The following is a 57154-nucleotide window of genomic DNA, read 5'->3' on the forward strand; positions in this document are numbered from 1 at the left end:
CGCCGACACTCCGCGCTCGATTACCGACGGCCCAACGAAGTCCACTATGGTTATCGACAGCCAGCACTGGCAGCGTAGAAGAATCCACCAATTCCACTGTCCGAAATCCTCGCGGCAGCTCAAACGTCTGGAATATGAAGATGGGCCGAGGGGTGGAATGGGCCGTGCACAGTTGCGTCAACATGGCGTGGACGCCGGGGGAGGAGGCGGTGAACAGCGCCCGGCTGGCGGAGTACTACAAGCTCCCCGGCGCCTACCTGAACAAGCAGCTCCAGGCACTGGTCCGCGCCGGCGTCCTGACCTCAGTCTCGGGACCCCGGGGAGGTTTCCACCTGGCACGCAGGCCCGAAAACATCACCGTGCTGGATGTTGTCCTGGCACTCGAAGGTCCCGAGCCGGCATTCCGCTGTGAAGGCATCCTGGGAAACGTTCCCGATGCCGATCCCGGGGTGAACCATGTCCGGACCTGCCTCATTTCGCAGACCATGCGCCAGGCCGAACTGGTGTGGCGGCAGGCTTTGGCACGCCAGACCATCGCCGGAATCGCCGATTCGATGGATCGGCGGTTTCCGGACGACAGGCAGAAGGCACTTAAGTACCTTGCCGCCGAAGGCAACTAGGCGCGTCGCGTGCTGGGCGAGCTGACCGGCTAAGTGCCGTAGGACTACGGTTTCGTGGGGAATGCCGTGCGGCGCCCAACAAATGCGACCGCCAGCGCGGTCAGGGCAAGCCCGCTCATGACGACCGGAAGGGTGACGCCGTCAAAGTTGCCGATGACGACGGCGCCGATCACGCCGGCGGCGAAGATGGCGACGTTGAAGGCGACGCCGAGCATGGAGTTCGCGACGTCGGCGTTCTCGCCGCTTGCCATGCTGATGGCCGTTTGCAGTTGGGCCGCTGCGCCCCCGAAAGCCAGGCCCCAGAGGACGATCGCGACAAGGACGGCGACGACTGACTCGTGGCCGATGATAAAGACCACACCCGCGGCAAGGAACAGTGTGATGCTGCCAAGGACCAGTGGCCGGAGGGCGCGGTCAATGACGGCGCCGGTGAAGCCGATGCCGATCAGGGCTGCGACGCCAAAGGTCACCAGCGCGACGTCGACGGAGAGCCGGAGGTTGCCGGAGCGGAGGTAGGCGGAGATATAGGTGTAAACGATGTTGTGCGCGAGCATCCAGGCGACGATGACGGCGAGGATCACCGCGACGCCGGGAATGTGGAGGATGCGCACCAGCGGGACGCGGGAGGCCGCCGCCTGGCCGGGTGCATCGGGGACGAGGGCCGCGGCGAGCAAGGCGGTGATGAGTGTCAGGACCGCCAGCGTCCCGAAGGACAAGCGCCAGTCGAACGCTGTTCCCAGCCATGAACCCAGCGGGGTCCCGACGGCCAGGCCGATCGGAGTGCCGATCGAGGCGATCGCCAGCGCCCTACCGGCGTATTTCGGGGCGGTGATGCGCCGCGCATAGCCGGCGAGCATTCCCCAGATCAGGCCGGAGAAGGCCCCGGCCAGGAAACGTGCCGCGAGGGACAGCGCAATCTCGCCGGAGAACGCCGTGATGATGTTAGCGACAAGGAATCCGAGGACTCCGACGATGAAGACCGGCTTTCGGCGCATGCCACGGGTCAGGGCGACAGCGGGCATCGTCGCGATGACCGTTCCCAGGGCGTAGGCGCTGACGAGCTGTCCCGCGGTGCCCTCGCTGGTGCTCAGGCCGGCGGCGATTTGCGGCAACAGGCCAGCGGGCATGGTTTCGGTGGCGATGAGGATGAATCCCATGAGCGCCATGACCAGGAGAGCGGCCAAGGGCAGGCGGTCGCCTGGAACCGACGAGTCCACAGGCGTGGCCGCCGTCGTCTCCACAGGGGCGAAGGCATCCGCGGCGGAAACGGGGCCCGTGCGCACGCTTCCAGTGCCGTTCGTCGCGGTTTCTGAGATCAAGGTGGTTTCGTTTCTTCCTGTTGGCTGCGGCCACTGAAGCTCGCAGGCGAGCACGTCGGTGTCTCCGCCGGTCGAGGAACCTGTTACGGCTGGAGCAGGACCTTGATGGCCCGGCGCTCGTCCATGGCCCGGTACGCCTCGGCCGCATCCTCGAGTGGGAGGGTGAGGTCGAAGACCTTGCCGGGGTCGATCTTGCGGTCCCAGATGAGCTGGATCAGTTCGGGCAGGAAGCGGCGGACCGGTGCGGGGCCGCCGTGCAGGTGCACACCGGAGAAGAACAGTTCTTCGCCGGGCAGCTGCACGTCATGGGAGACGCCGACATAGCCGACATGACCGCCGGGGCGGGTAGAGCGGACGGCCTGCATCATCGACTCCTGGGTGCCGACGGCCTCGATCACCGAGTGGGCACCGAGCCCGCCGGTGAGCTCCTTGATCCGTGCCGCTCCGTGGTCGCCGCGTTCTTCGACGATGTCGGTGGCGCCGAACTCCTTGGCCAGTGCCTGCCGGTCGGCATGCCGTGACATGGCAATGATCCGCTCGGCACCGAGCTGTGTGGCCGCCAGGATGCCGAGCAGGCCGACGGCTCCGTCACCGACGACGGCGACGGTCTTTCCCGGACCGGCCTCGGCAGCGACCGCGGCGAACCAACCGGTGCCCAGCACATCCGAGGCCGCCAGGAGCGACGGAATCAGATCGGCGGAGGGCTGGCCCGGGGTGGTCACGAGGGTGCCGTCCGCCAGCGGGATGCGGGCGCGCTCGGCCTGGGTGCCGATCATGCCCATGGGCTCGACGTGGACGCAGCGGGACTGGTATCCGGCCTGGCAGATCTCGCAGGTGTTGTCCGAGGCCATGAACGAGCCGACGACGAAGTCGCCGGGCTTGAGCGTCTTGACGTCCGCGCCGATCTCCTCGACCACGCCGACGTATTCGTGGCCCATCGGGGTGTCCGCCGCCTCGTCGGCACCGCGGTACGGCCAAAGATCGGAACCGCACACGCAAGTGGCACTGACGCGGATGATCGCGTCGGTGGGTTCGACGATCTTCGGGTTCTCGCGTTCGGCGACGCGGACATCGCCGGGGGCGTGCATGATGACTCCACGCATGATGGGTGCTCTCCTCGCTATCGGTTGGTCCTTCCCTACAAGGACACCACTCAACGCGCGGACGGGGGAGTCCCGGTTGGTGGAGGTACCAGCAGGGACTCCCTCGGCATGCGGACATCGTTTAGCGTGGAGGCATGGACAATCGAGCGGAAGTGCGTGAGTTCCTCACGTCGCGCCGTGCCAAGGTGACCCCGGATCAGGTCGGTCTCCCTACCGGCACCAATCGGCGGGTCAAGGGTCTGCGCCGCATTGAGGTCGCGAGCCTGGCCGGGGTGAGCGTCGAGTACTACACGCGCATGGAACGCGGCGCGATCAGCGGCGCCTCACCTGAGGTCCTCGACAGTCTGGCCAGGGCCTTGGACCTTGATGATGCCGAGCGGGCGCACCTGTTCGATCTCGCCCACTCCGCAAGCCCGGTGGCCAGGCCGCCGCGGCGCCGTAACTCGAAGACCTGGGCCCCGCACCAGAGCCTGCAGTGGACGCTGGATGCGATCACCGCCGGCCCGGCGTTCGTCCGCAACGGACGCATGGACCTGCTCGCCGTCAACACCCTGGCCCGCGCGTTCTACCAGGACGTCTACGACATGCCGGGCCAGCCGCCGAACATGGCCCGGTACACCTTCCTCGATCCCCGCGCGCACGAGTTCTACCCCGACTGGGACCTTTTCGCCGAGGTGACCGTCGCCATCTTGCGCACCGAAGCCGCCCGCGACCCACACAACAAGGAACTCCACGACCTCATCGGCGAGCTCAGCACCCGCTGCGAGGAGTTCCGGCGCCGGTGGGGCGCGCACAACGTCCGTCATCACGGCACCGGCTTCAAGACATTCCACCATCCGGTCGTCGGCGAACTCACCTTGGCCTTCGAGGGCTTGGAGATGGCCGCGGAACCCGGCCTGACACTCACCATCTACACCGCCGAGCCCGTCACCGGCTCCGAACAATCGATGCGCCTCCTCGCCTCATGGGCCGCCAGCGAATACGGAACCCCGGCCCCCTTGTCCCCGGCAAGGGAATCCACCGACCACTGACCCCGGGATGTGGGTTTCTAGAGCTTGGCGATGATCTCCGCGAGCAGCCGGGAGATGCGCGGGCCCGCGGCCTGACCGGCTTCGAGGACTTCCCCGTGGCTGAGCGGGACCGGGCTGATGCCGGCGGCGAGGTTGGTCACGAGTGAAATGCCGAAGACCTCCATGCCGGCGTGGCGGCCGGCGATGGCTTCGAGGGCGGTGGACATGCCCACCAGGCTGGCGCCGATCCGCTTGGCGTACTGCACCTCGGCGGGGGTCTCGTAGTGCGGTCCGGTGAACTGCGCGTAGACGCCTTCGTCCAGCGAGGCGTCGACTTCGCGGGCCAGGGCGCGGATGCGCGAGGAGTACAGGTCCGTCAGGTCCACGAAGGTGGCGCCTTCAAGCGGGGACGTGGCGGTGAGGTTGATGTGGTCGCTGATCAGCACGGGCGTGCCGGGCGTCCAGTCCTCGTTCAGGCCGCCGCAGCCGTTGGTCAGGACCAGCGTCTTGCAGCCGGCCGCCGCGGCGGTGCGCACGCCGTGGACCACGGCGCGGACGCCCTTGCCCTCGTAGTAGTGGGTGCGCGCGCCCAGGACCAGGGCCCGCTTGCCCTCCCTGGTCAGCACCGAGCGGATGGTGCCCGTGTGGCCCACCACCGACGGGGAGGAGAACCCCGGGACCTCGGCCGCGGACAGCGTAGCGGTGGTCTCGCCGATCAGTTCTGCGGCGTCGGCCCAGCCCGAACCGAGCACCAGGGCCACGTCGTGGGCCTCGACGCCCGTCTCCTCGGCGATATAGTCGGCGGCGGCGCGGGCGGCGTCGAAGGGATCAGTGTTCAGGAATTCTGTTGTACTCACCGGTACAAGTTATCGTGCCGGTGGCGTGCTGCCCAGCACCCCGTGCGGCATGGTTCGGGCCCGTTTCTTGGTGGGCCGGTGCGGATGGAGGACAATGGATGATTGTGACTACGCATCCCGAATTCAGCTCACCCCGCATCGCAATCCTCGGCGGGGGGCCCGGTGGCTACGAAGCGGCCATGGTCGCCGCCTCGCTGGGGGCCCAGGTCACCATCATCGAGCGGGCGGGGCTCGGCGGATCCGCGGTGCTGACTGACGTCGTGCCCTCCAAAACCCTGATCGCGACGGCGGACCTGATGACCCGCGTGGCCGAGGCAGGGGAGCTGGGCGTCAAGTTCGACGTCGACGGCGGCGATTTCGTTCCGGTGATGCGTGCCGACCTCAAACACATCAATGACCGCCTCCTGGGCCTCGCGCGGAAGCAGTCCGAGGACATCCGGGCCGGCCTGGAGCACCAGGGCGTCCGCATCCTGATCGGCTCCGGCAAAATGCTGGACAGCCACACCATCGAGGTCCTCACCGTCGACGGCACCGAAACCGTCGAGGCCGACGCGATCCTGCTGGCGGTCGGCGCCCACCCGCGCGAACTCCCCACCGCGCGGCCGGACGGCATCCGGATCCTGAACTGGGCCCAGATCTACAACCTGGACGAGCTGCCCGAGGACCTGATCGTGGTGGGTTCCGGTGTCACCGGCGCCGAGTTCGCCTCCGCCTACAACGGCCTGGGCTCCAGGGTGACGCTGATTTCCAGCCGCGACCGCGTGCTCCCGGGTTCGGACACCGACGCCGCCGAAGTCCTCGAGGGCGTCTTCGAACGCCGCGGCCTCAAGGTCCTCTCCCGCTCCCGCGCCGAGTCCGTCGAACGCACCGAGGACGGCGTCGTGGTCACCCTCGGCGACGGCTCGACGGTGACCGGCAGCCACTGTCTCGTCTGCGTCGGCTCCATCCCCAACACGGACGGGATCGGCCTCGAGGAGGCCGGCGTGGCGCTCACCGAGAGCGGCCACATCAAGGTCGACGGCGTCTCCCGCACCACCGCGCCGAACATCTACGCCGCGGGTGACTGCACCGGCGTCCTGGCCCTGGCCTCCGTCGCCGCCATGCAGGGCCGGATCGCGATCGCCCACTTCCTGGGCGACAGCGTCATGCCGCTCAAGCTGCACCAGGTCGCCTCGAACATCTTCACCTCACCGGAGATCGCCAACGTCGGCGTCTCCGAGGCCGAAATCGAGTCCGGCAAGTACCAGGCCGACATCGTCAAGCTTTCGCTGAAAAGCAACGCCCGCGCCAAGATGCGCAACCACAAGGACGGCTTCGTCAAGATCTTCGCCCGGAAGGGCTCCGGCACCGTGATCGGCGGCGTCGTGGTGGGGCCGAACGCCTCCGAGCTGATCTTCGCGGTCTCCCTCGCGGTGACCCAGAAACTGCACGTCGACGACGTCGCGAGCACCTTCACCGTGTACCCGTCCCTGAGCGGTTCCATTTCCGAAGCCGCGAGGCGCCTGCACGTCCACATGTAACAAATGACGGAGGCCGTAGCCATGCAGAGTCCCCGCACCCTGGTTGAGTCCGTGGAACAGAACCCCGTGCTGCCCTCGGGCCCGGAGGAACGCTTTGCCGGCTACGGCGTGATGGGCGTTCCGTTCAGCTTCGGCTACATCCTGGCCCTGCGGCATTTTGCGGCCTCCTCCATCGGCCCGGGCTACAGCTCGGTCTGGATCCGCGACCCTGCCGGCGTCTGGACAATGCGCAGCACCACCGACCCCGGGTCCTCCTGCCCCCGGTACTTCGGCAGCGCCCTCGGCTCGGCGTCGACGGGCGGGATCTCCATCCGGTGGCGTGACGGCTACTCCTTCAGCGTGGAGGTCGGAGACGGCGTGGACCTGAGCTGGGACCTGACGCTGGCCGCGACGCCGGTGAGCCGGCTAATGTCCGCGGTGTCCGGCGCGGTTCCGGAGCCGCTGTGGCGCAGCCGGACATTCCTGCGCGCCCCCGGCGGATGTGGTTTGTCCGCGAGAGCAAAGCGCACCTGAAGGGGAACAGCCTGGGCCAGACTTCGGCCCTGCTCGTCCAGGACAGGCTCGGTGACTTCTGGATCCCGCAGCGCGGCATCTTCATGATCGGCTCGTCCTTGTTCGAGCCCTTCGACGCCGCCACGCACCTCGCCGCGGGGCACTGAGCCGCGTCGGGTCAGGAATAGGCGTACGGCGGAACGGTGTCGCCGGGGGCGAAGGGTTTGAACCACTGCTCGAAGTCAAGTTCGCTGGCGTCATCTTCGAGATCATCGAGCCTGTCCGAGTACAGGGCCTCACTGTCCGCGTCTTCCAGCAGGACTTCTTCGACGTCGGCCCGCCAGTCTTCGGGAAGGTCCAGTTCGTAGATGTCCTCGGTGATTTCGGCCTGGTCGAGCAGGCAACGGACAGCGAGTTCGGCTGCGAGGCAGCCGGGGGCGGTCCAGCCGCGGACCAGCGATGCGGTGACGTCGGCTGCGACCACGATGAACTTCTGGGTGAACATTGCGTCGTAACTCGCGGCGAACTGCAGCGGCAGGGACGACAGGACCGAGGTCCCTGCGATATCGGTGGGCGTGGCGGCTTCCAGCTGGCCCAGCGTGCCCAGGTCACGGAAAAGCTGGTCGATGAGGATGCTCGACGAGTTCCACAGGAGGCCTGCCAGCAGGCGCGTCTGGCGCACTGACTTCTCACGTTCCTCCGGCGCGACGGCGGCCATTTCGTCCAGGTCTTCGGGATCAAACTGAAGCCGCTGCTCGGCGGTCATGTCGTCGGGATGCGGGTCGAGCCCAAGGAGCTCCAGGCTCAGCCCGTTCAGCTTCTCGGCGTCAGCCAGCAGTTCTTCGGTGATGTCGTCGTCGTCGGCGCTCATGGCCCCGATGCTACCTGCGATTCGTTGTCTGCCCGATTCTCGTTACGCGGCAGATGCCTGGCGTTTCTCGGGGGCAGTTCCGGTGAATGCCTGACGCCGTGCGTCCGCTCACCATTCCGGCGGAGGCCAAGTAGCTGACCCCCGCGATCAGGGGGCCATCCTTGCCGCGGTGAGCGATCCGACCGGACCGGACTTTGCGATCCCTGTGATCACGAACAACAGGACGCCTGGGGCCACGAGCAGCCAGCCTGCCAGAGCGGCACGTCTCAGGCCGACTCTGGCGGCCGGGAACGCCAGTGCGATGACGCTAACGCCATGATGGGTCCGTTTTCGCTGACGAAGTTGCGTGGGCGGCGGGTCCAAGGGCAGCCACGCGCAGGCCGCGATGAACGAAGAAGCCAGGGCGAGCAGCAGGGAGCGGGTGCGTCGGCCAGAACCAGGCCGAGCAGCGAGGATGAGCATCGGCATCACCCAGGCGAGCGATATCAGCATCGCGGCAGCTTCGCCCGGGTTCTGCTGCGTATAGCCGACGATGACGATTACTGCGAGGGCCGTGATCAACGCCATGATGGCCGCCCCGGTCCGTAGCAGCACCGTGGCCCGCTGCTGCGGATCCTTGTCGCGCGTCATGACCACAACGACGGCGAACACAAAAATCGCGCTGAGCACCAAAATGACCAGAATGTTCATGGGATGCCTCCTGCTGACGAACGGAGCCTAGGTCCATTGCATCCCCGCCCAGCGGCTGTGCCAAGGGGGAAGGCCTCAGTTGCCTTCCCATGTCGTGGCATGCTGAACGCTATTGATCTCGCGCGGGTACGCTGATGAAATGACGAATGGATCTCGCGACGCGGAAACAGTGCTTGACTCTCAAGATGCCCTCCTAGATGAAGATTCCGATATTTCGGAGGAGCAACTCGAGGATGAGAGCGCCCCAGACCCAGATCCCGCTCAGGTTGCCTATTCCAGCACAGATTTCGATGTTGAGGGACTTGTCCGCAGATTGAAGCGTGGAGATATTGTCATTCCAACTTTTGGCGTTGAAGTACTGGAAGCGGACCCTATTGAGACCGCACGGTTCCAGCGACCGTTTGTGTGGACGAAGACTCAGATGGATCGATTTATTGAATCCTTGCTTCTCGGTTATCCGATTCCTGGAGTGTTTCTCGTTCAGCAAACGGACCGGAGGTATTTGGTTCTTGATGGACAGCAGCGGCTGCGCACGTTGGCAGCTTACTACCACGGTGTCGTCAACAAGAAAGAATTCGCTCTACAGTCTGTTGCAGAGCGATTCAAGGGCCTGACCTACGAATCTTTGAGCTCGGAACAACGTCGACAGATCGACAATACCTTCATTCAAGCCACGATAGTCCAAACTCAGCCGACAGTTGCTTCGCTTGACGCCATCTATCAGGTGTTCGAGCGTTTGAACTCTGGAGGCACACAGCTCACCCCGCACGAAATTCGCATTGCGCTCTACGCTGGTGACTTCGTCGAGTGGCTTACCGCACTTTCAGAGTCTGCGGAATGGCGTGAAACTTTATGGCAGAGCTGCTCGACACTTGCGAGATCAGGAGTTGATTCTTCGAATTATTGCACTTAATGTGACTCCGGGGTCATACAAACGCCCTCTCAAGAAGTATCTGAACGACGTGATGGCCGCTCATCGCGGACTGGATAATCTGGACAAGGACAACCTAGAAAAGCGCTTCAAGGAGGCCGCTCGACTACTCGCCCAAGGTCCTGGTCCCACAGTCATCCGACCTTATGGAAGTGCTGTGAATTCTGCTCTGACAGAGGCCCTTTTTGTCGGGCTCATGGGGCGTCTCGAGCTGGATTCTCCCTCCCTCCCAGCGGTTAGTGCCGCCACCAAAGAACTACTTGCGGACAAGGAGATGATTGCCTCGTTCACGAAATCAACTGCTGATGAAGAGAACGTCCGCAAACGCCTTGCGCTTGCCACTAGAGCATTCGCGAAATAGTCACCATGGCTAAGAGTTGGCCACCGTGGGAAGTGACCTCGTCGAAGAGTAACCTGGCCCTGCTTCGCGAAATTGTGGAGACCCCCGACAAAGATCTGCCAGCCGAGGCCCTGTCGTGGCTGTCGCGGCTCCTCGTTCTGAGAAGCTGCGGGCATCTGGAACAAGTCGTTCAGAAATGCGCCCAGGGTTATGTCGAGGGGAAGGCCGGCGGTCCCGTTCGATCATTTAGTTTGACTTGGCTTGCCAAGTCGCGGAATCCGTCAGCAAGGGCACTTCGGGAACTTGCGGAACGGTTTGATCCTGCTTGGGCGCAGGACCTCGATAACGTCCTCGACGAGAACGAGCAGAGTCTCCGGCGGCTGTTGGGGAATCTCGTGGATTTTCGAAACCTTATTGCACATGGACAAAATCAAGGCGTTACGCGTGAGAAAGCTCTGGAGCTCGGCGATGCGGCAGAGTCCATATCCGACTGGTGGATTACGACGATGAATCCGCATAATAGTTAGCTGCGACACAAGCCCAGTTCAATGTAGGCAAAGCCTCATTGTCCGCGCGAAGAGGCATGGTCCACTCCTGCGGGCGATAGGTCGCGGCGCATCGAGTTCACGGGGGCACACCGGCGTTACGCCACCGCCCCCTGAAAGTGCTTCTCGATAATCGCCTTGATGTCGTCGTGGCACCCGCCGCATCCGGTGCCCGCCCGCGTGGCGCCGGAAACCTCGGCCACCGTGCCGCACCCGGAAGTAACAGCAGCAGCAATCTTCGTCCCACTCACCCCGGCGCACCGGCACACGGTGCGCTCCGGATCAGCGGCACCCGCGGCCGCCGCCTGGTCTGGCCCGTCCAGGCGCAGCAGCAGTGACCTGTCCGCCGGCAACTCGGCCCCGCGTTCGAAGAGCTGCACCAACTCCGCCGCGGTGCGGGGCATCCCTACCGCCACCAGGCCTTCGAGAACGCCGGCGCGGGTGGTCATCTTCACGTAGCGGCCGTGCTCGGGATCGGCCCACTGGGCGATCTGCAGCCGCGCACGTCCGTTCACGGCCCCGGCAGTCAGCACTTCCTCGTCCCACGGGTCCGCGGAAACATCCCCGGCCACGGCCATGTTCATGCCGCGGGCCTTAAGCACAATGACGCCCGGCAGCTCCGGCGCCAGCACCGGCAGAGCCTCAGCGTCCGGAGCCCCGGAAGCCAGCAGCACCAGGTACTCGGCGAGCCATTCCGCCTGCCGCCAGCCGGGACCCACCAGCCCGGACGGTCCGCGCGCGGTCCGGCACTCGACGCACTCCGGCTCGGGGCAGCGGACCTCGGCGCAGTCGCCGATCGCGAAGATGTGGGGTTCGTGGTGGGCCCGGAGCTTGTGGTCCACCAGGATGCCGGCCGCCGTCGAGAGCCCGCAGCCTTCCGCCAGCTCGGTCCGGGGCCGGACGCCGCAGGAGAGCACCAGCAGGTCGCCGTCGATCGCGGAGCCGTCGTCCAGCAGCAGGGCCGAGAAGCCGCCGTCGGGCGCGTTGTGTTCCACGCCGACGGAGCGCGCATTGCCGGCCACCCGGACGCCGCAGTTCCGCAGGCTCGCCGCGAGCACGGCGCCGCCGCCGCGGTCGATGTTCCGGCCCAGCGGGTGGGGACCGTTGTGCACCACAGTGACGGTGGCGCCTTCCTCGGCCGCGGCGAGGGCGGTCTCCAGCCCGAGCACGCCGCCGCCCAGGACCACGACGCGCTTGCCGCCCGCCACCGCCGCCTGCAACACCGAGGCGTCGCGCAGGTCCCGGAGGGCAGTCACGCCGGTAGGCAGCACGGGCGAGGCCGGATCCGGGTTCAGCCCGGTGAGGTTGGGGATCACAGGGCGGGAGCCGGTTGCGAAGACCAGCCGGTCGTAACCGGGGGAGGTGCCGTCGCTCAACTTAAGCTGCTGCCGGGCGCGGTCCACCCGGCGGACGCGCACTCCGAGCCGGACGTCGACGCCGTCGGCAATCAGCGCGGCGGCATCGGACAGCGCCAATGCAGAAGCGGTGGTCCGTCCGACGCCGAGGTCAGCCACTAGCACGCGGTTGTACGCGGCCTCCGCCTCCTCGCCGACCACCATCAGCTGCGCCAGGCCGCTGCGCACCGCCGGCAACAGCTCGTCGACCAGCCGCGCGGCCACCGGGCCGAAGCCTACAACAACAATGCGCTCAGTCATGAGGCCCCCTCTTTCTGAAGATCAGCAGCCAGCAACACACCGCTCGGAAGAAGACCGGCGCCCGGCCGCACCCACACCTTGCTGGTCTTGAACTCCGGCATCCCGGAAATCGGATCAGTCGCCGCCTCGGTGAGCCGGTTGGCGCTCTCCAGCTCCGGGAAATGGAACGGCAGGAACACCGTCTCGGGCCGGATGTCCGTGCTCAGTTCGGCCCGGCAGCTGACCTCGCCGCGCTCATTGGAGATCGAGACGAAGTCGCCCGCGGCGATGCCCTGCGCCGCGGCGGCCGCGGGATGGATCTGCAGCCGCGCCTCGGGCTGGGCCTCGGCGAGGGCGGCCACCCGGCGGGTCTGCGCGCCGGACTGGTAGTGCTCCATCAGTCGGCCGGTGATCAGGGTCATCGGCGTACCGAATTGTCCAGTGCCGGCCCGGTCCGCGGCCGCTGCGGCGTCCGCGGCAGAAGGCGTACGACGGCGGGCGGTCACCGCCGTGAACACCGCCCGGCCGTCCGTGTGGGCAAAGGAGTCCAGGAACAGCCGGGGCGTGCCGGTGCTTCCGGACGGGTAGGGCCAGTAGGCGGCCTCGCCGCGGTCCAGCATGGCGTAGTCGATCCCGGAGTAGTCGGCCAGCCCGCCTTCGGACGCGAGCCGGAGCTCCTCGAAGACGGTCTCCGGGTCCTCGCTGAACGTGGACGGAGCATCCAACAACTCGGCCAACCGGGTCATGATCCACAGCTCCGTGCGCACCCCGGGCGGGGAAGCGAGGGCGCGGCGGCGGCGGAGCACGCGGCCCTCGAGGTTGGTCAGGGTGCCTTCCTCCTCGGCCCACTGGGTGACCGGCAGGATGAGGTCGGCCTCGGCGGCGGTCTCGGAGATGAAGAAGTCGCAGACCACCAGGAAGTCCAGGCTGCGCAGCCCCTTGATCACAGCGTTGGCGTCCGGCGCGGAGACCGCCACGTTGGCGCCGTGCACGAAGAGGCAGCGGACGCCGTCGGGCTGTCCCATTGACTTCAACAGTTCGACGGCGGGAACGCCGGGTCCGGGGATGAGCGCTTCCGGGACACCCCAGACCCGTGCCATGTGGGCGCGGGCGGCGGGGTCGGTGATTTTGCGGTAGCCGGGGAGCTGGTCGGCCTTCTGGCCGTGTTCGCGGCCGCCCTGGCCGTTGCCCTGGCCGGTGAGGGTGCCGTAGCCGCTGCGCGCGGAGCCGGGCAGGCCCAGCAGCAGCGCGAGGTTGATGGCGGCGGTGGCGGTGTCCGTGCCGTCGACGTGCTGTTCCACGCCGCGGCCGGTGAGGATGTAGCTGCCGCCCTGCCGGGCACCGTCGGCCAGCCTGCGGGCGGTGTCCCGGATCAGCCCGGCAGGGACGCCGGTCAGGGACTGCACGCGTTCCGGCCAGTAGGAGGCGACGCTCCGGACCAGGGCCTCGTAACCCGAAGTCCGGGAGGTGATGTAGCCCGAGTCGGCGAGGCCTTCGTGGATCACGACGTGGGAGAGGCCGAGGAGCAGGGCGAGGTCGGTGCCGGGCAGCGGCTGCAGGTGCAGCCCGCCGCCGTCGGACGTGAACGCAGCGGTGGCCGAGCGGCGGGGGTCCACCACGATCAGCCCGCCGGCGTCGCGGGCGCCCTGCAGGTGCTGCACGAACGGCGGCATGGTCTCGGCGACGTTGGAGCCGAGCATCAGGATGGTGCTGGCGGCGTCGAGGTCCTCCAGCGGGAAGGGCAGGCCGCGGTCCAGGCCGAAGGCGCGCATCCCGGCCGCGGCGGCCGAGGACATGCAGAACCGGCCGTTGTAGTCGATCCGGGAGGTGCCCAGCGCCAGCCGGGCGAACTTGCCCAGCTGGTAGGCCTTCTCGTTGGTGAGCCCGCCGCCGCCGAAGACGCCGACGGCGTCGGCCCCGTAGCGTGCCCGGGTGTCCTTGACCGCGGCGGTGATGAGTTCCAGGGCCTCGTCCCAGCCGATGGGGCGGTGGACGCCGTCGGCGTCCTTGAGCAGCGGCTCGGTGACACGGCCGGGGTGGGTCAGCAGCGAGGCGGAGGTCCAGCCCTTGCGGCACAGGCCGCCGCGGTTGGTGGGGAAATCGCGGCCGGTAACTTCGAGGGGCGGCAGGCCGACGGCGGGTGCCGGCGCCGGCTGCTCCGGCACGGGGTCTGACCCCGGCTGGGTGGCCGGGGTCAGAGCCGCTGGGGACTTGAGCGTCATGGCGCACTGCAGCGCGCAGTAAGGGCAGTGCGTGTCGGCGCTTTTGGTCATGTTAGACGTGTCCCATCGCGTTTCGGTTGGCGTTGCGGATGTAGCAGGCCCAGCAGACGATCAGCATCAGGACGTACGCCCCGACAAAGCCGTAGAACGCCGGGGTGTAGGAGCCGCTGGCGCTGTTGGAGGCATTGAGCACCTGCGGGATGACAAACCCGCCGTAGGCGCCGATGGCCGAGATGAGGCCAAGGGCCGAGGACGCGAGTCGCTGGGTGGCCACTGTGCTGGCGCCGGACTTTGCTGCCCGGCTGGAGGTGGCGAAGATGACCGGGATCATCCGGTACGTTGCGCCGTTGCCGAAGCCGCTGGCGGTGAAGAGCATCAGGAACAGGACCAGGAAGAGCCAGAAGTTCTTCAGCGGCAGGGTCCAGATCATGGTCAGGGTGATGACGGCCATGGCGGCGAAGGCTGTAACGGTCATCCGGGCGCCGCCCATCCGGTCGGCCATCCGTCCGCCGTAGGGGCGGGCGAGCGAGCCGACCAGCGGGCCCAGGAAGGCGAGGGAGAGCGCCACGGTGCCGACGCCGATGGAGGAGAACGCCGGGAAGTAGTCCTTGATGAGCTTGGGGAAGACGCCGGCGAAGCCGATGAAGGAGCCGAAGGTGCCGATGTACAGCAGCGCCATGACCCACAGGTGCGGTTCCTTGAGCGCGGCGAGCGAGCCCGCGACGTCGCCCGTGGCGCTGGTGAGGTTGTCCATGTACTTCCAGGCGCCGAACGCGGCGAGCAGGATCAGCGGGACCCACATGAGGCCGGCCATGGGGAGGTTGACGGTGCCGGCGGCCAGGAGGGTGATGGCAATCGGGACGGCAAGCTGTGCGACGGCGGCACCGAGGTTGCCGCCGGCGGCGTTCAGTCCCAGCGCCCAGCCCTTTTCGCGGGCCGGGTAGAAGAAGGTGATGTTGGCCATGGAGCTGGCGAAGTTGCCGCCGCCGAAGCCGGCGAGGGCCGCCACGAAGAGCATGGTGCCGAACGGGGTCTCCGGGTTGGAGACGCAGAGGGCCAGCCCGGTCGAGGGGATCAGCAGCAGCAGGGCGGACACGATGGTCCAGTTGCGGCCGCCGAAGCGGGGGACCATGAACGTGTAGGGGATCCGGAGGGTGGCGCCGACCAGGCTGGGCATCGAGATCAGCCAGAAGATTTCCGAGGTGGTGAAGGTGAAGCCGGCGGCGGGCAGCTGGACCACGACGATCGACCAGAGCTGCCAGACGACGAAGCCCAGGAACTCGGCGAAGATGGACCAGTTCAGGTTGCGCCGGGCAATGGGGCGGCCCAGGGTTTCCCACTGCTCCTTGTTCTCGGCATCCCAGTTGGCGATCCAGCGGCCGGGACGGTACTCAAGGGCGGGCCCACCGAGGGTGGTGCCGGCGTTGATATCGGGGGAAACGCCGGTTTGGGCGTTTGCGGTGCGTTCAGCAGTCACGGGGACCTCCTTGGGGGACGTTGTCCTTCCACGGTAGGGAAGCCGCGTTTCCGGGACCGTCGCCGTTTGTTAACGTGCTGTGACGTTTGCCTATCGGCGCGTTGGTTGCAGCGTGAGGGACGCCGTGGGGCATAGTGTGATGACCACCACGTGAGACAAATAAGAATGTCCAAATAGTGGATCGTTTGTCCAGTCAGTGGACGGCGGGAACTATTATCAGACATATACCAATCCCTTAGCCGAACGGCCCGGGGCCCCGCGCCCTGCAGCAGCTCCGTCCGGTCTTGATGAAAGCGCTACTACATGCCATCCATTGCCACTTCCACGGAGCATGGGTCCGCCAAGCCGGTGAACTCGCGCGGCCGCGTGATCGTCGCCAGCCTGATCGGCACCACCGTGGAGTTTTACGACTTCTACGTCTACGCCACGGCCGCGGTGCTCGTTTTCCCGAAGCTGTTCTTCCCGGGCCAGAACGAGACCACCCAGCTGCTGAGCTCCTTTGCCGTGTTCGGCGTCGCGTTCGTCGCCCGCCCGCTCGGCTCAATTGTCTTCGGCCACTTCGGTGACAAGTTCGGACGCAAGGGCACCCTGGTGGCGTCACTGCTGACCATGGGTATTGCCACCTTCCTCATCGGCTGCCTGCCCACAGCGCTGGTCCCGGGCTGGACGTTCTGGGCGCCGGCACTCCTGGTGGTCCTGCGCTTCGCCCAGGGCCTGGCCCTCGGCGGCGAATGGAGCGGCGCGGCCCTGCTGGCCACCGAGAACGCCCCGGCCAACAAGCGCGCCATCTGGGGCACGTTCCCGCAGCTGGGTGCCCCGATCGGCTTCATCATTGCCAACGTGATCTTCCTGGTCTTCAGCTACACCCTGACTCCGGCGGCGTTCGAAGCCTGGGGCTGGCGTGTGCCGTTCCTGGTCAGTGCCGTCATGGTCATCATCGGCCTCTACGTCCGCCTCAAACTCATCGAAACGCCCGCCTTCACCAAGGTGCTCGAATCCAAAGTGGTCGCCAAGCTGCCGCTGGCCAGGGTCTTCAAGAGCAGCTGGCGCCAGCTCATCATGGGCACGTTCATCATGCTCGCCACCTACGTGCTCTTCTACCTGATGACCACGTTCACGCTGACCTACGGCACCCGCGCCTCCAGCCTGGACGCCGCCAAGGCCGCCGCGGAGAAGGCCGGCAAGCCGATGACCGAGGCCGCCGCAGCCGCCTTCGTGCCCGGCCTGGGCTTCAGCCGCAACGACTTCCTCTGGATGCTGATTGCCGGCGTCGTCTTCTTCGGCATCTTCACCCTGGTCTCCGGCCCGCTGGCCGAGAAGTTCGGCCGCCGCAAGATGCTGCTCGCCGTCACCGCCGGCATCTTCGTCTTCGGGCTGCTGTTCGTCCCGCTCTTCGGCGGCGGCTTCATTGGCACCATGGCCCTGCTGATCCTCGGCTTCTCCCTGATGGGCCTGACCTTCGGGCCGATGGGCGCGCTGCTGCCGGAGCTGTTCCCCACGAACGTCCGGTACACCGGCTCCGCCATCAGCTACAACTTCTCCAGCATCCTGGGCGCAGCGGTGGCCCCGTTCATCGCCGTCTGGCTCTGGGAAATGGCGAAGGGCAGCCCCGTGCTGGTAGGCGTCTACCTCACCGCCATGTCGGTCCTGACGCTGATCGCCCTGTTCGTGAGCAAGGAAACCCGCGACCTGGACTACGAGAACAACGTGGCCTGACGCTCGCTTTCAGCCTGGGCTGACGTTCCTGCCCACTTACTGACGGAAAGCCCGGCGTGAACCCTGGATTTCAGGGGGCATGCCGGGCTTTTTCGTGCCCTGGGAGTGGAGTAACTGGGCAGGACCGTCGGCAGGGCCCGGTGAGAGAGCGCAGGCGGGGCCGCCCAACGAGCGGCTCAGAGTACGGCGTACAGCTCCACGAAGCTCCGGAGGATCTTCATCGGTTCCGTGGCGGTGAACTGCCGGGCGTCGGCCATCAGCATTTCGGCCGATTCCGGCGGGAAGTAGCCGGCGTGGCGGTAGATGTCGATCCTGGTGACCAGCCCTTCCGCGTCGAGCTCCGGGTGGAACTGCGTGGCGTACAGGTTGGATTTGATCCGGAACATGTGCACCGGGCAGGCGGCGGAACTGGCCAGAAGCACCGCGTGGGCGGGGAGAACGCTGCAGGCTTCCTTGTGGCCGGTGAAGGCCGTGAAGCTCTCCGGCATCCCGCGCAGGAGGGGATCCAGCAGTCCTTCGTCCGTCAGCGTGATGGTCACGCCGCCGAGGCCTTCGCCGTAGGTCCGGTCGATCACCGCGCCCTGGTGCAGGCCCAGCGTGCCCACCCCGTAGCACGCGCCCAGGAAGGGAAAATCCTCGGCCACGATCCCGTCCAGCAGCGCCGCAAGCTCACGCTCCACGCGGTGCTGGGTGGCGGTTTTCTCCTCGTCAGGGTCGCTGGAGGTGAAGGGGCTCCCGCCCACGATCACGCCCGAATAGGCGCTGAGGTCCAGCTCAGGCAGCGGTCCTGCTTCCATCCGGATCCGGTGCAGCTGAGCGGGTTCGAGGCCGCCGTAGCGCAGGTAGGCGCGGTATTCGTCCTCGGCGGCTTCGTCCTCGGCGCGGGAGGCGAGGAGCAGGAATGGCTTCACGGACCAAGTCTGCCTGCGCCGGGCACGGTGGCGCCAGAGGCGCGCCCGTGCCCGGCAGCAGTGCGGCGGCTATTCGGCCGCCGCGTCCTCGATCAGGGCGATCACGGCGCCCGCGGAGACGGTCTCGCCGGCGGCTGCTGCCAGCCCCATCACGATTCCGGCCCGGTGCGCGGTCAGCGGCTGTTCCATCTTCATGGCCTCGAGCACGACGACGAGATCGCCTTCGGCAACCGCGTCACCCTCGGCGACGGCCACCTTGACGATGGTGCCCTGCATGGGGGAGGTCAGGGCGTTGCCGCTGGCCGCGACCGGGGCACCGCCGCTGCGGGAACGCTTCTTGGCCTTGGCCGGCTTGCCGCCGCCCGTGCCGCCGGAGGTGCCGGAGCCCAGCGACGCCGGGAGCACCACCTCGAGGCGCTTGCCGCCGACCTCGACGACGACGCGCTGGCGTTCGCCGGCGTCGGGCGCTTCAGCATCGGTGCCGGTGGGCGTCCAGGCGGGGATGTCGTTGACGAAGGCCGTCTCGATCCAGCGCGTGTGGACCTTGAACGGTCCCTCGGCGGGGGCGAAGTCCGGGTTGGTGACGACGGCGAGGTCGAACGGGATGACGGTGGGGATGCCTTCGACCACCATCTCCTCGAGGGCGCGGCGGGCGCGCTGGAGGGCCTGCGGGCGGGTGGCGCCGGTGACGATGAGCTTCGAGAGCATCGAGTCGAAGTTGCCGCTGATGACGTCGCCCTGCTCCACGCCGGAGTCGATCCGGACGCCGGGGCCGGTGGGGTTCAATAGGCGCGTGATGGTGCCCGGCGCCGGCATGAAGTTCCGGCCCGGGTCCTCGCCGGTGATGCGGAATTCGATCGAGTGGCCGCGGACCTCGGGGTCCCCGTAGCCGAGCTCCTCGCCGCGGGCCAGCCGGAACTGCTCGCGGACGAGGTCGATTCCGGTGACTTCCTCGGAGACGCAGTGCTCCACCTGGAGGCGGGTGTTGACCTCAAGGAAGGAGATGGTGCCGTCCTGGCCCACGAGGAACTCACAGGTGCCGGCGCCGAGGTAGCCGGCTTCCTTGAGGATGGCCTTGGAGGATTCGTAGAGCAGCCGGTTCTGCTCTTCGGTGAGGAAGGGTGCCGGGGCTTCTTCGACGAGTTTCTGGTTGCGGCGCTGCAGCGAGCAGTCGCGGGTGGAGATGACCACCACGTTGCCGTGGGCGTCGGCCAGGCACTGGGTCTCGACGTGGCGCGGGGCGTCCAGGAAGCGTTCGATGAAGCATTCGCCGCGGCCGAAGGCGGCGACGGCCTCGCGCACGGCGGATTCGAACAGTTCGGGGATTTCCTCGCGGGTGCGGGCCACCTTGATTCCGCGGCCGCCGCCGCCGAAGGCGGCCTTGATGGCCACGGGCAGTCCGAACTTGTCCACGAACTCGAGGATTTCCTCGGCGGATTCGACCGGGTCGGCGGTGCCGGGGACCTGCGGGGCGCCGACCTTTTCCGCGATGTGGCGGGCCTGGACCTTGTCGCCCAGGGCGGAGATGGCCGCGGGGCCCGGGCCGATCCAGGTGAGGCCGGCGTCGATCACCTTGGCGGCGAACTCGGCGTTCTCGGCCAGGAAGCCGTAGCCGGGGTGGATGGCGTCGGCGCCGGAGCGGTGGGCCACCTCGATCAGCTTGTCCATCACGAGGTAGGACTCGGCGGCGGTGTTGCCGCCCAGGGCGTAGGCCTCGTCGGCCAACTTGACGTGCAGGGCGTCGCGGTCCGGGTCCGCGTAGACCGCCACGGAGGCGAGGCCTTCATCGCGTGCGGCGCGGATGATGCGCACGGCGATTTCGCCGCGGTTGGCGATCAGCACCTTGCTCATCGGATGGGTGCCGGCGGCGTTGCCTTCCGGGGTTGATCGCTGCACGGGTTTTGCGGACTGCTCCGAATTTGCTGACAAGGCGTCTCCTTCTTTCCTTCAGGGAGCCTAGCGCGCTTTTGTGGGTTCGGCCGATATTACTTGCGGATTCCGCGCGTAAACGGCCCCTTCTTTGTAGGGTTTCTACAAAGGCGTTCGAATTTGCTCACTCGGCCCGGAGTAGTGCGGGGTCCGCGGCGCCGGTGGTCCACAGTTCAGTGATGCCCACTTGCGCCTGGCCCAGCAGCCCGCGGAGGGTGGAGATGGACAGCCCGACGACGGCGTGCGGGTCGCCGTCGACCTTGCGGATGAACGCTCCGCCGTAGCCATCGATGGTGAAGGAGCCGGCGCACTGCAGCGGCTCGCCGGTGGCGATGTAGGCGTCGATTTCCTCGACACTCATCTCCATGAAGTGGACCTCGGCGGAGGTTACCGAACCGATCGTCGCGCCAGAGCCGCGTGCGGTGACGGCGCCTTCCGTGGGGTCGTCGTCGTCCGCCCCTTCGGCGTCGGTGTCGCCGTCTGCAGTGCTGTGGGCGGCGTCGGCGTCGGCGTCGGCAGCGCCGTCGGTGTCGCGGCAGTCCACGAGCCAGTGGCCGGTGTGCAGCACACCCCTGCTGCCGCTCATCCGGAGCATCCGTTCCCTGGCGACCTCGGCCGTGTACGGCTTGCCGTGCGCCTCGCCGTCGAACTCAAAGACTGAATCGCAGCCGATCACCAGGGCGCCGTCGGCTTCGGGCAGGGAGGCGACGGCCTCGGCCTTGGCCCGGGCAAGCAGCAGGGCGGTGTCGTGCGGGTCGGTGGCGCCGTAGCGGGCCTGGACGGCGTCCTCGTCTACATCGGAGACGAGGATCTCGTGCCGGATGCCGGCGTCGGTCAGCAACTTGGTGCGGGCGGGGGACTGGGAGGCAAGGATGAGGCGGGTCACCGCTCCAGCCTAGTTCACCGCGGCAGAGCAACGAGGGGTCATTTGCGGCCCATCCGGCGGGAGATTGTGGGCGCTAAGTGACCCCTCGTTGCTATACCGGGCGGCTTGGCGGTGGTAATCAGACAGGCAACTCGTGACGAAAGCTGCGGCGGATCACGCGGGGTTTTAATGTCGCAGGTGCCCGATAGTCTGTTTTCATGGACGGCGATCAGAGGCCCGACGTGGCTCCGGAAGTAGCTGGCAGTGTGGCGGTCACCGACGTGGCCCGCTCGCTGGCCGCTGTCCGCCCCTGCCACGCCACGGACGACGACGGCGGCGCCGGGCTGATCGACCAGCTCCGGCAGCTGGAGGACCTGAAGTCCGCCGCGGCCGCACTGCAAGCACGTGTTGCGGTCGCCTTCGATGCCGCCCAGCGGCAGGTCCAGCGTGCGGCGGGCGTTCCGGCGGCGGAGCTGGGCGCCGGCATCGGGGCGCAAATCGCCCTGGCCCGGCGCGAATCCCCCGCCCGCGGCGGACGGCTCCTGGGCCTGGCGAAGGCCCTCGTGACCGAAATGCCGCACACGTTGGCCGCCCTGGACACCGGGCAGCTCAACGAATGGCGCGCCACCTTGCTCGTGAAGGAAACCGCCTGCCTGTCCGCCGCGGACCGCTGCGCCGTGGACGAGGAGCTCGCCGCCGATACCGGCACGTTCGCCGGGGCCGGGGACCGCGCCATCGTTGCCGCGGCCCGGACCGCGGCCTACCGACTGGACCCCCGCTCCGTCACGGTCCGGGCCAGCCACGCCGCCACCGAACGGCACGTCAGCCTCCGCCCGGCCCCGGACACCATGTGTTACCTGACCGCCCTGCTCCCGGTCGCCGAGGGCGTCGCCGCGTACGCGGCGCTGAGCCGGCACGCCGATACCCTGCGCTCCGGCGGGGATCCCCGGTCCCGGGGCCAGCTCCTGGCCGACGGCCTGGTTGAACGCATCACGGGGAAGGCCGGTGGAATCAGCGGCATCGAGATCCAGCTCGTCATGACCGACCGCACCCTGTTCCAAGGAGACGGCGAACCGGCCCGGCTTCCCGGCTACGGCATCGTCCCCGCCGGCTGGGCCCGCGACCTGCTCAAAGACGCTGGCTCCGGCCCGGGCACCAGTTCGAGCCCGGGCCGCACCGACCCTAACCCCGGGGGCAACGGCAGTGGAGACGGGGGCGGCGCCGGAGCGGTCGCCGCGGTAGCCGGCGTCGCCCTGCAGACCTGGTTGCGCCGGCTCTACACTGCCCCGGGCACCGGGGACCTCGTCGCGATGGACTCCCGCGCTCGGCTCTTCCCTCCCGGGCTCCGCCGCTTCCTCCAGGCCAGAGACGACACCTGCCGCACCGCCTACTGCGACGCCCCGATCCGGCACCTGGACCACGTCATTCCCTGGTCTGAAGGCGGAGCGACCACCGCCGCCAACGGCTCGGGGCTCTGCGAAGCCTGCAATTACACCAAACAAACCCCCGGCTGGACAGTTCGGCCGCGTCCCGGGCCCGCCGGCACCAATAGACAAAGACACGCGCTCGAGCTCACCACCCCCACCGGCCACAGCTACCACTCCACCGCGCCACCCCTGCCCGGCACCCCGCTGCGGGGCGCAGTGGCTGGAAGTCCGCTCGCCGGGCCGGCAGCTTCAACTTCCCGACATGTCCGACGCGAGCTCCGGCACCACGCCAAGATGCTCAAGCGAGCCCGGGCGCTCGGTTCGCTGACCGCCTGATTGCCGCTTGCCCTGATCGATGCGGCCTGATTGGCCGACAAACCGGCTAACCGACTCCACCCTGAACTACCAGTCACACTCACTCCAACCCTTTGAGCTGTCTTATTGACCGTTTTTGATGTGCTGTAACGGCCGGCCAGCTCGCTGGGACCCTCACGTCGGCCCATCACCTTTAGTTGCGTGACCGCCTCGGCCCTCAGGGAGACCGCTTGTGTACTCTCTTGTTGCCTTGACAAGAGCCCGGAGCCGGCCCTCGAAGGGGCCCAGGTTGCCTCGTCGGGCCGAGGCTTGGGTCAGCTAATCCGCTCAGCCAACGCCACGATAATTCCCTCCGGACCGCGCACGTAGGCCATACGCCAGGCATCCTCGTACCGGCCGATGCCGCCGACCAGCCCGTATCCCTCCGCGGCCAGCCGGTCGACATGAGACTGAAGATCGTCAACTTCGAAGGACAAACTGCGCAGTCCGAGTTCGTTTGCCATGGCGGCGGGCGATCCGGGATCGGGATCTGGCCGGATGAAGCTGGAAAGCTCCACACCCGTACCTCCGTCAGGCGTTCGCAACATGACGATCTCTGTGCGGGAGTCCGGGATGGCTATGACCGTGTCGATGAACTCGCCCTCTACGAACGTCCGGCCCTCGATCTCGAGCCCGAGTCCCACGAAGAATGCCGTCACCTGGTCGAGGTCCTGAACGGTGACGCCAACGTGGTCGAACCGCATGACTCGTGTCATGAGCAACACCTCCAAATGCTCGTTTCAGAATGGCCTCAGACGGAGTTTACGGAGAACTTTACGGCGGATTCGCGACGCGAGGAAGACTCCTGCTGCGCGCGGCAGGAGTCTGTGTACGACGACGGGTGGCAGGGGCAGCTCCATGAACCGAAACGGTCGTTTATGAGCTGGTCTTTGCGCCGTTTTCGTTGCGGGTACCAAGACCCTTTTCAAACGGCAAGCCCTTGCAAAGCACTCAGCTTGCCCGGTGAAGGCGATAGTCTGCGATCGTGCTGAATACTCTCGACGCTTGCCGTTTGTTCATCATGGGCGCCAGCGGATCCGGAACGACGACGCTCGGTCGGGCAATCGCCGACAAGTGGGCAATACCCCACGCGGACGCCGACGATTATTTCTGGCGACCGACATCGCCGCCGTACCGGGAACAGCGGGCACCAGTCGAGCGCCTTTCGTTGATGAGGGAAGTCTTCGTGCCCAGGAGCACGTGGGTGCTTTCGGGTTCCATCATGGGCTGGGGCGAGGACCTGATGGCGGAGTTCGACGCAGTGGTGTTCTTGACCCTCGATCCTGAAACTAGGATGACCAGGCTGCGGGCAAGGGAGAGGATCAGGGTGCTGGAGCTAGCCAAGGCCGGCGGCCTCGACGAAGCAGCCCACGAGGAGTTCATGTTCTGGGCTCGGGGATATGACGACCCCGACTTCGCTGGCCGGAATCGCGGCCGCCATGAACAATGGCTGGCAATGCTCTCCTGTCCCATACTTCGTCTCGAAAGCGCTGGGCCGGTCGACGAATTGGTTCAGGCAATTACGGGATAGACCAGGGCCCGCCCGGAGGACGTAAACCGGTCGTTTTAGACCTGCCTGTGTTGCCGCGCTCAGGACGGTAGGAGTTGGAGTTCCGCTGCAACGCCAAAGTAGGGTAATTCCATGCTCATAGTTCGCGAAGGATGCACCGCTGACGCGCCCGGCCTTGCGAGGCTAAGAGCGACGTGGGCCGCAGAACAGGAGCCCGCGTGTAAGGAAGATCCCGACTTCGAAGACAACTATCGCGAGTGGATGGATGCCAATCCTCGAAAATTCTTTGTGGCCGAGCGGGAAGGCGAACTAATCGGAATGCTCAACCTCATGATCTTCGAGCGGATGCCCAAACCAGGGAAGGAATCCTCCCGGTGGGTCTACCTGGGGAACGCTTATGTGCTTCCAGAATTTCGGAACACCGGAATTGGAGGCCGGCTCGTACAGGCATCGATTCAGTTTTCGCAGAGCATCAAAGCGGCACGAATGGTCCTGTCTCCCTCAGCCGAATCACGGGGCTTCTACGCACGGCTGGGCTTCCAAGCTGCCGAGGAATTGAACATTCGCAGGTTCTAACTGGCGGCGGACCAACCGTCGGCGGCCCAAACGACGGCCAGCCTGCCGCAACCGTCAGCGGGCGGCGACCTCCGCGGGTTCGTCCGCGGCATCGCCGGCCGCCGTCGTGCCGGGCGTGCGGAGCTGTGCACCCTCAACGTCCACGTCCGGCAGGATGCGGTCCAGCCAGCGGGGCAGCCACCAGGCCTTCTCGCCGAGTAGGTACATCACGGCCGGGACGATCGTCATGCGGACCACGAAGGCGTCGATCAGCACACCGAAGGCCATGGCGAAGCCCAGCGGCCGGACCATGTTCAAGTGCGAGAAGATGAAGCCCGCGAACACGCTGACCATGATGATCGCTGCCGCAGTGACCACCGCGGCGGCGTGGCTGAAGCCGGAGCGAACCGCGTGTTTGGCGGATTCGCCGTGCATGAACGACTCGCGCATGCCGGAGGCGATGAACACCTGGTAGTCCATGGCCAGGCCGAACAGCACACCGATCAGGATGATCGGCAGGAAACTGAGCACGGCGCCCGGGTTCTCGACGCCGAAGATTGGCCCCAGCCAGCCCCACTGGTACACCGCCACGACCCCGCCGAAAGCCGCGGCGAGCGAGAGCAGGAAGCCGCCGGTGGCCAGGAGGGGCACCACGATCGAGCGGAACACCAGCAGCAGCAGGATCAGGGAGAGTCCCACCACGATTGCCAGGTACGGCGGCAGAGCGTCGCCGAGCTTGGTGGAGACGTCCACATTGCCGGCGGTCTGGCCGGTGAGGCCGATGCTGACGCCGGTGGAGTCCTTGATCGCGCCCTTTTCGGTGCGCAGATCGGAGACCACCTGGACTGTGGTGGCGCTGGCCGGCCCCTCCTCGGGGATGACCTGGAACGCCGCGGTGCGGCGGTCTTCGCTCAGTGCCACCGGGACGGCGGCTGTGACGTTTCCGGTGCTGCGCAGAATGTCAGCGACGTCGAGCTGCTTGGCCTGCGCCTCGGTAGCGCTGAGTCCGGCCGGGAGGTCACCGACGACCACGATCGGGCCGGTCATGCCTTCCCCGAAGCTGCGTCCGGTGACGTCGTAGGCCTTGAAGGCCTGCGAATCGACAGGCTCGGACCCGCCGTCGGGCAGGGCGAGCCGCAATTGGCTGGCAGGTAGCGCCACGATCCCGAGCAGCAGGACGCCGGCCAGCAGAGCCACCACGGGGTGCCTCGTAACGAGTCCGCCCCAGCCGTGGCTGCCGCGGTATTCGTCCCTGGCACGGTCTTCGGTCTCGTGGCCGGGAGCGGTGTTGTGCTTCTCCGCCTTCGCCCAGGCCCGCTGGGAGATCAGCTTCCGGCCCACCAGGGAGAGGATGGCCGGGGTGAGGGTCAGGGCGACGACGACCGCGACGGCCACCGTGCCGGCGGCGGACAGACCCATCACGGCCAGGAAGGGCAGGCCCGGGATGACGAGGGCGGCGAGGGCGATGATGACGGTCAGGCCGGCGAAGAACACGGCGTTGCCCGAGGTGCCGGTGGCGAGGGCCACGGATTCCTCAGGATCCATGCCGGCAAGCAGCTGGCCCCGGTGCCGGTTGACGATGAACAGGGAGTAGTCGATGCCGACGGCGAGGCCGAGCATCAGTGCAAGCATCGGGGAGATGGAGCTCATGTCGAAGGCGCCGCTGAGGGCAAAGGTGCCGCCCACGCCCACCGCCACGCCCACGACCGCCATGAGCAGGGGGAGGCCCGCGGCGATCAGGGTGCCGAGCATGACGATCAGGACCAGGGCGGCGATCGCGATGCCGAGGATCTCGGAGATGCCGAAGAGTTCGGAGACGTCCTCGGTGATTTCTTTGCTGGCCAGGGCGGTGACGCCGGCGGAAGAGACTTCCTTGACGATGTCCTGGACGTCCTGGCGGACCTCCGGCTTGAGCCCGTTGATGGAGGTCTTGAACTGGACCTGCGCGATCGCGGCCTTTCCGTCCTCGGAGACGAAGCGCATGCCTCGGGAGGCATCCAACTGGCGCTGACCGAGTGCGAGCTTCCCGTTGCCGGCCTTGAGTTCCTGGGTGCGGGCGTCGAGCTTGTCCTGCCCGGCGGCCAGGGCCGCCTTCTGCTCGCCGAGCTGTGCCTCGATGGCGGCGGCGGGGAGTCCGTCGGCGGCCATCTGCTGCTCGGCCGCTTCAAGCTGGGTCTTGCCCTCGGCGAGTTGGTCTGCGGCCTGCGCCAGCTGGGCCTCTCCGGCGGCTGACTGTTGCTGGGCGGTGGCGAGGTCCGCGGCGGCTTCGTCCAGCTGCGCCTGGGTGGCGAACGGATCAACCGTTCCTTGGACGTCAGGGAGGGTCTTCAGCCTGGTCAGCGCGGCGGACACGGCGTCCTTGCCGGCCTGGCTGAACCGGGCGTCATTGGTTTCGAAGACGATGCTGGCAGAGCCGCCCGAGGATCCGGGGAGTTCCTTCTTGAGCTTGTCCGCCATCTGCTGGGTTTCGGTGCCCGGTATCTGGAAGTTGTTGGACAGCGTGCCGTGGAAGGCCGCTGCAGCCCCGCCGACGGCCACCATCACCGCCAGCCACACGGAAATGACGAGCCAGCGGTGCCGGTAGGAGAATTTGCCGAGGCGGTACAGCAAAAGTGCCATATCAGAGCCGATCTGGGGAAGGGGTGGCGGTGGACGGGGCGGCCGGGCGGGCTGCCTGGGGAACAGTCTGGGCAGCTGCCGGGCGGGCAAAACCCGAGCCCAGCAGGCTCATCGAATCGATCAGGAGCTGGCGCAGGGTGGAGAGCGATTCCGGGGTCAGGGACCCCCCGCATCTGGCCAGCCAGACGTCCATGGCCGCCTTGCCGCAGGAGATAACGGAGCCGGCCAGGGCGCGGAGGTACAGTTCGTCGAGTTCGACGCCGGCGCCCGCGCCGAAGCGCTCGCGGGCCGCGGCAATGATTTCGGCGGTGCAGTGGTCCCAGGCTTCCAGCTCGGACCGGCTGAGCTGCGGATTGGACTGGCCCAGGCTGTACAGCTCGGCCATCGGGGCCACCGTCATCGGGTCTGCCAGTTCCACGAGGGCGGCGCGGGCCGATTCCAGGAAGGGTTCCCCGGCCGGGCGCAGCCGGAACTGCTGGAGCGCCTTGTCCAGGAAGCCGAAGGTGACGGCGGCGAGGGCCGCTTCGGTGCTGTTGAAGTAGTTGAAGAAGGTCCGGCGGGAGATCCCGGCGGCGTCGGCGATGTCCTCGACCGTGAAGTTGCCCGGACCCCTGCTGCGGAGCAGGCCGAGGGCCGCCTCCGTGATGGCCTGGCGCGTGGCTGCCTTGTTGAGCTCGCGGCGGGAGAGCGCTCCGCTCTCCGGGGGCGCGGACGTAGGGATCTCGGGGGAGTGCACGCAGTTACACTACGTGCATGTTTGCACTGTGGGCAAGTTTATCCGTGGGACAGGTTTACGCGACTTCAGACAGAGTCCGGCTGCTTTTTCCCCTGGCCGGTGAGGTAGATGGACTGGCCGGTGGCGCCGTGCTCCCCTTCGGCTAGCGGGATCGCGAACACCGCCGTGCCGTACGCGCAGACTTCCGTCCAGTTGGGTCCGATCTCCGAGGTGTCGAAGCGCATGGCAACGATGGCGTTGGCGCCGCGGTGCTCTGCCTCGGTGACCATCCGGGCCATGACCTGCTGCCTGCTCTCATAGAGGGCGCGAGTCATCTCGGGCAGTTCCCCGCCGCCGAGCGAGCGGAAGCCGGCCATCACCTGGGCGCCGATGTCCCGGGAGCGGACGGTAAGGCCCATCACTTCGCCGAAGACGGCGTCGATCCGGTGGCCGGGGATCTTGTTGGACGTGACGATCAGCATGCCCCGAGCCTACCCATTTCCGGGGCTGTCCGGACGGGAAGATTCACAGGAAGATGAAAGCTTCCCGACAGCTCCGGCTGATGCATCCGGCGGAGACTTGAACTACGTCTTGGAACAGAGACCCAAGCACACAGAGCACAAACACAGGGCACAACACAGAGCCGTGGCGGCACGGCAGATCCAGGAGACAGTCCATGTCAACCACAAAGAGAATCACCCTCGGCGTCTCGGCCGCGGCTCTGGCACTCGGCGCCGGCCTGGGAGTCAGCGCAATGGCTTCCGCGACCACCACGCCGGCCCCCAGCCCCAGCTCGTCGGCCTCGCCCGACAGCTCCGCCGGCACCACGGACGGCCAGGGCATGCGCGGAGGCCACTGGCGCGGCGGGGACCACGGCGGCCGCGGCGGCATGCAGGCGGCCGCCCTTGCCACCAAGCTCGGCGTCGATGAGGCCAAGCTGACCGAGGCCCTGAAGGCCTTCCGCGACGCCAACAAGCCCGCCACCCCGCCGGCTGAAGGTACCCCGCCGGCTGAAGGTACGAAACCGGACCGCGCCGCCAGGGAGGCTGCCCTTGCGAAGTCGCTGGCGTCGTCGCTGGGCATCGAGGAGTCCAAGGTCACCGCGGCCCTGGAGGAGCTCCGGACCGCGGCCCGGGCCGATCATGCTGCAGCACTGAAGGCCAGGCTGGACAAGGCCGTCACGGACGGCACCCTGACCCAGGCAGAGGCCGACGCGGTCACCAAGGCCGTCGAAAAGGGCGTCATTGGCGGAGGCGGCCGCTAGGCCCGGCTTCCACGCCGGCTGGGCCCGCCTCAGTAAGCCGCCCACTGAAGCCGCCCGCTGAAGCCGCTTAACCAGAGAAGTCCCCGGGATCCCCCGGGGACTTCTCGGCTTGGCCGTGTGTGGCGGCGGCGGTTACGCCTTCGCGTCCGCCAGCTCGCGTTCTTCCCGCGGGGCTGCGGGAGCAGCGGCAGCAGCGGCAGCCGAGGGGTCGACGGCGGCCGTGCCGGCGTCGTCGTCACTGAACGGGTCACCGGCTTCGTCATTGAACGGGTCACCGTTGCGGGGTGCGTTGTAGAGCGCCTCGTTCAGGATGCCCTGTCGCTTGGCCACGATGGTGGGGACCAGTGCCTGCCCGGCCACGTTGACGGCCGTGCGGCCCATGTCCAGGATCGGGTCGATCGCCAGCAGGAGGCCGACGCCGGCCAGCGGCAGCCCCAGCGTGGAGAGCGTCAGGGTCAGCATGACGACGGCGCCCGTGGTGCCGGCCGTCGCGGCGGAGCCCAGCACGGAGACGAGGGCAATCAGCACGTACTGGGTGAAGTCGAGCTGGATGCCGAAGAACTGGGCCACGAAGATTGCGGAGATGGCCGGGTAGATCGCGGCGCAGCCGTCCATCTTGGTGGTGGCTCCCAGCGGCACGGCGAAGGAGGCGTAGGCGCGGGGGACGCCCAGGCTGCGCTCGGTCACGCGCTGGGTCAGCGGCAGGGTGCCGATCGAGGAGCGGGACACAAACGCCAGCTGCACGGCAGGCCAGACGCCGGAGAAGTACTGCCTGACGGACAGGCCGTGGGTGCGGACCAGGACCGGGTAGACGACGAACAGCACCAGGGCCAGGCCCACGTAGATGGCGAACGTGAACTTGCCGAGAGCGCCGATGGTGTCCCAGCCGTAGACGGCCACGGCGTTGCCGATCAGGCCGACGGTGCCGATCGGGGCGATCCGGATGATCCACCAGAGGACCTTCTGGATCACGGCCAGGGCGGAGGCGTTGAGGTTCAGGAACGGCTCGGCGGCCTTGCCCACCTTCAGGGCGGCGACGCCGACGGCGATGGCGATCACCAGGATCTGGAGCACGTTGAAGCTGACGGACGTGCTGACAGTGGTGGCCGCGTTGGCGCTCTCGGTCACGGTGGAGCTGGCGCCCAAGCCGAGGAAGTTCTTCGGGAACAGACCGATCAGGAAGGACCACCAGTCACCGGACTTGCCGGCGTACTTGGCCTCCTGGGTGATGCCAGTATTGGCGCCGGGCTGCAGGAGCACGCCGAGGCCGATGCCGATCAGGACCGCGATCAGCGAGGTGATCGCGAACCAGAGCAGCGTGTTCCAGGCCAGCTTGGCGGCGTTGGACACCGCGCGCAGGTTGGAGATGGAGCTGACGACGGCGGTGAAGATCAGCGGAACTACCGCGGTCTGCAGCAGCGAAACGTAGCTGGAGCCGATGGTCTGCAGCGTGGCGCCGAGGCCGTTGGGCGCCTCTTTGGTGCTGCCGGTGTACTTGGCCAGCAGGCCGAGGCCCAGGCCGACGATCAGGGCGGCGATGATCTGGAAGCCGAACGAGCCGGCCCATTTGGGCAGCTGGAAGCCGGTCTTCCCGGCGGGTGCGGGGGTGCTTGTCTGAGTGCTCACCCGAACACGCTAGGGCCGGGGTGCTTATCACGACGAACGGATGTTGAGAAATGTGACGCCACAGCAGACGCTGCGGGACGGGATGCCCGGGATTCAGGCGTCAGATCAGGAGTTTATGAAGTCTATTCCTGCGACCGATGTGGCGATTGTCTCGACAGGAGCTAGCGCCCGCAGTTGGCTGCGACGCCGCCGCCTGCGTGGTAGATCATGTCCTGGTACACCACGGAGGAGCGCACCGGGGTGTTGCTCGTTACGGACTGCACCGTCGCCCCACTGCGGGCGAGTTTGAAGGCCGGAGTGGCGCCGGTCACCAGCGGGACCTTGAAGGACGTCACTCCGGCCGCGGCGTCCATGGTCTTGACGGTGCTGCCCTGGGTGATGGTGAGGCGTCCGGGGGACTTCAATACGGCCACCAGCTCCACCTCGTTCCGGGCTGCGTCGCCGTTGGGAATGTACATGGGCGTGGCTTTGCCGTTGCGGCCGGTGGGCAGCTTCGAATACGGTGCGCTCGTGGGGTGCGAGCGGTGGCTCCAATACAGGGCGTCCTGGACAATAGCGGGTTTTGCCCCGCTCTTGAACCAGGAGATGTAGTAGGCGGCCATGTCCAGCAGCGCGTACCCGCGCTGCTTTGAGGGGGCCACCCAGGACTCGGTGTAGTCGTTCCAGGTGATGAACGCGATGGAGTCCGCGTTGCTGTTGATGGCGGACATCAGGGAATCCCGCAGGGTGGAGCTGTTGGATGACTCCCAGTAGCGGCCGTCGTAGGACCGTGAATCCTCGAACGCCACGGGCTGCATGTAGGACTTTCCGCGGCGGTGCGCCTCGGTGCTTTCCCGCCCAAGCGTCGGAACGCCGCCGGCGATGCGCGTTCCCCATTGAGAATATCCGGATACGGAATTGTTCCAGTCCATCTTCTGCGTTCCGCCGCCCCAGGAGAGGAAGATCGGAACGAGCGTCGTTTTGACGCCGGAGGAGGCGAGGCGGCTCCTGAGTCCGTCCCACCACGAGGGTGCCTTGCGCTCGGGGTAGAACGGGGCCAGGACGATGCCGGCATTGGTCCGGTAGATCGAAGGATCGTCCTTTACCTTCATGACGTCCTGGTAAACGCTATCCGGGGTGGAGCCTGCCGCCAGGTTGAAGTCCGGGCTGAGCATGATCTTGAATCCCGGATCCACCTTCTTGGCGGCGGCCAGCATGGCCGGCAGCTGGTTCCAGCGGATGTCGCTTGAGGTGTGGTATTCCCAGATAAAGCCGTCCAGGCCCGCGCCGACAGCCTGCCGGACCTCCTGCTCGAAGTCGGCCTGACGCCACGTCGACTGGCCCGCTCGCTGGGGAGCCTGCGGACGGTCCCTCAAGTCATAGGCGCCGTTGACCGAGTAATGGGTGTTCTGCCAGCGATTGTAGACATCGCGGAGCGGATCGGGGCTGTCGACGGCGAGGGGGAACGGCGGGAAGTAGTAGGCCCAGACCTTCTTCGCCGAGGTGTGCCGGTTCGCCGGGGCAGGCAGGTTGATCGGCAGGGGATTGCAGAGCAGCGTCGTGGCCAGCGGTGCCGCCGACTGCGTGGCCAGCGGTGCTGCGCCAATCGTCGCCACGGCCGCGAAGACAGCGGTTGCCACATGGGAAGCCGCGGCCCGCCTCCGGCCCCGGGTCCGCGCTCTGGCCGCGTTCACGGCCGGTGGTCTCAGGAGTGCGGCGATTTTCCTCATGGAGTGCTCCAATGTGGGTGCTATGCGATGTGGCCCCAGCCTTCGACGCGGGCTGTGCAAAAACCCGGCAAATGTGTCCCCCAGAGAATAGTCCACCATCACGCCGAGGTCCATGGACGTGGATCACACGAACGCTCGCTAAAGGCCGAGGATCGGAGCGGGTCAATCCTGGCCGAGGAGGGCGCGCTTGAGGGTATCCAGGCCCACCGAGCCGATGTTCAGCGCCTTGGTGTGGAACTCCTTCAGGTCGAAGCCGGGCCGGGATTCGAGCTCGGCGCGGATCTGCTCCCAGAGCCGCTGGCCCACCTTGTAGGACGGCGCCTGCCCGGGCCAGCCGAGGTAGCGGGTGAACTCGAACCTCAGCTGCCCCTCGCTGATGGCGAGGTTGTGCTTGAGGAACTCGTAGCCCTTGTCAGGGGTCCAGGTGCCGGAGCCCCAGCGCTCGGGGACGTCCAGCTCCAAGTGCACGCCGACGTCGAACACGACACGCGCTGCCCGCATGCGCTGCATGTCCAGCATGCCCATGTGGTCGCCCGGATCCTTCAAGTAGCCCAGTTCCTGCATGAGCTTCTCGGCGTAGAGAGCCCAGCCCTCGCCGTGCCCGGAGGTCCAGCAGACGTTGCGCCGCCACTTGTTGAGCAGCTCGCGGCGGTAGGTGGCGGTCGCGACCTGCAGGTGGTGGCCGGGGACGCCCTCGTGGTAGACCGTGGTGGTCTCGGCCCAGGTGGTGAAGGTGTCCTCGCCCGGCGGAACGGACCACCACATACGGCCCGGCCGGCTGAAGTCGTCCGAGGGCCCGGTGTAGTAGATGCCGCCTTCCTGGGTCGGGGCGATCTTGCACTCGAGCGTCTTCATGACATCCGGGATGTCGAAGTGCACTCCGGCCAGATCCGCCACGGCCCTGTCGGAGAGCTCCTGCATCCAGGTCTTGAGGGCGTCGGTGCCCTTGAGCTGGCGGGCGGGATCGCTATTGAGGATCTCCTTGGCTTCCTCGATGGAGGCACCGGACCGGATCTCCCCAGCCACGCGCTCCTGCTCGGCAATCAGGCGGTCGAGTTCCTGCACGCCCCAGGCGTAGGTCTCCTCGAGGTCCACCGTGGCGCCGAGGAAGGAACGCGAGGCCAGGGCGTAGCGCTCGCGGCCCACCGCATCTTTTTCCGGGGCGACAGGCAGCAGCTCGGCTGACAGGAAGCCGGCGAGCCGGGAGTAGGCCACGCGGGCGGCGGCGGCGCCGGCGTCGAGCCTGGTCTGCACGTCCTCCGGGAGCGGGGCTTCCGCCGTCCTGGCCTCGGCGGCAAGCTTGGCGAAGAAGCCGTCCTCCGCGGCATGCCTGGTGGCCTGTTCGATCACGATTGAGACCTGGCGGGCGCCGGAAACCTTGCCGTCCTCCTTGGCCGAGCGCAGCGACTCGATGTAGCCGTCGATCGCGGCCGGCACATTGTGGGCGCGTCCCGCGATGTGGTCCCACTGCTCCGCGGCGTCCGTCGGCATGAGATCGAAAATCGCGCGGATATCCTGCGAGGGGGAGGCGATGTTGTTCAGCTCGGCCGCATCCCAGCCCGAATCGTGGATTTCCAGCCGCAGGCCCAGGCGTTCCCGCATGGCATCGAGGGTCACGGCGTCGACGTCGTCAACCGGCTCCAGTCCGTCGAGCGCGGCAAGCGCCCCGCGCGCGGCGGCGGCGAATTCCTCTTGCCCGGCGGGGGAGAAGTCCTGGTATTCGGTCTCGTGGCCGGGCAGCCCGAGTTCCGTGGCGAAGCTCGGGTTAAGCCGGATCAGGGTGTCCGTGTAGGCGTCGGCGACGGCATCGATGGCGGTCTGCGGGCGCGCGGGGGCTGTGTGTGCAGTGGTTTCGGTAGTCACCCGAAAGAGACTAGCCGGGCGCCGGCGGTTCTGAAAGAGTTACTGAACTTTTCCTGCGGTCAGGGGCGGAAAGTCAGCCCCGGCTGCGCTTCCAGGCCCCGGGACCGGGCTGGGGTGCCAGCCGCAGTTGCTGCCGCCGGACCCAGTGCCGGACGCCGGGCTTCTCCGGTGCCGCTGTTTCGACGCTGCCCAGGGACAGGACGACGGCGGTCAGCGCCGCCAGCTCCTCCGCCGTCGGCTCGCCCTTGACGACAGCGAGCAGGCTTTCCGCGGGGGCCGCGGCCGGCTCCACGGGCTCGAGCCCGCTCACAGCGGGATGTTCCCGTGCTTCTTGGCGGGCAGGCTGGCGCGCTTGTCCCGCAGGGCGCGCAGGCCCTTGATGATCTGCACCCGGGTCTCGGAGGGCGCGATGACGGCGTCCACGTAGCCGAGCTGGGCGGCCTGGTACGGGTTGAGCAGCTCTTCCTCGTACTGCCGGATGACCTCGGCGCGCTGGGCCTCGACGTCGCCGCCGGCCTCCGCCACCGCGGCCAGTTCGCGGCGGTACAGGATGTTGACGGCGCCCTGGGCGCCCATCACGCCGATCTGGGCGGTGGGCCAGGCCAGGTTGAGGTCGGCGCCGAGCTTCTTGGAGCCCATCACGATGTACGCCCCGCCGTAGGCCTTGCGGGTGATGACCGTCAGCTTGGGGACGGTGGCTTCGGCGTAGGCGTAGAGCAGCTTGGCTCCGCGGCGGATGATGCCCTGGAACTCCTGGTCCTTGCCGGGCAGGAAGCCCGGCACATCCACGAGCGTGATGATCGGAATGTTGAAGGCGTCGCAGTGCCGGACGAAGCGGGCGGCCTTCTCCGAGGCGGCGATATCCAGAGTGCCGGCGAACTGCAGGGGCTGGTTGGCCACGATGCCCACCGTGTGGCCCTCCACCCGGCCGTAGCCGATCATCACGTTGGGGGCGTAGAGGGACTGCATCTCGAGGAAGTGCGCGTCGTCCACAATCTGCTCGATGACCTTGCGCATGTCGTAGGGCTGGTTGGCCGAGTCCGGGATCAGCGCATCGAGGGCGAGGTCGTCGTCGTCGAGCTCCAGCTCCTGCTGGTGGTCCAGCACCGGGGCCTCGGCGAGGTTGTTGGAGGGCAGGAAGTCCAGCAGTTCGCGGACGAACTCGATCGCGTCGGCCTCGTCGGAGGCGAGGTAGGTGGAGGTGCCCGTGTTCGCGTTGTGCTGGCGGGCGCCGCCGAGCGTTTCCATGTCCACGTCCTCACCGGTGACCGTCTTGATGACGTCCGGGCCGGTGATGAACATGTGGGAGGTCTTGTCCACCATGACCACATAGTCCGTCAGGGCGGGGGAGTAGGCCGCGCCGCCGGCCGAGGGGCCCATGATGAGGGAGATCTGCGGTACGACGCCGGAAGCGTGGACGTTGTTGCGGAAGATGTCCGCGAACATCGCCAGCGAGGCGACGCCTTCCTGGATCCGTGCCCCGCCGCCGTCGAGGATGCCGACCACGGGGCAGCCGTTGCGCAGCGCGAATTCCTGGACCTTGACGATCTTTTCGCCGTTGACCTGGCTCAGCGAGCCGCCGTAGACGGAGAAGTCCTGGCTGTACACGGCTACGGGGCGGCCGTCGACGGTGCCGTAGCCGGAGACGAGCCCGTCGCCCAGCGGCTTCTTCTTCTCCATGCCGAAGGCCGTGGAGCGATGTACCGCCAGCGCGTCGAATTCGACGAAGGATCCGGCGTCCAGCAGCAGGTCGATGCGCTCGCGGGCCGTGTTTTTGCCGCGCGCATGCTGCTTCTGGATCGCTTCGGGGCCGGAAGGCTGCTCTGCACGGGCCTGGCGGTCGCGGAAGTCTGCAATCTTTCCCGCGGTCGTGGTCAGATCGTGGCTCATCAAGTGTCTCCGGCTCTGTTGCTGATAGTTCTGGCGCTGGTGGTTCTGAAGTTTCCCGGCCCTGTCCCGCTGTTCCGCTATCCCGCGGCGGTTTGGCTGGATTCCACAAATCTGGAAAACCGGACGGGGGCCTGCTGGCAAGTCTAGTGACGCAACGAGCCCAGGCCGCTGTAGGGAACCTACAATTTTCCCCGGGTCTCCCCGCCGGGACCACGTTGTTAGCCATGGCGGCCATCAGCCCATTCGCGCGCTGCGCTCCTGCCCAGTTGCCGGCGGCATGCTGGCGGACAAACCGGCCTGACCCCTGAGATTCCGCGGGTCCGCCGGGCCGTTCCGTGCTCAGGAGAGGAGTAACTGGGCAGGAGCGTCGCGGCGCCCGGCGGCCGTCCGAATGTTACTCGTCAGTAATATAGCTCCGCTAGAGTGTCCTCATGACTTTGAGCAATGACGCTTCGGGCACCGCTGCAGGGCCGTACCAGGCCGCCGGTTCCCTCCAGGGCCGCACCCTCCTCATCTCCGGGGGCAGCCGCGGCATTGGCCTGGCCATCGCCACCCGGGCCGCGCGCGACGGCGCGAACATCGTCCTGCTGGCCAAGACCGGCCAGCCGCACGCCAAGCTGGAAGGCACGGTCTACTCCGCCGCCGAACAGATCGAGGCGGCCGGCGGACAGGCGCTGCCGCTGGCCGGCGATGTGCGCAACGACGACGACGTCGCCGGCGCCGTTGCCGCCGCCGTCGAACGTTTCGGCGGGATCGACATCGTCATCAACAACGCTTCCGCGATCGACCTGTCCACCACCGACGCGGTCGACATGAAGCGCTACGACCTGATGCAGGACATCAACGTCCGCGGCACCTTCCTGCTGTCCAAGCTCGCGCTGCCCGCCCTCCGCGAATCCGGCGCCGGGCACATCCTGACGCTCTCACCGCCGCTGAACCTGGACCCCAAGTGGGCCGGCATGCACCTGGCCTACACCATGGCCAAGTACGGCATGAGCCTGACCACGCTGGGACTCGCCGAGGAGCTCAAGGGCGATCGCATCAGCGTCAACTCGCTGTGGCCCTGCACTCTCATCAACACCGCCGCAATCCGGAACATGCCGGGCGGGGACCTGATCGTCAAGGGCGCCCGCGGCCCCGAGATCGTGGCCGACGCGGCCCACGCCGTGCTGACCGGCAGCAACGCCACACCGGACTCCGGCAGCCGGAGCGGGAATTTCTACACCGATGAACAGGTCCTGGCCGCCGCCGGCGTCACCGACTTCACGCCCTACAGCCTCGGCGCCCCGGAGAGCCGGCTGGTCCCTGACATTTTCCTCTGAGTTTCCTCCCGATCCCGGGATCCGCGGCGCGGAGCCGGGGCCGGAGGAACCGTTACTCGGTAGGATTCAAGCATGGAAGCCGCGCAGGAAGCCCCGGACCGTCCGCCCCTCGATGTGAACGCCCTCAGCGATGAGTCGTTCCTGGCTGCCACCGGCATCCCGCAACTCACCGTGGTGGAGTCCACCGGTTCCACGAACGCGGACCTGCTGCGCGGCGCCAGCGAGGATCCGGCCGCCTATCCGGACCTGACCGTGCTCACCGCCGAATACCAGACCGCTGCCCGCGGACGCCTGGACCGCCGCTGGGAAGCCCCGGTCCGAAGCGCCGTCTCCGTGTCCCTCGTGCTCCGGCCGGTCAATGCCGATGGCCGGCCGCTGCCGACCCAGAGTTATTCGTGGCTGTCGCTGCTCGCGGCGCTGGCCCTGCGCGAAGCGCTGCTGGAAACGGCCGGCATCCCGGCTGAACTCAAATGGCCCAATGACGTCCTGGTGCGAGGCCGGAAAATCGCCGGCATCCTGGCCCAGCTGGGGCCGATGCAGGGCGGGGCGGTGCCGCCGGTGGTCCTCGGCACCGGGCTGAACGTCTCCCTCACAACGGCCGAACTGCCGGTTCCCAACGCCACCTCCGTACTGCTGGAGCACCCGGCCACCGTGGACCGGACCGTGCTGCTGAAGAGCTACCTGTCCCGTTTCGCCACCCTGTACCGGAGCTTCTGCGACGCCGACGGCGACCCCGCCGCCGGGATGGCAGGCGGCCACTCCCTGCACAAACGGGTCGAGGCCGTGCTGGCGACCCTCGGCAAGCAGGTGCGCGCCCACCTGCCCGGCGACCATGAAATCATCGGCCATGCCTCGCGCCTGGATGACTACGGCTCGCTCATGGTGGTGGATTCCGGCGGCCACGAGCACGTCGTGACGGCGGGCGACGTGGTGCATTTGCGGCCCTGGACGCCGCCGGGCCAGGAGTCCGACGGTCGGGCCGCCCCGGAGCCGGCCGGCAGGGCCGCCCCGGAGCCGGGCGGCCGGGCCGGCCAGGAGGCCGGCGGGGCCGGCCAGGTCGGCGGGAAGCCTGGCAGCGCCGAAAGCGGCTATGCGTAAAGAGCTTCTCCCGGGCGAGCAAGTAATTGCGGTGACCCGGCCCCAGCCCAGGACGCTGATCGTCCCGGCGCTGTTGTTCATCGTTGTTCCCGCCTTGGCCGCCTATGCCAGCGCCTGGATTGTGAAAGGCGGCCCCGCCAAGCTGGTTCCGCTGGTCACACGGGACTGGACGGTCTGGCTGATAGGAGTGTGCGCGGCGCTGGCGGCCTGGGTACTGCTCGGCTACTGCCTGCCGCGGGCGCTGACGTGGCACTCCACCCGCTACACGCTCACGAACCAGCGCTTAGTTGCCCGTTACGGCATGTTACGGCGGCGCGATCAACAGGTCTACTTGGCCGCCGTCCGCAATGTCGAGATCCGCCAGTCGTTGCTCCAACGCGTATTGCGGTCCGGGAATATATCCTTGGATACCGGGTACCCCTCCAGCACGGTGGTCCCCGACGTCCCGGAGGCGGTGACGTTCCGAAACTTCATACTTGACGCCATCAATGAACTCCCGCAGGGTGGGGGATTTGGGGCCGAGGGCATGATGCACAACCCCGACGGCACCCGCTACGGCGCCCGGCCATGGGAGACGAGAGAAGGTGGAAGAGATGAGCGCTGAGAACGTCCACCATGAAACCGGACTCCTGGCGGAGGATCCGTCGCACGTTGAAGGCACCGACGTCGAGGCCGCCACGCTCGAAGCAGCCGTCCTCGACTCTGCCTACGCGGACGCCGACACGGACGCCGGGACGGACTTCGACACGGACGCCGACGCGGACTCCGCGGACAGCGTTCCTGTGGCGGGCCCGGAACCTGCCCCCGCGCCGTCCACCGGCACTATTTCCGCCGAACGCATCGCCGTGAAAGCCCTGGAACACCGGCTGCTCGGGGGGGATCGCAAGCTTCGCCGCCGTGAAGTCGCGGCCGGCGCCGGGCTCTCGCTGCTCTCCGCCCGGAAACTTTGGCGCGCCCTGGGCTTCCCCAACCTGGGCGATGAGGACGTCGCCTTCACCGAACGCGACCAGTCCGCGCTCAACACCATCGTGGGCCAGGTCCGGTCCGGCAAGCTGACCGAGGAAGCCGCCATCTCGGTCACCCGCGCCATCGGCCAGATGACGGACCGCATGGTGGTGTGGCAGATCGAGGCGCTGGTGGAGGACATGGTCCACCAGCAAGGCGTCCCGGACTCGGTGGCCCGCAAGCGGCTCGTCAACGAACTGCCCTCCCTCGTGGACGCGCTGGAGGAAATGCTGCTCTATTCCTGGCGCCGGCAGCTCAACGCCGGCATCCAGCGGCTGGCCGTGCGGGCCGAGGCAGGACTCCAGTCCAGCGAGGAGGGCCGCGAAGGGGACGAGGACGACACTCCGCTTCCGCTCGCCCGGGCCGTCGGCTTCGCCGACCTGGTTTCCTACACCAGCCTGTCCCGCCGCATGAACGAGAAGACACTGGCCCAGCTGGTGCAGCGCTTCGAGAACAAGTGCGCCGAAATCATCTCCGTCGGCGGCGGCCGCCTGGTCAAAACCGTCGGCGACGAAGTTCTCTACATCGCCGAAACCCCGGCCGCCGGCGCCGAGATCTCACTGGCCCTGTGCCAGGCCTTCACCGAGGACGAGATCCTGCCGCAGGCCAGGGTGGCCATGGTCTGGGGCCGCATCCTCTCCAGGCTCGGTGACATCTACGGGCCCACGGTAAACCTCGCGGCGCGGCTGACCGCCCTGGCGGATCCCGGAACGGTGCTCGTGGACTCCATGACCGCCGCCGCCCTCGAGCAGGATGAACGATTTGTCCTGCTTCCGCGTCCCGCCGAAGACGTCCGCGGCTTCGGCGAAATCCACCCGGTCCAACTGCAGCGCGGCAGCGGCCGCGGCCTGGTCCTGGACTGACTTCGGTCCCGCTGCCCGATCGCGGGCAGGATCCCCGTATCGCGGGCCCCAAGCCCGGTGACCGCTCCTTCTACCTAGGACAGGCATGAAATTCCAGCCGGACGCCGTTCCCCCCTCTGCTGATTCAGCATCCCGCTCAGTAGGGATTCCCTCCAGTGTCCCTGGCCGTGTCCCCAGCAGTGTCCCCAGCCTGCGGCTCAATGCCGGCTACGGCACGGACCGTGGCCTGCGCCGCGAAATGAACGAGGATTCCTTCATCGCCGCCGATCCCGTCTTCGCCGTCGCGGACGGGATGGGCGGGCATGAGGCCGGCGAGATCGCCAGCGGCATCTGCGTGCGCACCCTCGCCGGGATCCCCCAGCTGGCGAGCGGAGGGCGGGACGCGACTGCCGGCGTCGTGCAGGAATACCTGCTCCTGGCTGACGCAAGCATCCGCGAGGCGACCGGATCCCGGGCCGGCACTACGCTCTCCGGCGTCGTGGTGGTGGAACAGCTGGGGATCCCGTACTGGCTGGTCCTGAACATCGGCGACTCCCGGACGTACCGGCTCAGCCAGGGCACGTTCAGCCAGGTCAGCGTGGACCACTCCGAGGTGCAGGAACTGGTGGACGCCGGCCAGATCAGCCGGGCCGAGGCAGCGGTGCACCCGCGCCGGCACGTGGTCACCCGTGCCCTGGGCGCCGGGGACGAGACCGAGGCCGACTACTGGCTTGTCCCAATCGAGGAGGGGGACCGGATCCTGGTCTGCTCCGACGGACTGAACGGCGAGCTGGACGACGAGCAGATCGCCACCATCCTGGGCTCCGAAGCTGATCCGCAGGCCGCCGTCGACGAACTCATCCAGGCGGCCCTGCGCAGCGGCGGACGGGACAACGTCACCTGCATCGTGGTGGACGCCTCAAACGTCACGAACGACGACGACGGCGCCGCCCGGACGGCTCCGCGGAGCGCCGCGGCGGGGGAGTCCGCTGCCGCGGCGGAAGACACCCTGCCCCAGACCGACGAGCTTGAGCTGGCACCCGACGGCGAACCGGTTTCCGGCGGCTCCACGCGTGGCAGCGCCGGGGAATGAGCGGCACCGCTTCAATTTGATGCCGCGTCGTCCGCCGCGTCGCCCGCCCCGAAGCCCCCGCAGTCCTTGAGACCGGCCCTTTCCCGTCAACGCTGACCGGACAATGTCGGGGATCTAAGGCAGGATAGGTCTGTGAGCACAGGGAAGACTGCAGCAGAAACCGCCACCCAAAGTCCTGCCGGGGAGCTGGTCCCCTCCGAGGCCGTGCGCGAAGAGTACGAGGTCCTGGTCGAAGAGGTCCGCAAGCACCGCTTCGCGTACTACCAGGAGGACGCGCCGACCATTTCCGACGCCGAGTTCGACGAACTCTACCGGCGGCTGGAAACGATCGAGGCCATGCACCCTGAACTGGTGGCCAACGATTCGCCCACCCAGGAGGTGGGCGGCGAGGTGTCCGCAGCCTTTACCGCCGTCGAACATCTGCAGCGCATGTACAGCCTGGAGGATGTCTTCTCCCTCGAAGAGCTGGAGGCCTGGGTTGCCAAGGCGGAAGCCAGCATCACACGGCTCGGCAACGGGACGCCGTCGTGGCTGACCGAACTCAAGATCGACGGCCTGGCCGTTAACCTGCTCTACCGCGACGGCGCCCTGATCCGGGCCGCCACCCGCGGCGACGGCACCACGGGTGAGGACATCACGCACAACGTGCTGACCATCAAGGAAATCCCGCGCCAGCTCAGCGGCGATAACTTTCCGGCCGAGATGGAGGTCCGCGGCGAAGTCTTCATCCCCTCCCAGGCCTTCGCGGAATTCAACGAAGCCCTGATCGAGGCCGGCAAGGCGCCGCTGGCCAACCCGCGCAACGCCGCCGCCGGTTCGCTGCGCCAGAAGGACCCCGCGGAAACCGCCAAGCGGCCGCTGCGGATGTACGTGCACGGCATCGGCGCCCGTGAAGGGCTCGAAACGGCCAGCCAGTCGGACACCTACCGCCAGCTCGCCGCCTGGGGGCTGCCCACGAGCCCGTACTTCGAGGTCCTGCCCGGGCTCAAGGACGTGCTGGAGTTCATCACCCGCTACGGCGACAAGCGGCACAGCCTGGCCCACGAGATCGACGGCATCGTGGTCAAGGTGGACGACTTCGCCACCCAGCGGGCGCTCGGTTACACCTCCCGCGTCCCGCGCTGGGCCGTCGCCTACAAGTACCCGCCGGAGGAAGTCCACACCAAGCTGCTGGACATCGCGGTCAACGTGGGCCGCACCGGCCGCGTCACGCCGTACGGCGTGATGGAACCGGTCAAGGTCGCCGGCTCGACGGTGGAGATGGCCACCCTGCACAACCAGGAAGTCGTCAAGGCCAAGGGCGTCAAAATCGGCGACATCGTGGTGCTGCGCAAGGCGGGGGACGTCATCCCGGAAATTGTCGGCCCGGTCCTGGCCCTCCGTGACCAGCAGGATCCGCCGGTCCGGGACTTTGTCATGCCCACCGAATGCCCGGCCTGCGGCACGCCGCTAGCTCCGGCAAAGGAGGGGGACGTGGACATCCGCTGCCCCAACTCCCGCTCCTGCCCGGCGCAGCTGCGCGAACGCGTCTTCCACCTCGCCGGCCGCGGCGCCTTCGACATCGAGGCCCTCGGCTGGGAAGCCGCGATCGCCCTGACCCAGCCGGCGGAGCCGGAAACCGCCCCGCTTACCACGGAGGCGACGCTGTTCCGGCTCACGTCCGGCGACCTCGCCGATGTCCGCATCCGGCGCGAGAAGCGGTCCAAAGGGGTGGCCACCGGCGAGTTCGAGCTGGTGCCGTACTTCTACAGCAAGGGCACCGCCAAGGCCCCGTCCAAGCCGACGGCCACCACGGAGAAACTCTTCAACGAACTGGCAAAGGCAAAGACCCAGCCGCTCTGGCGCGTCCTCGTGGCGCTGTCCATCCGGCACGTCGGACCGCGGGCCTCCCGGGCGCTCGCGACGGCGTTCGGGTCCATGGATGCCATCCGGGGGGCCTCCGAGGAGGAGCTCGCCAACGTCGACGGCGTCGGCCCGGTGATCGCCCGGGCCCTCACGGAATGGTTCGCTGAGGACTGGCACCGTGAGATTGTTGACAGCTGGGCAGCCGACGGCGTCCGGATGGCGGACGAGCGCGACGAGTCCACACCCAGGACGCTGGAAGGATTGACGATCGTGGTCACCGGAAGCCTCGAGGGCTTCAGCCGGGATGAGGCCAAGGAAGCCATCCTGATCCGCGGCGGCAAGGCGGCCGGTTCGGTCTCGAAAAACACCAGCTACGTGGTGGCCGGCGAGAATGCCGGTACCAAGCTGGACAAGGCAGAACAGCTCGGGGTGCCGGTCCTGGACGAGGACGGCTTCCGCGCCCTGCTGGCCACCGGCCCGGCCGCCGGTTCAGACGCCGGCCCGGCCACCGGTCCGGCCGCCGGTTCAGACGCTTCCGACGCTTCCGACGAGGAAGAAACCCGGGAAGTGGTTGCCGAATGAGCGCCGCTCCGCCTGACGCTGCTTCAGCGCCGGAGCTGGGCGTGCTGCTCGAACTGGCCAAGGCGGCTGCGGCGGCGGGAGCTGCCGTCCTGGCCGGCCGGAACGCGGCCGAACTGGAGGTCAGCAACAAGGGCGATTCCGGGGACTGGGTGACAGCCTTTGACCTCGCCGCGGAAACAGCTGTCCGCGATGTCCTCGCCGCCGCGCGGCCGCGCGACATCATCACGGGGGAAGAGGGCGGCACCGTCCTGCCGGATACCCCCAGCGGCTACCGCTGGTCCGTGGACCCGCTCGACGGCACCACCAACTTCATCCGCAACATCGTCTACTACGGCACCTCCGTGGCCGTGGCGGACCCCGACGGCGTCTGGCTGGCCGGCGTCGTCAACGCCCCGGCGCTGGGCCGGACCTACTATGCCTCACGGGGCCACGGTGCCTGGCTCGAGGAGAAGGGCCGGCAGAGGCAGCTGTTCGGACCCGTGACCGGGCGCAATGGGCAGATCCTGGCCACCGGTTTCAACTACGATCCGGCCGTCCGTGCCGAGCAGGCCGCCGGCCTGGGCTCTCTGATGGACGGCTTCGCCGACGTCCGTCGGCTCGGCTCCGCGGCCCTGGACCTCTGCCTCGTGGCGGACGGCACGCACGATGCCTTCGGTGAACGCGGCCTCAACGAACACGACTTCGCCGCGGGTGCCCTGATTGCCGAGGAAGCCGGCTGCTGGGTGCGACGGCCCCGGCTCACCAGTCCGCTGGCGGGCGGACCCTCCGACGATGAACGGCTGGCAGCATGGACCTGCGCCGGGCCCCTGGAGCTCTCCGGCAAGTTCCCGCTCTGAACTGGCACCTGAACTGGCACGTACCATTGACAGGTGCCTTCGCAGATCCTCATTCGCCCCGCTGTTCCGGCTGACTACGACGCCATTGCGCGCATCACGCGGGACGCCTACCTGGCGGCAGGCTACTTTGCGAGCGCCGACCACCCCTACATGCGGCAGATCCAGAACGTCGCCCATCGGGCGGCGAAGGCCACGATCTGGGTCGCCGAGCGCGACGGCCGGATCGTGGGCTCCGTGACGCTTGCCGTCGCCGGTGAGCCTTACGCCGACATCGCCCGCAGCGATGAACTGGAGTTCCGGATGCTCGTGGTGGACCCGGCGGTCCAACGCAGCGGAGCCGGCAAGGCCATGGTGCAGGCCATCATCGAGCATGGCAGGTCCCTGCCCGGCATCCACGCCGTGGCGCTCACCACGGGTATGACCTGGGAAAGCGCCCACGGCCTCTACCGGAAGACCGGCTTCGTGCGGGTTCCGGAACGCGACTGGCTGGTGCCGGACACGGACATCACACTGCTCGTATACCGCCAGGAGCTGTAAGCCCCGGTTTGCGCTGACCCCCATACGGCCGCAGAATGACGGCGGTCTGCGGTAGGTTATTGGTCAACCGACACGCACAGGCAACGGACACGCCCTGGAGGTTCCATGGCACCGCACATCCCCGGCTCGATCGACAAAAAGCTCTTGGGTCTTTACCTGTCCGACCACCTGACCGGCGCCACCGCCGGACTGGCCCGGATCGAGCGGATGACCGAGGCCTTCGCCGACACGCCGGTTTCCGCCGAGATCGCACGGCTCAGCGTGCAAGTCCGCCAGGAGCGGGACCTGCTCCGCGGCCTGATCCAGGACCTTGGCGTGCGCCGGCGGCCGCACCGCCAGGCGGCGGCCTGGCTGGCCGAACGGGCCGGCCGGCTCAAACTGAACGGACGGATTGTGCGGCGTTCGCCGCTGACCATGGTCCTGGAGGCCGAACTGATGCGGGCCGCCATCATGGCAAAGCTCGGTGGCTGGCAGACCCTGGAAGAACTGGCTCCCGATCTGGGGCTGGACCGGGCCACGTTCGTGACGCTGGGAGACGACGCCCGCGCCCAGATTGAGGCCCTCAGCCGGATCCACGAGCACGCCCGCCGCAACGCCTTCCGCCGGCACCGGGACATCACCTAACGCCCGCCGCGTTGGTTTTTGGTGGGCCTAACGCCCGCCGGTCCGTGCCGGCAGCCCGTAGCGGTGTTCGGGCCGGCCGGTGGTGCCGTAGCGCAGCTGGATGTCGACGGCGCCGTCGTCCGCGAGCGCTGACAGGTACCGCTGGGCGGTGGCCCGGGAGACGCCCACGCGCGCGGCGACGTCGGCCGCCGAGTACTGCTCGCCGGGCACCAGGGATTCGAGCACCGCTGCCTCGGTGGCGGACCGGGGCTTGGCCGAGGCGGTGACGTCCCCCGGGATCAGGGCGCGTTTGGCCCGTTCCACGGTGTCCTGGCTGACGTTGCCGGGCTGGGCGAGGATCCGCCGGTAGCGTGCGTAGGAGCGGAGCTGCTGGGAGAGGGATTCGGCCGTGAAGGGCTTGAGCAGGTAGCCCAGGGCGCCGCGACGGAAGGCGAGCCGGAGCGAGGCCGTGTCCGAGGCCGCACTGAGGATCATGGTGTCCACGTCCAGCTGGCGCAGCAGATCCAGCCCCGAGGCATCCGGCAGGTAGACGTCCAGCAGCACCAGGTCGGGGCGCAGGCTGTGGATGGCCTGCAGCGCCAGCGACGCCGAACCCGCCGGCGGCAGGGCCAGGAATCCGGCCACCGAATCCACATAGGCCGCGTGCAGCTTGGCGACGTGGAAGTCGTCATCCACAATCAGCACCCTGAAATCCTCAGGCATTGTCGTCCCTCCGTAGTGAACCGGTCTGGTCGCCGCCGGAGGTCGTCCCCGGCAGCGTCGCGACGAACACCGCTCCCGGGCCGCCGGGGGAGCCCGGGTCCAGCAGCCGCACGTCGCCGCCGCGGCGGCGCGCGAGCTGGCGCGCCAGCGCGAGCCCCAGCCCCTGCCCGGCGCCTGCCCGGGCCGGCCGCTCCGACGTCGTAAATCCTTCCGCGAACACCGCCTCGGTGTCCGTCGCGGCATCGGATCCGAGAGCGATTCCGTCGCCGGAATCGCCGACGACGATGTGCAGTGTTCCCCGTCCGGTGGCGGCGTCGCCGCCCTCCCCGGGTTCGTCCAGCACCTCCACTTCCACCCAGCGGTCCGGCGCGGAGCCGGCGACGGCGGCGTTCACGGCGTTGTCGATCAGGTTGCCCAGGACCGTGGTGACCTCCTGCGGCTCGGTGACGTGGCCGCGGACCAGGGTTTCCGGGCCGAGCCGCAGGCTCACGCCGCGCTCGTCCGCTTCCACGCCCTTGGCACCCAGGAACGCCTGCAGGTAGGGGTCCTGGAGCAGCTCGGCCTGGTCCACCGGGAAATTCAGCGGCCCGGTGGCCGCCACCCGGCCCAGGTAGTCACGCGCCTGCTGGTGCTGGCCGATGCTCATGAAACCGGCGATGGTGTGCAGCTGGTTGGCGAACTCGTGGCGCTGGGCGCGCAGGGCGGCGGACATGGTACCGACGGCGTCGAGCTGGCGGGTCAGCTGCTGCAGCTCGGTCCGGTCACGCAGCATGACCACCCAGCCGAGGTCCTCCCGGCCGTGCAGGGCCTTGCGGGCGCTCGCCACGAGGACCCGGCCGCCGGCAACCAGTTCCACCGCGTCGCCTTCCGTGGCGTCGGCCCGGGTCAGGGCCTTGAGCTGGCCGGGGACTGCTGCCGCGGCCCAGGGGATACCGGCCAGATCCGGCTCGCCGAGCAGCCGCTGGGCCGCGGCATTGAAGACACTGATCCGGCCGTCCGCGGACACCCCGATCACGCCGTCGTCCACGCCCTGCAGCACGGCGACCTGGTCGTGGACCAGCGTGCTGATCTCCTCCGGTTCGAGGCCCAGCGTCAGCCGCTGCAGCCGCCGCCGCAGCAGGAAGGACGCGAGCGCTCCGGCGAGCAGGGCGCCCGCGGCCGTCAGGGCGATGGGGACGATGTCCCCGGCCAGGCTCTGCCCGATGGTCTCGGTGGAGTAGCCCACGCTCACCTCGCCCACCACGGCGGCGGCGTCCGGCGCGTACACCGGGACCTTGGCGCCGGCGGACGGGCCCAGGGTTCCCGTGTTGCGGGTGGTGACCTCCTTGCCGGCCAGCGCCTCGGAGGGGTCCGTGCTGACCCGTTCGCCCAGCCTCTCGGCGTCGGGGTGGGCCAGCCGCAGGCCCGTCTCGTCGGTGATGACGACGAACAGTGCCCCGGTGCGGGCCCGCGCGCCCTCGGCGACGGCCATCAGCGGGCCGGCCAGCAGATCGGCCGCCGGGGGAGTGCCGGGCAGTGCGCTGATGGACTGGACCTCTGCCCGCACCGCAGGATCCGAGGCCACCGTACGGGCGAGGGTGAGGGCCTGGTTCTCGGCTTCCCGGCCCAGCCGCTCGTACGTCAGCCAGGCATGGACGGCGCCGCTGAGCAGTACCACCAGCGCCACCACGCCGAGCTGCAGCAGAAGGGTCTGGGTGGAAAAACGCAGGGGAGTCCGGCCTGTCCTGCCTGGCATGGCGGCCCTCCTCAAACTTCGGGCGGTTCGGCGGTTCGGCGGCGGTTCGGCGGCCTGCCGGGGCGCCGGCAGGGGGCGTGAGCAAAATGAGCAAAATGCTTCCAATAAGCAGTATGCCAATCAATTGAACCAAAGACCCAGCCGTGACGCGCGCCACCCTATCGTCTGTAGTGCGCATCACACCGGAGTGGTGCCATTCAATGAAGGAGGAGCCGGCCGTGCTGGTATTACTCGGATTCGCCATGATCGCCGTATTCATGGTGCTGATCATGACGAAGAAGCTGACGCCAGTGCTGGCGCTCATCATCGTCCCCACCGTCTTCGGACTTTTCGCCGGCGCCGGCCTCGGGATCGGCGACATGGTGATGGAATCGATGAAGTCGATGACGTCCACCGCCGCGCTGCTGATGTTCGCCATCATCTACTTCGGCCTGATGATCGACGTCGGACTTTTTGATCCGCTGGTGCGCTTCATCCTGCGCAGGCTGGGCAACGACCCGGCCAAGGTGGTCCTCGGCACCGCGGTCCTCGCAGCGGCGGTCTCCCTCGACGGGGACGGCTCCACCACGTTCATCCTCACGACGGCGGCCATGCTGCCGGTTTACCTGCGGCTCAAGATGAGCCCCGTGGTCCTGACCTGCGTGGCGGGCCTGGCCAACGGCACCATGAACATCCTGCCGTGGGGCGGCCCGACCGCCCGCGCTGCCACCGCCCTGAAGCTCGACGTCAACGACGTCTTCGTCCCGATGATCCCGTCGCTGATCGCCGGCCTCGTGGTGGTGCTCGTCTTCGCCTGGCTGCTGGGCCTGCAGGAACGCAACCGCCTCCGCGCCGTGGCTCCGGAAATCTGGGCCGAGTTCGACGGCGGCACCGGCGGCACCGGCGGCCGGCGCAAGGCCAACCGCCCCGGCGGCGGAACCCCTGCCGGCGCAGGCTCTTCTGCTGGCGGTTCCTCGGTGGCTGTCCTGGACCGCACCGAAGAGCTCGTGGATGACCGCGATTCCGCCATGGCGGACACCGCCCTGGACCCCAACCGGGCCACCCTGCGCCCCAAGCTGCAGTGGTTCAACCTCGGCCTGACCGTCGCCATCATGGTGACGCTCGTGGCCAACATCGTGCCGCTGCCCTTCGTCTTCATGGTGGGCTCCGCGATCGCGCTGCTGGTCAACTTCCCCAGGCTCAAGGACCAGAGCGCCCAGCTCATCGCCCACGCCCCGTCGATCGTCGCCGTGGTCAGCATGGTCATGGCCGCCGCAGTCCTCACCGGCGTCCTGAAAGGCACGGGCATGGTAGGGGCCATGTCCACCTGGCTGGTGCAGATCATCCCGTCCGACATGGGCCCGTTCATGGCCGTCATCACCGGCGTGCTGAGCATCCCGATGACGTTCTTCATGAGCAACGACGCCTTCTACTTCGGCGTCCTCCCGGTCCTCAGCGAAACCGCCGGCCACTACGGCGTCAGCGCCGCCGACATGGCCCGGGCCTCCATCACCGGCCAGCCCTTCCACCTGCAGAGCCCCCTGGTCCCGGCGATCCTGCTCCTGGTCTCCCTCGCCAGGGTGGATCTGGGTGACCACCACAAGAAGGTCCTCTGGCGCACCGCCGTCGTCTCCCTGGTCATGCTCACAGTAGGAGTCCTGACCGGAGCCATCGGCATCGGCTAACCACCCCACGAGATGACAGTTCGCGGCAGTGTTTTCACAAAACATTACCGCGAACTGTCATCTCGGCGTCCGACGGTAACAGCAGTTCAACCCACGTAGACTGGGACGGAAAATATCCGAACTTGCAGGGGAGATCCATGGCTGCGATCAACCGCGACGACGTCGCGCATCTCGCGCAACTCGCGCACATCGAGATGAGTGCTGAAGAGCTGGACAGGATGGCCGGCGAGCTCGCCGTCATCGTGGATTCAGTGAAGTCCGTCAGTGAAGCCGCCGGTGATGACGTCCCGGCCACGTCCCACCCGATTCCGCTGACGAATGTGTTCCGCGAGGACGTCGTGGGCCACACCTTCACGGCCGAGCAGGCCCTCTCCGGCGCTCCCGACGCGTACGAAGGCCGTTTCAAGGTCCCGGCAATCCTGGATGAGGGCTAAGACCATGACTGAAACCAACTCCGAACTGATCCGCTCCTCCGCCGCGCAGCTCGCCGACAAGCTCGCCGCCGGCGTGGTCTCCGCCGTCGAGGTCACCCAGGCGCACCTGGACCGCATCGCCGCCGTCGACGGCAAGGTCCACGCTTTCCTGCACGTCAACACGGATGAGGCGCTCGCCGTCGCCGCCGAAGTGGATGCCATCCGCGCCGCCGGCGGCGCTGCCGCCGCAGAGCTGCACGCGCTCGCCGGCGTGCCGATCGCGGTCAAGGACCTCATTGTCACGGTCGGCCAGCCCACCACGGCCGGCTCGAAAATCCTCGAGGGCTGGCACAGCCCCTACGACGCCACCGTCGTCAAGCGCCTGCGCGCCGCGAAGATGCCGATCCTGGGCAAGACCAACCTGGACGAATTCGCGATGGGCTCCTCCACCGAGCACTCCGCCTTCGGCCCCACCCACAACCCCTGGGACCTGGACCGGATCCCGGGCGGCTCCGGCGGCGGCTCCGCTGCCGCCGTCGCGGCCTTCGAAGCGCCGCTGGCCCTCGGCACGGACACCGGCGGTTCCATCCGCCAGCCCGGCGCCGTCACCGGCACGGTCGGCGTCAAACCCACCTACGGCGGCGTCTCCCGCTACGGCGCCATCGCGATGGCCTCCTCGCTGGACCAGATCGGCCCGGTCTCCCGCACCGTGCTGGACTCGGCCCTGCTGCACCAGGTCATCGGCGGCCACGATCCGCACGATTCCACCTCGCTCCAGGACCCGCTCGAGGACCTCGTCGCGGCCGCCCGGATCGGCAACGTGGACGGCATGAAGATCGGCATCATCAAGGAGCTCCACGGCGAGGGCTACCAGGCCGGCGTCGAGAACCGCTTCAACGAATCCCTGGAGCTGCTCAAGGCCGCCGGCGCCGAGATCGTCGAGGTCTCCTGCCCCAACTTCAAGTACGCCCTGGGCGCCTACTACCTGATCATGCCCTCCGAGGCATCCTCCAACCTGGCCAAGTTCGACGGCGTCCGGTACGGCCTGCGGGCCCTGCCCCAGGACGGTCCGTTGACGATCGAACGCGTCATGGGCGCCACCCGCGCCGCCGGCTTCGGCGACGAGGTCAAGCGCCGCATCATCCTGGGCACCTACGCCCTCAGCGCCGGCTACTACGACGCCTACTACGGCTCGGCCCAGAAGGTGCGCACCCTGATCCAGCGCGACTTCGAGGCGGCGTTTGCCAAGGCGGACGTGCTGATCTCCCCGACGGCGCCCACCACGGCCTTCAAGCTCGGCGAGAAGCTCAACGACCCGCTGGCGATGTACCTCAACGACGTCGCCACCATCCCCGCCAACATGGCAGGCGTCCCGGGGTTGTCCCTGCCCGGCGGCCTGGCCGACGAGGACGGGCTGCCGGTCGGTGTCCAGCTGCTGGCCCCGGCCCGCAAGGACGCCCGGCTGTACCGCGTCGGTGCGGTCCTGGAATCCCTGCTCGAGGCCCAGTGGGGCGGCCCGCTGCTGGACCGAGCCCCGTCACTGACGGACGACGCCGTCGCAAGCCACGGAGGTACACACTGATGACTGATGCAACCCTCAGCTTCGAAGAGGCGATGGAGAAGTATGATCCCGTCCTGGGCTTCGAGGTCCACGTGGAGCTCAACACCAAGACCAAGATGTTCTCCTCCGCGCCGAACGTCTTCGGCGACGAGCCGAACACCAACGTCAACGAGGTGGACCTCGGCATGCCCGGGGTGCTGCCCGTGGTGAACAAGACCGCGATCGAGTCCTCGATCAAGATCGGCCTGGCGCTCAACTGCACGATCGCCGAAACCTGCCGCTTCGCCCGGAAGAACTACTTCTACCCGGACACCCCGAAGAACTTCCAGACCTCCCAGTACGACGAGCCCATCGCGTACGACGGCTACCTGGACATCGAGCTCTCGGACGGGACCATCTTCCGCGTCGAAATCGAACGCGCGCACATGGAGGAGGACGCCGGCAAGCTGACCCACATGGGCGGCGCCACCGGCCGCATCCAGGGCGCGGACTACTCCCTTGTGGACTACAACCGCTCCGGCGTGCCGCTGGTGGAGATCGTCACCAAGCCGATCGAAGGGGCCGGCAGCCGCGCCCCCGAACTCGCTAAGGCCTACGTGGCCGCGGTCCGCGAAATCGTCAAGAACCTCGGGGTCTCGGACGCCAAGATGGAACGCGGCAACGTCCGCTGCGACGCCAACGTCTCGCTGCGCCCGCACGGCCGCGAACGCTTCGGCATCCGCTCGGAAACCAAGAACGTCAACTCGCTCCGCGCCGTCGAACACGCCGTCCGCTACGAGATCCAGCGGCACGCCGCGGTGCTGGACTCCGGCGAGCCGGTCATCCAGGAGACCCGGCACTGGCACGAGGACACGCGGACCACGACGTCGGGCCGGGCCAAGTCCGACGCCGACGACTACCGCTACTTCCCGGAACCTGACCTGGTCCCGATCACCGCGTCCCGCGAATGGGTCGAGGAACTCCGCGCCACCCTGCCCGAGCCGCCGGCAGACCGCCGCAAGCGCCTGCAGGCCGACTGGGGCTACTCGGACCTCGAGTTCCGCGATGTGGTCAACGCCGGCGTCATGGACGAGATCGAGGAAACCATCGCCGCCGGCGCCACCGCCACAGTGGCGCGCAAGTGGTGGATGGGCGAGATCGTCGGCCGCGCCAAGAACGCCGACGTCGACCCCGGCCAGCTCGGCGTCGCACCGGCCACCATCGTGGAACTGAACAAGATGGTCGAGGACGGCAAGATCAACAACAAGATGGCCACCGAGGTCCTCGACGGCGTGCTCGCCGGCGAAGGCACCCCGGCGGACATCGTGGAGCAGCGCGGCCTCGCCGTGGTCTCCGACGACGGCCCCCTCCTGGAAGCGATCGACGCGGCCCTCGCCGCGCAGCCCGGCGTCGCAGACAAGATACGCGGCGGCAAGCTCCAGGCGATCGGCGCGATCGTGGGCGGGGTCATGAAGGCCACCCGCGGGCAGGCCGACGCCGGCCGCGTCAAGGAGCTGATCCTGAAGCGCCTCGGCGTCGAAGGCTAGGTCGCAGGCTGACGCTCCCGCCCTGCCCAACTGGGTCGCAGTTGTTGTCGTTTTGGACCCTCAGAACGACAACAACTGCCACCTACTTGGGTTAGCCGGGCGGGTTTAGGCGGGTTTAGGCGACCAACCCGGTCATGATGGTCTGCAGTGCTTCGCAGACCATCATGACCGATCTGCGTTTAAGGTTCTCCGGCCGGGCCAGGATGTCGATCCGCCGCCGGGTGCTGATGCCCGCCAGAGGGCGCAGCACGATCTCCGGGTTCAGCACGGGCCGCGCGGTGTGCCGCGGCAGCAGCCCGATCACATTGCCCGTCGCCACCAGCGCTGCCACCGTGGAGTAGTCGTTGATCCGGTGCACGATGTTCAGTTCCTTGCTGGAGACGGCCGCGACGGCGGACAGCACGTCCGCGGGGGAATAGCCGGCGTGGCTGGTCACCCACGGTTCGCCGACGACGTCGTCCGCCGTCACCGCCCGCTGGCCGGCCAGCCGGTGCCCGGCAGGCAGCGCGACATCGAGCGGCTCGTGCGCGAGCGGGATCACCGCTACCCGTTCCTCGGGCCAGCGCGGGCTGTGGTCCATCCGGTGCGCCAGGACCAGGTCATAGCGGGCGGTCAGGGCGGGGAAGTCCTGCTGGGCCACATCCTCGTCGGAAAGCAGGATCCGCGGCTGGTCCGGGGCGGCCAGCAGCCGGGCGAGCGGCGCGAACAGCGCCTGGCCGGCGCTGTGGAAACCGCTGAGCGTCACCGGCGCCACGGGCGAGCCGTGGTACGCGCCGATCGCCGTCCGGGCGTCCGCCATCGCGCTGACGACAGCGGCGCCGGCATCCGCGAGCACCTGGCCGGCCTCGGTCAGCACCAAGTTCCGGCCCTCCTTCCGGGTCAGCGGCACGTCCACCGTCTTCTGCAGGGCGGCCAGCTGCTGGGACACCGCCGACGGCGTCACGAGCAAGGTCTCGGCGACGGCCTTGACGCTGCCCAGGGCCCCCAGTTCGCGGAGCATCTCAAGCTGATGGATTTCCATGCCGCCCAGTCTATGCGGAAGAACATGCTAAATCGTCGATTGAGAAAAATCCGGTTGTGCTAATGCTTTACAGCGGCTCTAATGGGGTGAGTTGTCCCACGCCACCCGTCCCCGGACAGCAGGGCAACCCACCCAGCAGAGTAATCAGCACAGTTAGGAAGGCCCATGAAGGCTCTCTACAAGGCCGGCGCCCACGCAGGATTCGAGCTGGTGGACCGCCCGGAGCCGGAAACCGGTCCCGGTGATGTCAAGATCCGCGTCATGACCACCGGAATCTGCGGCACGGACCTGCACATCCAGGCCTGGGACGCCTGGGCCCAGGGCATCATCAACGCGCCGCTGATCGCCGGCCACGAGTTTTACGGCGAGGTTGTCGAGATCGGCGAGGACGTCCTGGACGTCAAGGTGGGCCACCGCGTCTCCGGCGAAGGCCACATCGTCTGCGGCATCTGCCGCAACTGCCGGGCCGGCCGCAAGCAGATGTGCATCAACACGGTCAGTGTCGGCGTCCAGCGCGACGGCGCCTTCGCCGAGTATGTCGTGATCCCGGAGACCAACGTCTGGGTCCACCAGGACCCATCCGTGACGCCGGAACTGGGCGCCATCTTCGATCCCTTCGGCAACGCCGTCCACACGGCCCTCAGCTTTCCCCTGGTCGGCGAGGACGTGCTGATCACCGGCGCCGGGCCCATCGGCCTGATGGCCATTGCCGTCGCCCGCCATGCCGGGGCGCGGAAGATCGCCATTACCGACGTCTCCGCGCCGCGGCTGGATCTCGCCCGCAGCCTCGGCGTGGACCTTGCGATCGATGTCTCGAAGATGCGAGTCAAGGACGCGCAGCGCGATCTCGGCATGCGCGAAGGGTTCGACATCGGCATGGAAATGTCCGGACACCCCACGGCCCTGCCTGAGATGATCGACAACATGAACCACGGCGGCCGGATCGCGATGCTGGGACTGCCCAGCCAGTCGATCGACATCGACTGGGGCAAGGTGGTCACGCATATGCTGACCATGAAGGGCATCTACGGCCGCGAGATGTTCGAGACCTGGTACGCGATGAGCGCCATGCTGTCCTCCAACCCCGTACTGCACGCGAACATCTCCGCCGTCGTCACGGACACGCTGCCCGCCGCGGACTGGGAGAAGGGCTTCGAGATCGCCCGCGCCGGCGTCGGCGGCAAGGTGGTCCTGGACTGGACCGGCTTCTAGGCTTCTAGGCTTTCCAGTTTCCGGACCCGCCACCCCGCCGGCCCACCGGCCCCGCCGGCACCGTTTTCCGGCCCTACCGACCACACCCAGCTGAGGAGCACAACCCATGTATTCAGCCATCAAGGACCAGTTGCAGCACGAGCTGGACGAGATCCGCAGCGCCGGCCTGTTCAAGACCGAACGGCACATCGATTCCCCCCAGGCCAACCGCATCAAGGCCGGCCAGATCGGCGAGTCCGGCGCGGACGTACTGAACTTCTGCGCCAACAACTACCTGGGCCTGGCGGACCACCCGGAGATCATCGCCGCCGCCAAGTCCGCGATGGACGAGCGCGGCTTCGGCATGGCCAGCGTGCGCTTCATCTGCGGCACCCAGGACCTGCATCTGGCCCTCGAGGAGCGCGTCTCGACGTTCCTCGGCACCGAGGACACCATCCTGTTCTCCAGCTGCTTCGACGCCAACGGCGGCGTGTTCGAGTCGCTCTTCGGCCCGGAGGACGCCGTCATCTCCGACGCGCTGAACCACGCCTCGATCATCGACGGCATCCGGCTCTGCAAGGCCCAGCGCTTCCGCTACGCCAACCAGGACATGGCCGACCTGGAAGCCAAGCTGATCGAGGCCACCACGCAGGAGAACCCGGCCCGCCGCAAGATCATCGTCACGGACGGCGTCTTCTCCATGGACGGCTTCCTGGCGCCGCTCGAAGCCATCTGCGACCTCGCCGAAAAGTACGACGCCCTGGTCATGGTGGACGACTCCCACGCGGTGGGCTTCATGGGCTCCACGGGCGCCGGCACCCCGGAACACGCCGGCGTCTCGGACCGCGTGGACATCTACACCGGAACCTTCGGCAAGGCCCTGGGCGGCGCGTCCGGCGGCTATGTCTCCGGCCGCCGCGAGGTTGTCGCGATGCTCCGCCAGAAGGCCCGCCCGTACTTGTTCTCCAACTCC

General features: G+C 67.8%; 50 protein-coding genes and 1 pseudogene (1 of these 51 cut by a window edge). 28 read left to right on the top strand and 23 right to left on the bottom strand.

The genetic code is table 11. The features are described from left to right. Window positions 1-134 precede the first annotated feature (134 nt). A complete protein-coding gene (locus ABIB26_RS17720; RefSeq protein WP_354246021.1) occupies window positions 135-620 on the top strand; it encodes an RrF2 family transcriptional regulator in 486 nt (161 codons plus the stop codon). 44 nt (window positions 621-664) lie between these two features. Here ABIB26_RS17720 and ABIB26_RS17725 read toward each other — a convergent pair whose 3' ends face one another. Together ABIB26_RS17725 and ABIB26_RS17730 are read right to left on the bottom strand one after the other, a co-directional pair. Continuing rightward, window positions 665-1939, bottom strand: a complete 1275-nt coding sequence (locus tag ABIB26_RS17725) for an MFS transporter (RefSeq protein WP_354246024.1) — start codon at window positions 1937-1939, stop codon at window positions 665-667. Between the two features lie 83 nt (window positions 1940-2022). Beyond that, entirely contained in the window at window positions 2023-3042 is a 1020-nt protein-coding gene (locus ABIB26_RS17730; RefSeq protein WP_354246026.1) for a zinc-dependent alcohol dehydrogenase family protein, read from the bottom strand. A 134-nt stretch (window positions 3043-3176) separates the two neighbouring features. Between ABIB26_RS17730 and ABIB26_RS17735 the strand changes: the two genes are divergently transcribed. Next, window positions 3177-4073: a helix-turn-helix transcriptional regulator gene (locus ABIB26_RS17735; protein ID WP_354246029.1), complete on the top strand. Its 897-nt coding sequence runs from the start codon at window positions 3177-3179 to the stop codon at window positions 4071-4073. 17 nt (window positions 4074-4090) lie between these two features. On the opposite strand, the gene ABIB26_RS17740 is transcribed toward ABIB26_RS17735, so the two are convergent. Further along, window positions 4091-4909, bottom strand: coding sequence for a purine-nucleoside phosphorylase (locus ABIB26_RS17740; RefSeq protein WP_354246032.1), 819 nt, complete (start codon window positions 4907-4909; stop codon window positions 4091-4093). Window positions 4910-5013: 104 nt separating this feature from the next. On the opposite strand from ABIB26_RS17740, the gene ABIB26_RS17745 reads away from it, so the two are divergent. The 3 genes from ABIB26_RS17745 to ABIB26_RS17755 are packed head-to-tail and all read left to right on the top strand — an operon-like array spanning window position 5014 to window position 7088. Further along, on the top strand, window positions 5014-6429 hold the full coding sequence (locus ABIB26_RS17745) for an NAD(P)H-quinone dehydrogenase (RefSeq protein WP_354246035.1): 1416 nt from the start codon (window positions 5014-5016) through the stop codon (window positions 6427-6429). Between the two features lie 21 nt (window positions 6430-6450). Then, window positions 6451-6942 carry a hypothetical protein gene (locus ABIB26_RS17750; RefSeq protein WP_354246038.1) on the top strand — a complete coding sequence of 164 codons (492 nt, stop codon included), beginning with the start codon at window positions 6451-6453 and terminating at the stop codon, window positions 6940-6942. Next, on the top strand, window positions 6909-7088 hold the full coding sequence (locus ABIB26_RS17755) for a hypothetical protein (RefSeq protein ID WP_354246041.1): 180 nt from the start codon (window positions 6909-6911) through the stop codon (window positions 7086-7088). The genes ABIB26_RS17750 and ABIB26_RS17755 overlap by 34 nt, the downstream gene beginning before the upstream one ends. Before the next feature lie 11 nt (window positions 7089-7099). Here the strand turns inward: ABIB26_RS17755 and ABIB26_RS17760 are convergent, their stop codons facing one another. Then, window positions 7100-7792, bottom strand: coding sequence for a hypothetical protein (locus ABIB26_RS17760; protein ID WP_354246044.1), 693 nt, complete (start codon window positions 7790-7792; stop codon window positions 7100-7102). A gap of 147 nt (window positions 7793-7939) precedes the next feature. Next, window positions 7940-8482 (bottom strand): hypothetical protein, encoded by a 543-nt coding sequence (locus ABIB26_RS17765; RefSeq protein WP_354246047.1) that lies wholly within the window; start codon window positions 8480-8482, stop codon window positions 7940-7942. Between the two features lie 139 nt (window positions 8483-8621). On the opposite strand from ABIB26_RS17765, the gene ABIB26_RS17770 reads away from it, so the two are divergent. The 3 genes from ABIB26_RS17770 to ABIB26_RS17780 are packed head-to-tail and all read left to right on the top strand — an operon-like array spanning window position 8622 to window position 10280. After that, a complete protein-coding gene (locus ABIB26_RS17770) occupies window positions 8622-9395 on the top strand; it encodes a GmrSD restriction endonuclease domain-containing protein (RefSeq protein ID WP_354246049.1) in 774 nt (257 codons plus the stop codon). Then, window positions 9370-9774 (top strand): hypothetical protein, encoded by a 405-nt coding sequence (locus ABIB26_RS17775; protein WP_354246051.1) that lies wholly within the window; start codon window positions 9370-9372, stop codon window positions 9772-9774. Before ABIB26_RS17770 ends, ABIB26_RS17775 begins: the two co-directional genes overlap by 26 nt. Window positions 9775-9779: 5 nt before the next feature. Further along, the gene (locus ABIB26_RS17780) at window positions 9780-10280 is read left to right on the top strand and encodes a HEPN domain-containing protein (protein WP_354246052.1); all 501 of its coding nucleotides are present in this window, start codon (window positions 9780-9782) and stop codon (window positions 10278-10280) included. Between the two features lie 116 nt (window positions 10281-10396). Here ABIB26_RS17780 and ABIB26_RS17785 read toward each other — a convergent pair whose 3' ends face one another. The 3 genes from ABIB26_RS17785 to ABIB26_RS17795 are packed head-to-tail and all read right to left on the bottom strand — an operon-like array spanning window position 10397 to window position 15631. Then, entirely contained in the window at window positions 10397-11953 is a 1557-nt protein-coding gene (locus tag ABIB26_RS17785) for an FAD-dependent oxidoreductase (protein WP_354246055.1), read from the bottom strand. Further along, the gene (locus ABIB26_RS17790; protein ID WP_354246057.1) at window positions 11950-14205 is read right to left on the bottom strand and encodes a molybdopterin oxidoreductase family protein; all 2256 of its coding nucleotides are present in this window, start codon (window positions 14203-14205) and stop codon (window positions 11950-11952) included. Before ABIB26_RS17790 ends, ABIB26_RS17785 begins: the two co-directional genes overlap by 4 nt. A gap of 1 nt (window position 14206) precedes the next feature. Then, the gene (locus ABIB26_RS17795) at window positions 14207-15631 is read right to left on the bottom strand and encodes an MFS transporter (protein ID WP_354246059.1); all 1425 of its coding nucleotides are present in this window, start codon (window positions 15629-15631) and stop codon (window positions 14207-14209) included. Between the two features lie 303 nt (window positions 15632-15934). Between ABIB26_RS17795 and ABIB26_RS17800 the strand changes: the two genes are divergently transcribed. Next, a complete protein-coding gene (locus tag ABIB26_RS17800) occupies window positions 15935-17347 on the top strand; it encodes an MFS transporter (protein WP_354246062.1) in 1413 nt (470 codons plus the stop codon). A 176-nt stretch (window positions 17348-17523) separates the two neighbouring features. Here ABIB26_RS17800 and ABIB26_RS17805 read toward each other — a convergent pair whose 3' ends face one another. From ABIB26_RS17805 to ABIB26_RS17815, 3 genes are all read right to left on the bottom strand, one after another. After that, window positions 17524-18258 (bottom strand): glutamine amidotransferase, encoded by a 735-nt coding sequence (locus tag ABIB26_RS17805; protein WP_354246065.1) that lies wholly within the window; start codon window positions 18256-18258, stop codon window positions 17524-17526. Between the two features lie 69 nt (window positions 18259-18327). Then, entirely contained in the window at window positions 18328-20109 is a 1782-nt protein-coding gene (locus tag ABIB26_RS17810) for an acetyl/propionyl/methylcrotonyl-CoA carboxylase subunit alpha (RefSeq protein WP_354246230.1), read from the bottom strand. Window positions 20110-20311: 202 nt separating this feature from the next. Beyond that, complete coding sequence (locus tag ABIB26_RS17815; RefSeq protein WP_354246066.1) at window positions 20312-21073, bottom strand: Maf family protein; 762 nt, start codon at window positions 21071-21073, stop codon at window positions 20312-20314. Window positions 21074-21270: 197 nt separating this feature from the next. On the opposite strand from ABIB26_RS17815, the gene ABIB26_RS17820 reads away from it, so the two are divergent. Then, entirely contained in the window at window positions 21271-22815 is a 1545-nt protein-coding gene (locus tag ABIB26_RS17820) for an HNH endonuclease (RefSeq protein WP_354246068.1), read from the top strand. A 293-nt stretch (window positions 22816-23108) separates the two neighbouring features. On the opposite strand, the gene ABIB26_RS17825 is transcribed toward ABIB26_RS17820, so the two are convergent. Then, window positions 23109-23549, bottom strand: coding sequence for a VOC family protein (locus tag ABIB26_RS17825; protein WP_354246071.1), 441 nt, complete (start codon window positions 23547-23549; stop codon window positions 23109-23111). A 269-nt stretch (window positions 23550-23818) separates the two neighbouring features. Here ABIB26_RS17825 and ABIB26_RS17830 point away from each other — a divergent pair, with 269 nt between their 5' ends. Beyond that, window positions 23819-24364: a P-loop NTPase family protein gene (locus ABIB26_RS17830; protein ID WP_354246074.1), complete on the top strand. Its 546-nt coding sequence runs from the start codon at window positions 23819-23821 to the stop codon at window positions 24362-24364. Window positions 24365-24475: 111 nt separating this feature from the next. Beyond that, on the top strand, window positions 24476-24919 hold the full coding sequence (locus ABIB26_RS17835) for a GNAT family N-acetyltransferase (RefSeq protein ID WP_354246076.1): 444 nt from the start codon (window positions 24476-24478) through the stop codon (window positions 24917-24919). Between the two features lie 54 nt (window positions 24920-24973). Here ABIB26_RS17835 and ABIB26_RS17840 read toward each other — a convergent pair whose 3' ends face one another. From ABIB26_RS17840 to ABIB26_RS17850, 3 genes are all read right to left on the bottom strand, one after another. Continuing rightward, window positions 24974-27517, bottom strand: a complete 2544-nt coding sequence (locus ABIB26_RS17840) for an MMPL family transporter (protein WP_354246078.1) — start codon at window positions 27515-27517, stop codon at window positions 24974-24976. A 1-nt stretch (window position 27518) separates the two neighbouring features. After that, window positions 27519-28253 (bottom strand): TetR/AcrR family transcriptional regulator, encoded by a 735-nt coding sequence (locus ABIB26_RS17845; RefSeq protein WP_354246081.1) that lies wholly within the window; start codon window positions 28251-28253, stop codon window positions 27519-27521. 65 nt (window positions 28254-28318) lie between these two features. Continuing rightward, complete coding sequence (locus tag ABIB26_RS17850) at window positions 28319-28714, bottom strand: YbjQ family protein (protein WP_354246084.1); 396 nt, start codon at window positions 28712-28714, stop codon at window positions 28319-28321. 194 nt (window positions 28715-28908) lie between these two features. Here ABIB26_RS17850 and ABIB26_RS17855 point away from each other — a divergent pair, with 194 nt between their 5' ends. Beyond that, window positions 28909-29496: a hypothetical protein gene (locus tag ABIB26_RS17855; RefSeq protein WP_354246086.1), complete on the top strand. Its 588-nt coding sequence runs from the start codon at window positions 28909-28911 to the stop codon at window positions 29494-29496. A 381-nt stretch (window positions 29497-29877) separates the two neighbouring features. On the opposite strand, the pseudogene ABIB26_RS17860 reads toward ABIB26_RS17855, so the two are convergent. From ABIB26_RS17860 to ABIB26_RS17880, 5 genes and pseudogenes are all read right to left on the bottom strand, one after another. After that, window positions 29878-31122, bottom strand: a pseudogene (locus ABIB26_RS17860) (dicarboxylate/amino acid:cation symporter); the annotation flags it as partial. Between the two features lie 161 nt (window positions 31123-31283). Further along, complete coding sequence (locus ABIB26_RS17865) at window positions 31284-32741, bottom strand: glycoside hydrolase family 71 protein (RefSeq protein ID WP_354246091.1); 1458 nt, start codon at window positions 32739-32741, stop codon at window positions 31284-31286. Window positions 32742-32993: 252 nt separating this feature from the next. Then, window positions 32994-34694, bottom strand: coding sequence for a DUF885 domain-containing protein (locus tag ABIB26_RS17870; protein ID WP_354246094.1), 1701 nt, complete (start codon window positions 34692-34694; stop codon window positions 32994-32996). 73 nt (window positions 34695-34767) lie between these two features. After that, complete coding sequence (locus ABIB26_RS17875) at window positions 34768-35004, bottom strand: acyl-CoA carboxylase subunit epsilon (RefSeq protein ID WP_354246096.1); 237 nt, start codon at window positions 35002-35004, stop codon at window positions 34768-34770. After that, on the bottom strand, window positions 35001-36584 hold the full coding sequence (locus ABIB26_RS17880; protein ID WP_354246099.1) for an acyl-CoA carboxylase subunit beta: 1584 nt from the start codon (window positions 36582-36584) through the stop codon (window positions 35001-35003). Before ABIB26_RS17880 ends, ABIB26_RS17875 begins: the two co-directional genes overlap by 4 nt. Window positions 36585-37015: 431 nt before the next feature. Between ABIB26_RS17880 and ABIB26_RS17885 the strand changes: the two genes are divergently transcribed. The 9 genes from ABIB26_RS17885 (at window position 37016) to ABIB26_RS17925 (ending at window position 46368) form a co-directional block, all read left to right on the top strand. Continuing rightward, window positions 37016-37906, top strand: a complete 891-nt coding sequence (locus ABIB26_RS17885) for an SDR family oxidoreductase (RefSeq protein WP_354246101.1) — start codon at window positions 37016-37018, stop codon at window positions 37904-37906. 72 nt (window positions 37907-37978) lie between these two features. After that, entirely contained in the window at window positions 37979-39004 is a 1026-nt protein-coding gene (locus tag ABIB26_RS17890) for a biotin--[acetyl-CoA-carboxylase] ligase (protein ID WP_354246103.1), read from the top strand. Continuing rightward, window positions 38997-39608, top strand: coding sequence for a PH domain-containing protein (locus ABIB26_RS17895; protein ID WP_354246106.1), 612 nt, complete (start codon window positions 38997-38999; stop codon window positions 39606-39608). Before ABIB26_RS17890 ends, ABIB26_RS17895 begins: the two co-directional genes overlap by 8 nt. Beyond that, on the top strand, window positions 39598-40872 hold the full coding sequence (locus ABIB26_RS17900) for an adenylate/guanylate cyclase domain-containing protein (protein ID WP_354246108.1): 1275 nt from the start codon (window positions 39598-39600) through the stop codon (window positions 40870-40872). The genes ABIB26_RS17895 and ABIB26_RS17900 overlap by 11 nt, the downstream gene beginning before the upstream one ends. Window positions 40873-40957: 85 nt before the next feature. After that, the gene (locus ABIB26_RS17905) at window positions 40958-41944 is read left to right on the top strand and encodes a PP2C family protein-serine/threonine phosphatase (protein WP_354246111.1); all 987 of its coding nucleotides are present in this window, start codon (window positions 40958-40960) and stop codon (window positions 41942-41944) included. A 132-nt stretch (window positions 41945-42076) separates the two neighbouring features. Then, complete coding sequence (gene ligA, locus ABIB26_RS17910) at window positions 42077-44371, top strand: NAD-dependent DNA ligase LigA (protein WP_354246114.1); 2295 nt, start codon at window positions 42077-42079, stop codon at window positions 44369-44371. Further along, the gene (locus ABIB26_RS17915; protein WP_354246116.1) at window positions 44368-45207 is read left to right on the top strand and encodes an inositol monophosphatase family protein; all 840 of its coding nucleotides are present in this window, start codon (window positions 44368-44370) and stop codon (window positions 45205-45207) included. The genes ligA and ABIB26_RS17915 overlap by 4 nt, the downstream gene beginning before the upstream one ends. A gap of 33 nt (window positions 45208-45240) precedes the next feature. Then, complete coding sequence (locus ABIB26_RS17920; protein WP_354246119.1) at window positions 45241-45744, top strand: GNAT family N-acetyltransferase; 504 nt, start codon at window positions 45241-45243, stop codon at window positions 45742-45744. 105 nt (window positions 45745-45849) lie between these two features. Continuing rightward, window positions 45850-46368, top strand: coding sequence for a hypothetical protein (locus tag ABIB26_RS17925; RefSeq protein ID WP_354246121.1), 519 nt, complete (start codon window positions 45850-45852; stop codon window positions 46366-46368). Between the two features lie 27 nt (window positions 46369-46395). Here ABIB26_RS17925 and ABIB26_RS17930 read toward each other — a convergent pair whose 3' ends face one another. Next, window positions 46396-47070 (bottom strand): response regulator, encoded by a 675-nt coding sequence (locus ABIB26_RS17930; RefSeq protein WP_354246124.1) that lies wholly within the window; start codon window positions 47068-47070, stop codon window positions 46396-46398. Further along, window positions 47063-48805 carry a sensor histidine kinase gene (locus ABIB26_RS17935; RefSeq protein WP_354246126.1) on the bottom strand — a complete coding sequence of 581 codons (1743 nt, stop codon included), beginning with the start codon at window positions 48803-48805 and terminating at the stop codon, window positions 47063-47065. The genes ABIB26_RS17930 and ABIB26_RS17935 overlap by 8 nt, the downstream gene beginning before the upstream one ends. A 218-nt stretch (window positions 48806-49023) precedes the next feature. Between ABIB26_RS17935 and ABIB26_RS17940 the strand changes: the two genes are divergently transcribed. The 4 genes from ABIB26_RS17940 (at window position 49024) to gatB (ending at window position 53969) form a co-directional block, all read left to right on the top strand. Then, a complete protein-coding gene (locus tag ABIB26_RS17940; protein ID WP_502913703.1) occupies window positions 49024-50469 on the top strand; it encodes a CitMHS family transporter in 1446 nt (481 codons plus the stop codon). A 137-nt stretch (window positions 50470-50606) separates the two neighbouring features. Next, entirely contained in the window at window positions 50607-50903 is a 297-nt protein-coding gene (gatC, locus tag ABIB26_RS17945; protein WP_354246131.1) for an Asp-tRNA(Asn)/Glu-tRNA(Gln) amidotransferase subunit GatC, read from the top strand. A gap of 4 nt (window positions 50904-50907) precedes the next feature. Beyond that, window positions 50908-52464, top strand: coding sequence for an Asp-tRNA(Asn)/Glu-tRNA(Gln) amidotransferase subunit GatA (gene gatA, locus ABIB26_RS17950; RefSeq protein ID WP_354246134.1), 1557 nt, complete (start codon window positions 50908-50910; stop codon window positions 52462-52464). Next, a complete protein-coding gene (gatB, locus tag ABIB26_RS17955) occupies window positions 52461-53969 on the top strand; it encodes an Asp-tRNA(Asn)/Glu-tRNA(Gln) amidotransferase subunit GatB (protein WP_354246233.1) in 1509 nt (502 codons plus the stop codon). The genes gatA and gatB overlap by 4 nt, the downstream gene beginning before the upstream one ends. A gap of 115 nt (window positions 53970-54084) precedes the next feature. Here gatB and ABIB26_RS17960 read toward each other — a convergent pair whose 3' ends face one another. After that, window positions 54085-54990, bottom strand: a complete 906-nt coding sequence (locus tag ABIB26_RS17960) for a LysR family transcriptional regulator (protein WP_354246137.1) — start codon at window positions 54988-54990, stop codon at window positions 54085-54087. Window positions 54991-55155: 165 nt separating this feature from the next. Here ABIB26_RS17960 and tdh point away from each other — a divergent pair, with 165 nt between their 5' ends. Further along, window positions 55156-56202: an L-threonine 3-dehydrogenase gene (gene tdh / locus ABIB26_RS17965; protein ID WP_354246140.1), complete on the top strand. Its 1047-nt coding sequence runs from the start codon at window positions 55156-55158 to the stop codon at window positions 56200-56202. Between the two features lie 106 nt (window positions 56203-56308). Beyond that, window positions 56309-57154, top strand: partial view of a glycine C-acetyltransferase gene (locus tag ABIB26_RS17970; protein WP_354246143.1) — the 5' portion only. 363 nt of this gene lie beyond the right edge of the window; only the first 846 of its 1209 coding nucleotides appear in the window; its start codon is at window positions 56309-56311; its stop codon lies beyond the right edge, outside the window.

This window comes from Arthrobacter sp. UYEF20 (assembly GCF_040546335.1).
GTDB lineage: Bacteria > Actinomycetota > Actinomycetes > Actinomycetales > Micrococcaceae > Arthrobacter.

Excerpts from the sequence above, each read along its gene's own strand:
- ABIB26_RS17760 (WP_354246044.1), bottom strand. The coding sequence starts at position 7,792 with ATGAGCGCCGACGACGACGACATCACCGAAGAACTGCTGGCTGACGCC.
- ABIB26_RS17770 (WP_354246049.1), top strand. The coding sequence starts at position 8,622 with ATGACGAATGGATCTCGCGACGCGGAAACAGTGCTTGACTCTCAAGAT.
- ABIB26_RS17790 (WP_354246057.1), bottom strand. The coding sequence starts at position 14,205 with ATGACCAAAAGCGCCGACACGCACTGCCCTTACTGCGCGCTGCAGTGC.
- ABIB26_RS17850 (WP_354246084.1), bottom strand. The coding sequence starts at position 28,714 with ATGCTGATCGTCACGTCCAACAAGATCCCCGGCCACCGGATCGACGCC.
- ABIB26_RS17890 (WP_354246103.1), top strand. The coding sequence starts at position 37,979 with ATGGAAGCCGCGCAGGAAGCCCCGGACCGTCCGCCCCTCGATGTGAAC.
- ABIB26_RS17780 (WP_354246052.1), top strand. The coding sequence starts at position 9,780 with ATGGCTAAGAGTTGGCCACCGTGGGAAGTGACCTCGTCGAAGAGTAAC.
- ABIB26_RS17925 (WP_354246121.1), top strand. The coding sequence starts at position 45,850 with ATGGCACCGCACATCCCCGGCTCGATCGACAAAAAGCTCTTGGGTCTT.
- ABIB26_RS17835 (WP_354246076.1), top strand. The coding sequence starts at position 24,476 with ATGCTCATAGTTCGCGAAGGATGCACCGCTGACGCGCCCGGCCTTGCG.
- ABIB26_RS17960 (WP_354246137.1), bottom strand. The coding sequence starts at position 54,990 with ATGGAAATCCATCAGCTTGAGATGCTCCGCGAACTGGGGGCCCTGGGC.
- ABIB26_RS17880 (WP_354246099.1), bottom strand. The coding sequence starts at position 36,584 with ATGAGCCACGATCTGACCACGACCGCGGGAAAGATTGCAGACTTCCGC.
- ABIB26_RS17750 (WP_354246038.1), top strand. The coding sequence starts at position 6,451 with ATGCAGAGTCCCCGCACCCTGGTTGAGTCCGTGGAACAGAACCCCGTG.
- ABIB26_RS17810 (WP_354246230.1), bottom strand. The coding sequence starts at position 20,109 with ATGAGCAAGGTGCTGATCGCCAACCGCGGCGAAATCGCCGTGCGCATC.
- ABIB26_RS17895 (WP_354246106.1), top strand. The coding sequence starts at position 38,997 with ATGCGTAAAGAGCTTCTCCCGGGCGAGCAAGTAATTGCGGTGACCCGG.
- ABIB26_RS17820 (WP_354246068.1), top strand. The coding sequence starts at position 21,271 with ATGGACGGCGATCAGAGGCCCGACGTGGCTCCGGAAGTAGCTGGCAGT.
- ABIB26_RS17720 (WP_354246021.1), top strand. The coding sequence starts at position 135 with ATGAAGATGGGCCGAGGGGTGGAATGGGCCGTGCACAGTTGCGTCAAC.
- ABIB26_RS17935 (WP_354246126.1), bottom strand. The coding sequence starts at position 48,805 with ATGCCAGGCAGGACAGGCCGGACTCCCCTGCGTTTTTCCACCCAGACC.
- ABIB26_RS17785 (WP_354246055.1), bottom strand. The coding sequence starts at position 11,953 with ATGACTGAGCGCATTGTTGTTGTAGGCTTCGGCCCGGTGGCCGCGCGG.
- ABIB26_RS17915 (WP_354246116.1), top strand. The coding sequence starts at position 44,368 with ATGAGCGCCGCTCCGCCTGACGCTGCTTCAGCGCCGGAGCTGGGCGTG.
- ABIB26_RS17800 (WP_354246062.1), top strand. The coding sequence starts at position 15,935 with ATGCCATCCATTGCCACTTCCACGGAGCATGGGTCCGCCAAGCCGGTG.
- ABIB26_RS17735 (WP_354246029.1), top strand. The coding sequence starts at position 3,177 with ATGGACAATCGAGCGGAAGTGCGTGAGTTCCTCACGTCGCGCCGTGCC.
- ABIB26_RS17855 (WP_354246086.1), top strand. The coding sequence starts at position 28,909 with ATGTCAACCACAAAGAGAATCACCCTCGGCGTCTCGGCCGCGGCTCTG.
- ABIB26_RS17755 (WP_354246041.1), top strand. The coding sequence starts at position 6,909 with ATGTGGTTTGTCCGCGAGAGCAAAGCGCACCTGAAGGGGAACAGCCTG.
- ABIB26_RS17730 (WP_354246026.1), bottom strand. The coding sequence starts at position 3,042 with ATGCGTGGAGTCATCATGCACGCCCCCGGCGATGTCCGCGTCGCCGAA.
- ABIB26_RS17825 (WP_354246071.1), bottom strand. The coding sequence starts at position 23,549 with ATGACACGAGTCATGCGGTTCGACCACGTTGGCGTCACCGTTCAGGAC.
- ABIB26_RS17840 (WP_354246078.1), bottom strand. The coding sequence starts at position 27,517 with ATGGCACTTTTGCTGTACCGCCTCGGCAAATTCTCCTACCGGCACCGC.
- gatC (WP_354246131.1), top strand. The coding sequence starts at position 50,607 with ATGGCTGCGATCAACCGCGACGACGTCGCGCATCTCGCGCAACTCGCG.
- ABIB26_RS17900 (WP_354246108.1), top strand. The coding sequence starts at position 39,598 with ATGAGCGCTGAGAACGTCCACCATGAAACCGGACTCCTGGCGGAGGAT.
- ABIB26_RS17930 (WP_354246124.1), bottom strand. The coding sequence starts at position 47,070 with ATGCCTGAGGATTTCAGGGTGCTGATTGTGGATGACGACTTCCACGTC.
- ABIB26_RS17765 (WP_354246047.1), bottom strand. The coding sequence starts at position 8,482 with ATGAACATTCTGGTCATTTTGGTGCTCAGCGCGATTTTTGTGTTCGCC.
- ABIB26_RS17905 (WP_354246111.1), top strand. The coding sequence starts at position 40,958 with ATGAAATTCCAGCCGGACGCCGTTCCCCCCTCTGCTGATTCAGCATCC.
- gatA (WP_354246134.1), top strand. The coding sequence starts at position 50,908 with ATGACTGAAACCAACTCCGAACTGATCCGCTCCTCCGCCGCGCAGCTC.
- ABIB26_RS17885 (WP_354246101.1), top strand. The coding sequence starts at position 37,016 with ATGACTTTGAGCAATGACGCTTCGGGCACCGCTGCAGGGCCGTACCAG.
- tdh (WP_354246140.1), top strand. The coding sequence starts at position 55,156 with ATGAAGGCTCTCTACAAGGCCGGCGCCCACGCAGGATTCGAGCTGGTG.